Raw genomic sequence first — 56,578 nt, 5'->3', positions numbered from 1 at the left:
CAGCCCACCGACAGCAGCGAGCAGGCCAGCTGGACCACCGCCATCGGGACGGCCGTGCCCTCGCCGGCGATCCCGACCAGCGGCGAGGCGATCGCCCCGACCAGGAACGAGGAGGTGCCCAGCAGCGCGGAGGCCGATCCGGCGGCGTGCGGGGTGCGCATCAGGGCCTGCGCGTTGGTGTTCGGCAGCACCAGGCCCATTGCCGACATCAGCACGAACAGCGCGGCCGCGATCGGCACCAGCCCGACCTCGCCGAACACCCCGGTGGACATCAGCAGCAGCGCCACCGAGGCCAGGGTGATGGTGCCGAGCCCGCTCGCCAGGGCCTTGTCCAGGCTGACCCGGCCGACCAGCAGCTTGCCGTTGATCTGGCCGACGGCGATCAGGCCGACCGAGTTGAGGCCGAACAGCAGGCTGAACGCCTGCGGGGAGGCCCCGTAGATCTCCTGCACCACGAAGGGGGAGGCGGAGATGTACGAGAAGAGGACGGCGAATCCGAAGCCGCCGGCCAGCATGTACCCGGCGAACACCCGGTCGGCGAGCAGTCCCCGCATGGTCCGCAGTGCGGCGCCGACGCCGCCGGTCTGGCGGCGCTCGGCCGGCAGGGTCTCCCCGAGGCCGCGCCACACCAGCAGGGTGAGCGCGAGGCCGACCACGGTGAGGACGGCGAAGACGCCGCGCCAGTCGGCGAAGCGGAGCACCTGGCCGCCGATGAGCGGGGCGATGATCGGGGCCGTCCCGGATATGAGCATCAGGGTGGAGAAGAACCGGGCCATCTCGACGCCGTCGTACAGATCGCGCACGACGGCGCGGGCGATGACGATCGCGGCGGCGCCGGCCAGGCCCTGGAGCAGCCGGAAGGCGATCAGCGTCCCGGCGGTCGGGGCGAGGGCGCACAGCGCGGTGGCGAGGACGTAGACGACCATGCCGGCGAGCAGCGGTCCGCGCCGGCCCCACTTGTCGCTCATCGGGCCGATGACCAGCTGGCCCAGGGCCATCCCGGCCAGGCAGGCGGTCAGGGTGAGCTGGATGGTCGCGGCCGGGCTGTGCAGGGCGGTGGTGACCTCCGGCAGGGCCGGCAGGTACATGTCCATGGACAGCGGCGGCAGCGCGGTGAGGCCGCCGAGCACGAAGGTGACGAGCAGCCCGGTGCGGCGCGCCTTCGTGAGGGGGGTGGATCCGGGGGCAGAGGGGGTCTCGGGCGACGGCTGCTGGGACGCCGTCGCGGGGGCTCTCTCCGACATGCGGGACTCCACTCTCCTCGTGTTTTTCGCACCCCTGACCGACCCATGTTCTCAGCTATCGGAACGTCCAGGGCCCCTCGGCGGCCGTGACGTAGCCTGCGGCCCCATGGACGAACCTGGGAAGAAGATCGCCGTGGTCACCGGGGCCGGCTCCGGAATCGGGCGCTCCGTGGCCCTGACCCTGGCCGCCGCCGGCTGGTCGGTGGCCGTGGCGGGCCGCCGGACCGAGCCGCTGGAGCGGACGGCCGAGGCGGCCGGCGCCGGCGCGGACGTGCTGTGCGTACGGGCGGACGTGAGCGATCCGGACGAGGTGACCGCGCTCTTCTCGGCGGTACGGGACCGGTACGGGCGCCTGGACCTGCTGTTCAACAACGCGGGCACCTTCGGCCCGGCCGGGGTCGCGCTGGAGGACATCGCCTACGAGGACTGGCGCGCGGTCGTCGACGTCAACCTGACGGGGGCGTTCCTCTGCGCGCAGGCGGCCTTCCGGGTGATGAAGGCGCAGGATCCGCAGGGCGGCCGCATCATCAACAACGGCTCGATCTCCGCGCACGTGCCGCGGCCGAACTCGATCGCCTACACCGCGACCAAGCACGCGATGACGGGCCTGACGAAGTCGCTGTCGCTGGACGGGCGGCCGTACCGGATCGCGTGCGGGCAGATCGACATCGGCAACGCGGCGACGGAGATGACCGAGCGGATGCGGACCGGAATCCTCCAGGCGAACGGGCAGCTGGCGGTGGAGCCGGTGATGGACGCGGCCGACGTCGCGCGGACGGTGCTGCACATGGCGGAGCTGCCGCTGGAGGCGAACGTGCAGTTCGCGACGGTGATGGCCACGGCGATGCCCTACGTCGGGCGAGGCTAGGCCGTCCGGTGAGCGTCAGCGCGGGCGCGGGCGCGGGAATGCGGGATCCGGTGGTGCGGTTGAGGCGATCATGACGACCGAGGTACTGCGCTACACCGCCTTCTCCGACGACCCCGAGGGCGGCAATCCCGCCGGGGTCGTCCTGGACGCCTCCGGGCTGGACGACGCCGCCATGCTGGGGATCGCCGCCGGACTCGGCTACAGCGAGACGGCCTTCCTGACCGCGCCGCCGGCCGGCCTGACCGCGGAGCCCGGCCGGGCCTTCACCGTGCGCTACTTCAGCCCCAAGGCGGAGGTCCCCTTCTGCGGGCACGCCACCGTGGCCACCGCGGTCGCGCTGGCCGAGCGCATCGGCCCCGGCGAGCTGGTGTTCGCGACCCGCGCCGGGACGGTGCCGGTGTCGGTCGAGATGGCCGACGGCGTCCCGCGGGCGGTGCTGACCAGCGTGGAGCCCCACGTCGAGGAGATCTCCCCGGCGGACCTCGCCGAGGCGCTGGCCGCGCTGGACTGGCCGGCGGCCGACCTCGACCCGGCCCTCCAGCCCCGGATCGCCTACGCCGGGGCCCGGCACCTGGTGCTCGGCGCCGGAACGCGGGCGCGGCTCGCGGACCTCTCGTACGACTTCGACCGGCTGGAGGCGCTGATGCGGCGCCTGGACCTCACCACCGTCCAGCTGGTGTACCGCGAGGCCCCGGCGCTCTTCCACGTACGGAACCCCTTCCCGGTCGGCGGCGTCGTCGAGGACCCCGCCACCGGGGCGGCCGCGGCCGCCTTCGGGGCGTACGCCCGCGAGCGGGGACTGGCCCCGGCGGACGCGGTGCTCACCCTCCGCCAGGGCGAGGACATGGGCCGCCCCGGGGTGCTGACGGTGGAGCTGCGGGCCGGGGACCCGCGGGTCCGGGTCGGCGGCGCGGGCGTGAGGATCGCGTGATCGCAGGGCCAGGATCCGGGGCGCACGCCCCCGTGACGCGGGTGCTCGGGTTCGCCGAGGCCGAGCTGCCCGCCGCGCTCGCCGCTCGGGTCGCGGCCCTGGAGGCGGAGGCCTGGCCCGGCGCGACGCCCGGGCACGACCCGGCCCTCGCGCCGCGCGCCCTGCTGCTCGTGACCGCCGACGGCACCGTGGCGGCCTCGCTGGCGCTGCTGTTCAAGGAGATCCGGCACGGGGGACGGACGTACCGCGCGGCCGGGCTGAGCTCCGTGGTGACCCGGCGGGCGCTGCGCGGCCGGGGCTGCGGCGCCCGGCTCGTCGCGGCGGCGCGCCGCGAACTGGCCGCCGTACCGGGGCTGGACCTGGTGCTGTTCAGCTGTGACCGGCCGCTGGCGCCGTTCTACGAGGCCGCCGGGTTCACCCGGCTGCCGGGGGCCGTCCTGGTGGGCGGGACGCCCGAGGAACCCCTGGCGACGGACGGGCCCGGGTTCGACAAGGAGGTCCTGGCGGAGTTCCTCGGCGCGAACGGCCCTGACGGCCCGGACGCCCGGGCCGGCGCCGCCGCCTTCGCGGGGACGCGGATCGCCCTCCACCCGGGGCCCGTCGACCGCCTCTGGTGACGGCGCGGCGCCGCCCGCACACGCCGACGGGGCCCGGATCGGGAGGATCCGGGCCCCGTCGGGGTTGGTCTGCCGCTACGAGCGGTCCGTGGCGGCCGGCGCGGCCGGAGCGCTCGGCGCCGCCGGGCGGCCGGCCCGCTGCGGGGCGAAGAACAGGAACAGCGTGGGAACGAGGTAGAGCACCCACACCACGACCTGGAGCCAGGTCGGGTCCGGCTGGAAGTTGAACGTGCCCTTCAGCAGCGTCCCGTACCAGCTGTCCGGCGGGACCGACTCGCTGACGTCGAAGGCCTTGTTCGCCAGGCCGGGCAGGAAGTCCGCCTCCTGGAGGTCGTGGACCCCGTACGCGAGCACGCCCGCCGCGACCACGACCAGCATGCCGCCGGTCCACTTGAAGAACTTGGCCAGATTGATCTTCAGGGCGCCCCGGTAGAAGAGCCAGCCCAGCGCGATCGCCGAGGCGATGCCCAGCAGCACGCCCACCAGCGGGGCCGCGCCGTCCCCGGCCGCCTTCACCGAGCGCCACACGAACAGCGAGGTCTCCAGGCCCTCCCGGCCGACGGCCAGGAACGCGGTGAAGACCAGCGCGCCGGTGCCCATCGCGAGCGCCGCGTCCAGCTTCCCGTGCAGTTCGGACTTCAGGTGCCGCGCGGTGCGCTTCATCCAGAAGACCATCCAGGTCACCAGACCCACGGCGATGATCGACAGCGAGCCGCCGATCGCCTCCTGCGCCTGGAAGGTGAGCTCCTGCGTGCCGAATTCGAGGGCCGCGCCGAAGCCCAGGCTCACCGCCGCCGCCAGGCCCACGCCGGCCCACAGCGGGGCCAGCTTGTCCTTGTGCCCGGTCTTGACCAGGTAGGCGACGAGGATGCAGACGACCAGGCTGGCCTCCAGCCCCTCGCGCAGCCCGATCAGATAATTGCTGAACACGTGGTTTCCCCTTGTCCGCTACTACGAGAACAGCGTCCGGCCCCACCAGTCGTCCGTGTCGCGGACGCCCGGCGGGACGGCGAAGACGGCCGAACCCACGTGCTGGATGTATTCGTTGAGCGAGTCGTTCTTCGACAGTGCCCGCTGGATGCGGACGAAGCCCTTGCGGACGTCGCGCTGGTAGGCGAGGAAGAACAGGCCCGCGTCGAGGCGGCCGAGGCCGTCGGTGCCGTCGGTGAAGGAGTAGCCGCGGCGCAGGATCGTCGCGCCGTCGTTGCTGTCGGGGTGGGCGAGGCGGACGTGGGCGTCGGGTTTCATCGCCTTCAGGAACGGTGCGTCGTGTTCCTTGGGTTTGCCGACGGGGGCGCCTTCGGCCTTGTCGCGGCCGAAGATGTCCTCCTGTTCCTGGAGCGGGGTGCGGTCCCAGGTCTCGATGTGCATGCGGATGCGGCGGGCCACGAGGTAGGAGCCGCCGGTCATCCAGTCGGCGCCGTCGCCGCCTCCGACCCATACGTGCCGGTCCAGGGCGGCGGTGTCGGTGCCCGAGATGTTCCGGGTGCCGTCCTTGAAGCCCATCATGTTGCGCGGGGTCTGCTGGTCGGGGGTGGTCGAGGAGGTTTTCCCGAAGCCGAGCTGGGACCAGCGCATCGCGGTCTTGCCGAAGCCGATGCGGGCGAGCTGGCGGATGGCGTGGACCGCGACCTGCGGGTCGTCCGCGCAGGCCTGGACGCACAGGTCGCCGCCGGAGCGGGCCGGATCCAGGTTGTCGCCGGGGAACTGTTCCAGGTCGACGAGGGCCTCGGGGCGCCGGTCCTCCAGGCCGAAGCGGTCCTTGGCGAACAGGCCGGGGCCGAAGCCGATGGTCAGCGTGAGCCGGTTCGGCTTGAGGCCCAGGGCCTCGCCGGTGTCGTCCGGCGGGGCCTCCGGGAGGCCGCCGACGGCGCCCTCGCCGACCGGGAGGCCCGCGGTCATCCGCTCGGCCGCCCGCGTCCAGTCCTTCAGGAGCCGCACCAACGCGGCACGGTCCTTCGTCGTCACGTCGAACGCCGCGAAGTGCAGCCGGTCCTGGACGGCGCTGGCGATACCCGCCTGGTGCGCCCCGTGGAAGGGCACCGCCGCACCGCTCATCCCCGCCGGCACCGTCTCGGTCCCACCCCGGAGCGCCGCGACGCTACCGCCCGCCGCGGCCGCGCCGAGCGCGAGCCCGGCACCGCCCCAGCCGAGCACGGCCCGCCGGGACGGCGCGCCGGTGGTGCTCCCGTCGCGGGTGCTCCCGTCGCCGGGGCCTTCGGCGCCGGTGCTGCTGCTGGTTTCCTCGGACATGGTCGACACCTTCGGTACGCGTTACTTGGCGACGGCGGCGGCGAGCTTGGACAGCGGCTCACCGAGGGCGCTGACGGCGTCCGACAGCTCCTTGCGCTGGTCCTCCTTGACGCTCTCGTACGACTGGAACTCGTAGCTCGCCTTGTCGGCGCGGTACTTGTCGAGGAGCGTGTTCATCGAGGCGAACTGCTTGTCGAGCTCGGCGGCCAGGGCCGGGTCGTTCTTCGAGGCGATCGGCTTGAGCAGCTCGTACGCCTTCTGCGCGCCCTCGACGTTGGCCTTGAAGTCGACCAGGTCGGTGTGGGAGTAGCGCTCTTCCTCGCCGGTGACCTTGCCGGTGGCGACCTCGTCGAGGAGCTCCTTGGCGCCGTTGGCCATCGAGGTGGGGGTGATCTCCGCCTGGCCGACCTTCTTCTGCCAGTCGGTCAGGTCGGCCATCAGGGTGTCGGCGAGCTTCTTGTCCTGGTCGGTGATCTTGCCGTCCTGGAAGAGGGACTTCTCCAGGCGGTGCCAGCCCGTCCAGTCCTTCGCCGGGTCCTGGCCGGCCTCCAGGCCGTCCTCACGGACGTCGACCTTCGGGTCGATGTCACCGAAGGACTCGGCGACCGGCTCGGTGCGTTCCCAGCCGATGCGGGAGAGCGCGTACGCCTTCTTCGCGGCCTCCAGGTCACCGGCCTTGACGGCGTCCGCGAAGGCCTGCGCCTTGGGGAGGGTCTCGTCGGCCTGCTCCTGGACGTAGGTGCGGTACGCGGAGACCGCGGCGTCCGCCTCGGGGCTGCGCTTCTCGGCGGCGCCCGAGCCGGTGGCCTTGACCTGCTGGCGGATGCCGTCACCCTTCATGCCGGGCTTGCAGGCGATCTCGTAGTCGCCCGCCTTGATCTCGGCGGTGATGGTGGCCTTGGTGCCGGGGCCGATGTTCTCGCGCTCGGCGACGATGCGGCCGTCCGGGAAGAGCAGGTACAGCTCGGTGACCTTGGCGCCCTTGTTCTCGACCTCGATGGTCGCCTTGCCCGCCGGGAAGTCCTTCTTCGAGACCTCGCACGCCGTGTCGGTCGCGGTCACGTGGATCGCGCCGTCGCCGCCGGCGGAGTCGCTCTTCTCGGCGCAGCCGGTGACGGCGGTGAGAGCCGCCACGACGGCGGCCGCGGTGAGGACGGAGAGGCGGACGGGGCGCATAGGAGCTCCTGGGGCTTCTGACGGGGGGCCGCCCCGGGTGGGGAAAGGCCGGTGAGGCGGACCTAACTTAACCGACCCTTACCTGACGCATACCCGCTCGTCCAGTGATTCGGCGCACACCTCCGGGGGGCGGACACGGGGCCGTCACAGAGCATTCATGACGACCCCATGACAGGGTCAAGCGGAGGTCAAGCCGCGCACCGGGACCACCAGCGGGGCCCCCGTCCGGGGGTGCGGCAGCACCTCCACCGGCTGCCGGTACACCCGGCTCAGAAGCCCGTCCGCGAACACCTCGGCCGGCGGTCCGTCCGCCGCGATCCGCCCGTCGTGCAGCACGGCGGCCCGGTCCGCGTACGCGGCGGCCAGGCCCAGGTCGTGCAGGACGACGACCACCGCGTCCCCGGCGGCGGCCCGCTCCCGGCAGATCCGCAGCACCAACTCCTGGTGGCGCAGGTCGAGGGCGGCCGTGGGTTCGTCGAGCAGCAGCAGCGGCGCCCCCTGGGCCAGGACGCGGGCCAGCGCGACCCGGGCCCGCTCGCCGCCGGAGAGCGCGGAGAAGGGGCGCTCGGCGAAGCCGGTCACCTCGGTCGCGGCCATGGCGGCGGCGACCGCCGCCCCGTCGGATTCGGCGTACGGGGTACCCGCCCAGGGGGCGCGGCCCATCCGGACGACGTCCTCCACGGGAAAGGGGAACGCCAGCGCCGCCGACTGGGGGAGCACCGAGCGGCGCAGCGCGAGCTCGGGCGCCGACCAGTCGCCCACCGGGCGCCCGTCGATCCGTACGACCCCGGAGGCCGCCGGGAGGTCCGCGGCGAGGGCGCCCAGCAGGGTGGACTTGCCCGCGCCGTTCGGCCCGACCAGGGCCAGCACCTCGCCGGCCCGGGCCGTCAGCTCGATCCCGGCCAGCACCTCGCGCTGCCCGAGGCGGACGTGGAGGTCCGAGGCCTCGGCGAGGGGGGCGCCGGGCGCGGGCCGGGCGGGGACGGACCGCCCGCGCCGCCGGAACAGGAGGCTCATGCCCAACCCCCTTGCTTGCGGCGGGTCCGGCGCAGCAGCCAGAAGAAGAAGGGGCTGCCGATCAGGGCGGTCAGCACGCCGAGCGGCAGCTCGGCCGGCGCGGCGATGGTCCGCGCGGCCAGGTCGCCCGCGAGCAGGACGACGGCGCCGGCCAGGGCGCTGCCCGGCACCAGGAAGCGGTGCCCCGGGCCGTTGGCCATCCGCAGCAGGTGCGGCACCAGCAGCCCGACGAAGGTGATCACCCCGGCGACGGCGACGGCGGCCGCGGTGAGCAGCGCGACCACCAGGATCAGGGTGAGCCGCAGCCGCTCGACCTCGATGCCGAGGTGCCGGGCGGGGCGCTCGCCGAGGGCGAGCAGGTCGAGCTTGCCCGCGTAGAAGGGGGCGATCAGCAGGCCGGTGAGGGCGCAGGGCAGCACGGCGAGGACCTTGGGCCAGGTGGCCTGGGCGAGGGAGCCGAGCTGCCAGAAGGTGATCTGGTTGACCTGGCCGCTGTCGGCGAAGAACACGAACAGGCCGATCAGGGCGCCGGCGAAGGCGTTGACCGCGATGCCCGTGAGGATCAGGGTGACGACCTCGGTCTTGCCGCCGCTGCGCGACAGCAGGTACACCGAGCCCACCGTGACCAGGCCGGAGACGAACGCGCAGGCGGTGATAGTCCAGTTGCCGAAGAAGCTGAGGCCGAGACCGATCGAGGCGACGGCGCCCACGGCGGAGCCCGCCGAGATGCCGATGACCCCCGGCTCGGCGAGCGGATTGCCGAACACCCCCTGCATCAGGGCGCCCGCGCAGCCGAGGCTCGACCCGACGAGCAGGGCGAGCGCCACGCGCGGCAGCCGTACGTTCCACAGCACGCTCTCCCCGACCCGGTCGAGGGCGGCCCCGCCGAGGCCCGTCCGGTGCTGCACGGAGGCGAGTACGTCCCCGGTGGGGATCTCGTACGCGCCGACGCCCGCGGACAGCAGCGCGACGACGAGCAGGACGCCCGCGAGGGCGGCGGTGAGCAGCGCCGCGCCGCGCCGCTTGCGTACGGGCGGCCGCGCGGGCGGCGGCGCCGTCTTCCGGCCGGCCAGGCCGACGGTGTCGGGGAGGGTCACGTTCTCAGGCCTTGCCGTAGAGCTGGTCGATCAGGGAGGTGAGCACCTGGTCGGTGCGCGGGCCGTAGTTGAGGAGGACGCCGTCGTCCACCGAGACCACGCGGCGGTCCATGCCCGCCGGGGTCTGGGCGACGCCCGGGATCTTCACCAGGCCGTCGAGGCCGCCCACGGACTCCAGGCCCTTGGACATGACGAGGATCGCGTCGGGCGCGGCGGCCGCCAGGGCCTCGCTGGTGATGGGGGTGAAGTCCTTGCCGAGCCCCGACTCCTTGCCGGTGTCGACCGCGCCCGCCGCCTCCAGCAGCGAGGCGGCGCCCGAGTCGGAGCCGCCCAGCAGGTAGACGGAGGCGGAGCCGCGCAGGTAGAGGAAGGCCACCCGGGGCTTCTTGCCGGAGGCGTCGCCCGGAATGTCCTTGCGGGCGGCGGCGATCCGCTCGGCGGTGCGCTGCTTCAGCCGCGCCCCGGCGTCCCGGACGCCCAGTGCGCCGGCCACGGTCTCGATCCGTTTCGGTACGTCGTCCAGGGACTTGGCCGGGGCGATCACGAGGAGCGGGATGCCCGCGTCGCGGATCTGCCGGATCGCCTCGGCGGGGCCGGAGGTGGTCTCGGCGAGCACCAGGGTCGGGCGCAGCGAGAGCACGCTCTCCGCCGAGACGTCGTGGCCCCGCGTCACGACGGGCAGTTTCGCGGCCTGTTCGAAGGTGGCGGTGATGTCGCGGGCGACGACCCGGTCGCCGAGGCCGAGGGTCTGGACGATCTCGTTGAGGCTGCCGGTCAGCGGGATCACCCGCTCCGCCGAGGCGACGGTGACCTCGGCGGCGTCCGCCGAGGTGACGGTCACCGGCAGGGCGGGCGCCGGGGCCGGGGTGAGCGGCTCGACCCGGTCCGGGGCCGACGAGACGGTGGGGGCGGGGGAGTTCGCCCGGGTGGCCGCACCTCCGCAGCCGGTCACGGCCAGTGTCAGGGCCAGCGCCGCGAGGGCGGTGACGAGACGGGGGAAGCGGGGTGGCGCGGCGGGCGTAGGCACGAAGGCACCGTCCTGATCGTCCGGCTGAAGGGTCGGGCTGGCGGGGGATGAGCGGGGTTTCCGGCCGAGGTTTCGGGAACCTGGGGGTTCCTCACTCAACCGGGATAGCTTAGGTTAGCCTAACCTTATTAGCCAGACCCTGGAGGGGCATTCATGTCCGCAAGACCCGCCCGCGCTCTCGCCGTCGGCCTGTTGGCGACTCTGGCGGCCTTGCTGACGGCCCTGGTTCCGGCCACCGGCGCGCACGCCGCCGGCCGTACCGTGCAGGGGGGACGGCTCGACTGGGGCATCAAATCGTCCTTCCAGAGTTATGTCACCGGTCCGGTCGCGAAAGGCGGTTTCAAGCTGAAGAACGGCGCCGCCACGGCCGGCGGCAGCCTCTTCCGCTTCCACTCGGCCACCGGCTCCTACGACCCCGAATCCGGCGCCTTCGAGGCCTCCTTCAGCGGCGGGGTCCAGTTCCAGGGCCACCAGAAGCCGGACGGCGCCTACGAGCTGGACCTCAGCGTCAGCCGGCCCACCGTCAAGATCAACGGCGGCGTCGGCACCCTGTACGTGGACGTCTCCAGCAAGGCCAAGGACACCGGCGTCGTCAGCACCCGGCCCCAGGTGCCCTTCGCCGCCCTCGGCCTCGGCGGCGTCAACATGCGGGGCGGCGGCAGCCCGATCGCCCTGAACGGCATCCCGGTCACCCTCACCGGCGAGGGCGCCCAGGCCTTCGCCGGCTACTACGCCGCCGGCGCGCAGCTCGACCCGATCTCGCTCTCCGCCGACGTCAAGACCGCCCCGCAGGCCGGGCAGTCCTCGCAGCCCGCCGGGACGCCGAGCGCCCAGCCGAGCCCGAGCGGCTCCCCGCAAGGCGCCCCGCCCGCAGGGGCCTTCACCGACGCGGCCGTCGACTGGGGCGTACGGCGCACCTTCCGCGAGTACGTCACCGGCTCCATCGGCCAGGGCAAGTGGACCCTCGCCGACGGCGCCCAGGACGGCGGCGCGCTGTTCCGCTTCGGCCGGGGCAAGGGCTCGTACGACGGCGGGAAGGGCACCCTGGACGCCGCCTTCGCCGGGTCCGTCCACTTCACCGGCGCCCACCTCGACCTGAAGCTCGGCGCGCTGAGCGCCAAGGTCCAAGACGGCAAGGGCGTCCTCACCGCCGACGTCACCACCGCGGGCGAGACCAGGAGCGCCGTCCCGCTGGTCGAGTTCGACGCGAAGGGCCTCAAGACCGAGGGCGGGCTCGCCACCCTCACCGAGGCCCCCGCCACCCTCACCGAGGGCGGCTCTCAGGCCTTCAACTCCATGTACAAGGCGGGCACCGAGATGGACCCCGTCTCGCTCGCCGTCGCCCTCGACGAGGGCGCGCGGCTGCCGGCCCTGCCCGACCTGGGCTCCACCGCCACGCCCGCGCCCGGCTCCGCCGCCTCGCCGTCCGCCGCCGCGCCGGAGCCGGCGCGGAAGGCGGCCGACGGCTCGCACACCGGGACGTACGCCGCCGTCGGCGCGGCCGTGCTCGCCCTGGCCGGAGCCGCCGCCTTCCTGGTGGTCCGCAAGCGCCGCACCACCTCCCCCTCGCCTTCTTCCTCCTCTTCTTCCGCGGCCGAGGCGGGTCCCACGGACACCCCCCGGTCCTGACGCCCCGCGCCCACCCCGCCCCCGCCCCATCTCCCCCTTCCCCCGTCTCCAGGAGTACTCAGCCATGTCCTCCCCGCGCCGCCCCGTCGCCCTCGCGGCCGCCATAGCCACCGTCGCCGCCCTCGGCGCCACCGCCTTCGTCCTGCCCGCGACGGTGGGAGCCGGTGCTCCGGCCGCCGCCGCCGCGGCGCCCGCGGCCGCGCCGAAGCCGATCGTCGACGGCACCCTCGACTGGGGCCTCCTGGAGCGCTACCGCACCTACGTGGAGAAGACCGCCAAGGGCACGATCACCACCTCCGACGGCGCCACCAGGAACGCGGACGGCACCTTCCGCCTCGGCTCCGCCGCCGGCCAGTACGACCCGGGCACCAATGTGGTGACCGCCGCCTTCAAGGGCAGCGTCGTCTTCGACGCGTCCGCGCACGGGTTCGTCGTCAAGCTCGCCAACTTCCGTATCGACACCGGCACGAAGAAGCTCACCGTCGACGTCACCAAGAACGGGGTGCTCACCCCGAACGTGGCCTTCGCGGACGTGGCCTTCGCCGGCCCGGCGATGACCAAGCTGGAAACCACCCTCACCAAGGACGCGGCCGACCAGCTCGGCGGCCCGCAGTACGCGGGCATCAAGGGCGACCCGCTGACGGTCGCGGTGGCGTTCGAGGCGCCCGGGCCCACCGGCTCCCCGTCCACCTCTCCCGCTCCCACCACCTCCACCTCCAGCTCCGCCCCGGCGCCCACCACGTCCCCGTCGAAGACCGCCTCCACCCCGCCGGCCGACGGCCCGCAGCCCGTCCTGAGCGGCAAGCTGACCTGGGGGATCAAGGAGTCCTTCCGCAAGTACGTGCAGGGCGCGGGCGGCACCGTCACCCCGGCGGGCGGGGCGGCCGCGAGCGGCCCCACCTTCACCTTCCCCGCCGGCAAGGGCGAACTCGACGTCAAGAAGCGGAAGCTGAGCGCCGCCTTCGAGGGCAACCTGCGCTTCCAGTACGCCGCCCACGGCATCGACATGACCTTCGGCAACATCAAGGTGGCCGCGGACGGCGCCAAGGGCACCCTGGTCCTGGACGTGAAGAACGCCTCCGGCACCAAGACGGCCGTCCCCTTCGCCACCCTCGACCTCTCGAAGGCCGAGTACAAGACGAAGGGCGGTCTGCTGGCCCTGGGCGGGGTCCCGACGGCGCTGACCGCCGAGGGTGCGGCGGCCTTCGCCAACGACACCACCGGCTCCCTGTACAAGGCGGGCGACCGGATCGACGACGTCGACCTCGCCGTGGCCGTGGAGAAGGACGTCGTCCTGCCGACCGCCACGCCCACCACCGCGCCGACGAGCACGAAGACGACGGGCACGACCGGCGCCACCACCGGCGGGGGCTCCGTAGGCGGCTCCGGCGGCGGCTCGGTCGGCGGGGGCGGCAGCGTCGGCGGGAACCTGGCCTCCACCGGCGCCGAGATCCCGGCCGGCGCCCTGCTCGGCGCCTCCGGCGCGGTCATCGCCGCCGGAGCCGGCGCGGTCTTCCTCGCGCGCAGGCGGCGCACGGCCGGCAACTGAGCCGTGTTTGAATTCCCGCGTGAACGATCTCGATGTGCTCAAGGTCTTCTGCGCGGGTGACGGCCGGTACGGCAACCCGCTCGGCGTCGTACGCGACGGCCGGACCTGCCCGGACGACGCGTCCCGGCAGGCGCTGGCCGCCGAACTCGGCTACAGCGAGACGGTGTTCGTCGACGACCCCGAGCGCGGGGTCGTCGACATCCGCACCCCCGGCACCCGGATGGCCTTCGCCGGCCACCCGCTCGTCGGCGTCGCCTGGCTGCTGGACATCGAGGAGCTCCAGCCGCCCGCCGGATCCGTATGGGCCCGCGACGACGGGGAGTTCACCTGGATCACCGCCCGCCCGGAGTGGGTCGAGGGCAAGCGCACCGAGCAGTACGCGAGCGCCGCCGAGGTCGAGGCGCTGCCGGCCCCGCCGCCGGGCGAGGGCTGGCTGTACGCCTGGGCCTGGGAGGACGAGACCGCGGGCCGCGTCCGCGCCCGGGGCTTCCCGCGCCGCCCCGACGGCGCCATCGTCGAGGACGAGGCCACCGGTTCGGCGGCGATCCTGCTCACGGCCGAGCTGAACCGGGCCCTGAACATCACCCAGGGCGCCGGCTCCCAGATCCTGACCGCCCCCGGGCCCGACGGCACGGTGGAGATCGGCGGCCGCGTCCGCTTCGCCCCGCCCCGGGAGCCGGCCGCCGCCGCGAACTGAGTACGCCGGCGGGCCCGGTTGAGTACGTACGCCCTGCCCGAGGCAGTCGGCCGGGTGGTGCGATGGGGGCATGAACACGACCTCGACCGCCCCGGGCCCCGCCGCCGGCACCCGGCCCTGGGTTCTGGTGCCCGCGCTCTTCACCGCGCTGGCACTGACGGCAGGCGGCTTCGGCTACGCGTCCTCCGCGCTGCCCGGCGCCCCGCTGTGGCTCTTGCTCCCGTACCTGCTCGCGCTGGGACTGGTGGCCGCCACCTGGCGGCGCCCCCGCATGCCCGACCAGCGCGCGGCGCGCATCGCGACGGGCGCCGCCGGATGCGCGCTCGCCCTCTTCTACGCCCGGATCGCCGAGGCCCTGCTGTTCTGCGCCGGCATCGTGGCCTGGCTGGTCCAGGGGGACTGAGCGGGGGAGCGGGCGGGCTACGCGCTGAGGCGGAACTGCTCGCCCAGCTGGCCGAAGACCGCGCCGTTGAAGTCGAAGGCGCGCTTGCACTCGTCGATGATGCGCTGCTTCTCCAGGTCGTCCGCGGCGATCGCGTCCAGCAGCTCGCGGTAGGTGCGCTTGAAGGCCGCCGGGTTGGAGATCTCCGCGAACACGTAGAACCGCACGCCGTCGCCCTTGCGCTCGAAGCCCCAGGTGCGCTCGGCCTTGTCCCGGATGATCTGGCCGCCGGAGAGGTCGCCCAGGTACCGGGTGTAGTGGTGGGCGACGTACCCGCCGGGCCAGGTCGCCGCGCACTCGGCCACCCGGGCCGCGTACGCCTCGGTGGCCGGCAGCGCGACCAGGCTCTCGCGCCACCCGGGGCCGCGCAGGTGCGCCAGGTCCCGCTCGATCTCGGCGACGCGCATCAGCTCGGGCCGGATGAAGGGCCCGGCCACCGCGTCGTCCCTGAGGGAGTCGGCCGCATCCTCCAGCGCCCGGTAGACGAACCACAGCTGCTCGGTGTAGCGCGTGTAGGCGTCCACGCCGAGCCGGCCGCCCAGCAGGTCGCTCATGAACGTCGAGGTCTCCGCCTCGGTGTGCTGCTCGTGCGACGCGACGCGGATGACCGTCGAGAAGGCGTCCAAGGCGTACCTCCGGGGAGTCTGAACAGCGGAAAAGGCGTGACGGCACCGCCGCCACACCCGATCCTCCTACTTAGGCATACCTAAGTCAATGTGTTCCCGACGCCTTGTCGGTAAAAAATCCGCGCGTACCGGGCTACGGCAGGGTCAGGATCTCCGCCCCCGACTCGGTCACCACGAGGGTGTGCTCGAACTGCGCGGTGCGCTTGCGGTCCTTGGTGACGACCGTCCAGCCGTCGTCCCACATGTCGTATTCGTGGGTGCCCAGCGTCAGCATCGGCTCGATCGTGAAGGTCATGCCGGGCACGATCGTGGTGGTGGCGTGCGGGCTGTCGTAGTGCGGGATGATCAGACCGGAGTGGAAGGACGAGTTGATGCCGTGGCCGGTGAAGTCCCGGACCACGCCGTAACCGAAACGCTTCGCGTACGACTCGATGACCCGGCCGATGATGTTGATCTGGCGGCCCGGCTTCACGGCCTTGATGGCCCGGTTCAGCGCCTCGCGGGTGCGCTCCACCAGCAGCCGCGACTCCTCGTCCACCTCGCCGCACAGGTACGTGGCGTTGTTGTCGCCGTGCACCCCGCCGATGAACGCGGTCACGTCGAGGTTCACGATGTCGCCGTCCCGCAGGACGGTCGAGTCGGGGATCCCGTGACAGATGACCTCGTTGACCGAGGAGCACAGGGACTTCGGGTAGCCCCGGTAGCCCAGCGTCGAGGGGTAGGCGCCGTGGTCGCACATGTACGCGTGGGCGACCCGGTCCAGCTCGTCGGTGGTCACCCCCGGCGCGATGAGCTTGGCGGCCTCTTCCATCGCCTGGGCGGCGATCCGGCCGGCGATGCGCATGGCCTCGATCGTCTCGGCCGTCTGCACCTCCGGTCCGGTGTACGGAGTGGGCGCGGGCTTGCCCACGTACTCGGGCCGGCGGATGTTGCCGGGGACGGAACGGGCGGGGGAGAGCTCGCCGGGTACGAGCAGCGACTGGCCAGACATGCGAACGAGTGTATCCAGCGGTGATGGGGCAGGCTGGCGACAGAGACCGTAACGAGAGGAACCCGAGGACGATGGCCCTGTTCAAGAAGCGTCAGGTGGGCAAACCCGGCGAGTGGTACTACTGCCTGGTCCACCACAAGGTCGAGGAAGGCCCGGAATGCCCGGCCAAGGACCGGTTCGGACCGTACGGCACCCCTGAAGAGGCCGCCCACGCCATGGAGACCGCACAGGAGCGGAACCTCGAATGGCAGAACGACCCGGCGTGGAACGACAAGTCCCGCGAGGGCGCCGAGGAAGAGGGCACCACGCCCTGACGGCCGGCCCTACCAGCGGCTCGGCGGCGGCGCGGTCAGCTGATCGGCCAGCCGGGCCAGCCGGTCCCGGAGCCGGACGGGCCCGCGCTGCGCCGGCAGGCCGTTCTCCCCCGCCGCCGCGCTGACCAGGTGCTGCACCGTGTCCAGATCGAGCTCGGCGGCGCCCTCCGGCACCGACAGCCCCTCGTGCGCGAGCGCCGCCAGATCCGGATCCCCGCCGTCCAGGGACAGTACGGTCGCCCCCGCCCGCCGGGCGTCGCACACCCGCTCCAGCAGCCCCGCGCCGGGCTGCGCCGGCGCCACCACCAGCAGCGTCTGACCCCGCCGCGCCGCCGCCAGCCGGCCCAGCCCCACCGAGAGGTGCGGCGGCTCACCCGGCCGTACGTGATGCCGCACCAGCGTCGGCGCCAGCTCCGGCTGCCCCGACCAGGCGGCTTCGTCCACCAGGTGCGCGGCCAGGTGCCACGGCTCGTACCGCTCGGTCCCCACCAGCAGCAGACCGCCGCCGGCCGGTACGACCGACCGCCGCAGCGCCCCGGCGAACTGCCGGGCGGCACCCGGCCACCGCGTACCGGCGAGCACCTCGCGCAGCAGCGCGACCCTGACGGCGTCCATGACGGCATCCTGCACCATCCGGGGGACGTCCGGAGGGCTTCCGGGGCCGGTTGCCCCGACCGTGCGGACCTGTGTGGCTTTCGCATACTCGGCAGTACGCTCGCCCCCATGACTTCCACAGACAGCACGCAGGCACCGGGGACGCAGAAGCCGCCGGTCAAGGACCCGTGGGACCTCCCGGACGTCACCGGCCTCGTCGTCGGCGTCCTCGGCGGCACCGGCGACCAGGGCCGGGGCCTCGCCTACCGGTTCGCCCGGGCCGGCCAGAAGGTGATCATCGGCTCGCGCGCCGCAGACCGCGCGCGCACCGCCGCCGAGGAACTCGGCCTCGGCGTGGAGGGCGCGGACAACGCGGAGTGCGCCCGCCGCAGCGACATCGTGATCGTCGCGGTGCCCTGGGAGGGGCACGCCAAGACCCTCGAAGCGCTGCGCGAGGACCTCGCGGGCAAGCTCGTCGTGGACTGCGTCAACCCGCTGGGCTTCGACAAGCAGGGCGCGTACGCCCTCCAGGTCGAGGAGGGCAGCGCCGCCCAGCAGGCCGCGGCCCTGCTCCCCGACTCCCGGGTGACCGCGGCCTTCCACCACCTCTCGGCCGTCCTGCTCCAGGACGAGACGGTCGAGGAGATCGACACCGACGTGATGGTCCTCGGCGACTCCCGCGCCGACACCGACATCGTCCAGGCCCTCACCGCCCGCATCCCCGGCATGCGCGGCGTGTTCGCGGGCCGGCTCCGGGGCGCCCACCAGGTCGAGGCGCTCGTCGCCAACCTGATCTCCACCAACCGCCGCTACAAGGCCCACGCGGGCCTGCGCGTCACGGACGTCTGAGCCACCACGGCCGGGCCGCCGCCGCAGTCACCCGCGGCGGCCCGCACGCGCCTCAAGGGGCCCGAGGTGCGCCACCACCCCCTGCCGGAACCGGTCCACGGCCTCGTCGACGCTGCGGATGAAACCGGACTCAGTGTTGCCGCGGCTGTTGCCCATGCCCTTGATCAGCGTCAGCCGGAACCCGGTGACGGCGGCCCCGTTCCTCGGCACCAGGTCGCCGGGCTCGGGCCGCAGCCGCTCCAGCGTCCCGCGCGGCCCGTTCTCGCCCTCGACGAGGCTCTCCACGTGCAGGTCCGCCGGGGCCTCGGCCAGCAGCCGCACCAGCCGCCGCACCGTCACCAGCGGATACGAGCCCTCCGGCGCGGGCACGTCCACCGAGGTGCGGATCTTCGCCGTCCGCAGGTCGGCCGTCACCGCGATGACACTGCTCGTCCCCTCGACGCGCAGCTCCGCCGAGAGCCTGCCGTCCAGGCAGAGCCGCTCCGCGGCCGCCGCGCGCCGGCTCAGCGGATCACTGCCGCGCCGCACCCGCTGCACCGGCAGCGCCTTCTGGCCGAGCTCCCCGCCGAGCCGCAGACAGACCTGGCGGATCAGCCGCTCCCAGCTCTCGACGACCTCGGTGGCGCGCGGATCCCCGAGGCACAGGGTCTCGTCCTCGATGCCGTTGCGGACGGGGACCCAGGCCGGGCCCATGTTCTGGAAACCGTGGCAGCCCGACTGCTCGTGCTGGAGGTACGCCAGCAGCTCTTGCAGGAGCCAGGCGTGCGCGGCGTTGCCCACGCCCTCGTGCCGGATCAGCAGCTGGGCCTGATGGGCCACCTCGGCCCAGGACAGGTGCCAGAGGCCGACCTTGTGCTTGCGGCGCCCGTCGACCTTGACGTCCACCATGGCGGTGCCTTCGAGGGCCACGTCGTTGGAGAGCGTGATCACCGACTCGTAGCCGCGGCGGGCGGCGATGTCCATGTACTGCTGCACCTGCTCGGGCCGCAGCGGGTTCCCGTTGGTCTTCGTCTCCACCAGCGCTGTCCACAGCTTCCCGGCCCGCTCGACCCGGATCACCCCGTCCGGGCGCCGCGGGGTGTCGCCGTGGGGGAGGGACACCTCGGTGAAGGTCTGCATCCGCCCGGCGGGAGCGCCGAACGCGGCGGTGAGGCGGCGGCCGAACTCCGGCACCTGCGCCATGACGGACAACAGCACCGAGGTGGCGCGCACCTCCCGCTCCTTGTCGCTCTTCAGCGACGGGACGGGGAACAGCCGGGCCGGGCGCCAGGACTCGTTCTCGGCGAGCGACTTCCCGGGCGCCTTGGGCAGCGTCACCTTCTTCCGCGTCGTCCGGGGCCCGCGCGCCTGGGCGGGGACGGCGCCCGGGCCCGGCGGCCGCCCCGCGGGCGCGGCGGGGCCGGCGGCTTCCGCCGTCGCCTGCGCCGCCTGCGGTGCGGCCGGGCTGACGGTTCCCTCCGTCGCCGCCTGTGGTTCCGCGGCCCCCGGCGCGGCCGGGCCCCCGGCGGTTCCGCTCTCCGGCTGCGCCGTCTGAGGCGCGGCCGGGCTCCCGGCGGGCCCGGGGGTTCCCGCCGTCGTGGTCTGCGCCGCCCGCGGCGCCACGGCACCGCCCGGCTCCGGCGGTTCCGCTGCCGCCTCCGGCTGCTCCGGCTCCTCGGATTCCTCGACGGCGATGCCGAAGTCCGTGGCCAGCCCCGCCAGACCGGTCTCGTAGCCTTGCCCGACCGCGCGGAACTTCCACTCCTCCCCGCGCCGGTACAGCTCGCCGAAGATGAACGCCGTCTCCACGCTCGCGTCGTCGATCGAGAACCCGACCAGCGGTTCGCCCGACCTGTCCGCGACCGTCATCCGCAGCCCGTCCAGGTCGCCGAAGCGGGTGCCGCCGTACTGGCTGGCGGCCACGACGATCCGGGCCACCTCCTCCGGGACGGCGGTCAGGTCCACCCCGATCCGGTCCTCGTCCCCGCTTTCGGTCGGCGTCTTGCCCAGCAGCTGCACGCTGCCGTCCGCGGCCGCGGGGTTGTTGTAGAAGTAGAAGTCGTTCTCGCTGCGGACCTTGCCGTCCTCGCCGACGAGAAGGACGGAGACGTCGGCGTCGCCCGCCCCCGAAGCGCTGCTCCAGCCCAGGCTCACCACGACCGAGCCGGCGTCCTCACTGAGGGCGGTCAGGCTGACGTTCGCACCCTTGGAGATCTCCCGCATGTCTCTCCCCCCAGACGCCCGGCGTCGTCCACAACGGGCCGAGCGGGCCGGGCCGTCGTCCTGTCCGGCGACCGTAGCGGCGCGTCGGCCGGAAGATCAGGCAAATGGCGAAAAAGGGCCGGGAGGGGGGAGCCCGGGTGCCTTTACGGGAGCACGGCGGGGCATGGGGGACACTGGAGGGGCTCTACCCGTCCCGTGTCGCCGAGGAGCTGTTCCCCATGCCCCGCCTTGCCGTGTTCGCCGTAGTCGTCTGCGCCCTGTCCGTGGCCGCGGCCGTCGTCGCCTTCGTGGAGGGCAGTTTCCTCGGGATCGTGTGGGTGCTGCTGGCCGGCGTCACGTCCAACATGGCCTGGTTCTACCTGCGCAAGGCGAAGGCGGCCAAGGCCGCGGAGAACACCCGCCAGGCGGTCTAGGGCATCTCGCCGGGCGCGGCTACTCGACCGGCGCGGCGCAGAAGAACGAGTCGCCGCCCTGCCAGAAGCGGTAGAGGTCCTGGCCGCAGTAGGCGGCCCGCTCGTTCACGCCCAGCGCGGACAGCACGCCGTCCACCACGCCGAAGAAGAACTGGTTGACCTCCGGGATCCACAGCATCGCGAACAGGGCGATCAGCCCGAACGGCGCGATCGGCGCCAGCTCGCGGCGCACCCGGTGCGAGAGCCAGGGCTCGATGATCCCGTAGCCGTCCAGGCCCGGCACCGGCAGGAAGTTCAAGATCGCCGCCGAGACCTGGAGCAGGGCCAGGAAGGCCAGCGCGAAGCGGAACGCCACCGGCACCCCGTCCAGGGCGTGCAGCCAGAACGGGGCCGTGCACACGATCGCGAACGCGACGTTGGCCAGCGGGCCCGCCGCCGAGATGAGGCTGTGCTTCCAGCGGCCCGCGATCCGGTCGCGCTCGATGTACACGGCCCCGCCGGGCAGGCCGATGCCGCCCATGATGACGAACAGCACCGGCAGCACGATGCTGAGCAGCGCGTGCGTGTACTTGAGCGGATTCAGCGTCAGGTAGCCCTTGGCGCCGACGGTGAGGTCGCCGCCGTGCAGGGCGGTGCGGGCGTGCGCGTACTCGTGCAGGCAGAGCGAGACGATCCACGCGGAGGTCACGAAGAGGAACACGGCGAGGCCCGGACTGGCCGCGTAGTCCGTCCACACCGCCCAGCCGGTGACCGCCATCACCGCGACGATGCCGAGGAATACCGCACTGATACGCCGCTCGCCGCGGCCGCCCTGATGACCCATGCGGCGAACCTATCCCGCGTTCCGGACGGGCCGGGGCCCGGGTCCGGGAGAATGGGCCGGTGCGCTACACGATTCTCGGCACCACCCAGGCCATCCGCGACGACGGCACCCCCGTCGCCGTCGGCGGAGCACGCCTGCGGGCGCTGCTGACCGCGCTCGCGCTGCGGCCGGGGCGGGCGGTGCCGGTGCGCGCGCTCGTCGCCGACGTATGGGACGGCGACCCGCCCGCGGACGCCGTGGCCGCGCTGCAAGCGCTGGTGGCCCGGCTGCGGCGGGCGCTCGGGCAGGCGGCCGTGGGCTCCGGGGAGAGCGGGTACGCCCTGGCAGCCGACCGGGAGGACATCGACCTGTACCGCTTCGAACGCCTCGCCCGGGCGGCCGCCGAGACCACCGACCCGGCCGAGGCGGCAGCCCTGTACGACGAGGGGCTCGCCCTGTGGCGCGGGCCGGCGCTGGCCTCGCTGCCGGACGGGGCGGCGGAGTCCGCCCGGTGGGAGGCGCTGCGGTCACAGGCGCGCCGGGGCCGGCTCGCCGCCGCCCTCGACCTCGGGCAGGCGGAGTCCGCGCTCCCGGAGCTGACCGCGCTGTGCGCGGCCGCCCCCCTGGACGAGCCGCTCCACGCCCTCCGCATCCGCGCCCTGCGCGACACCGGCCGCCCGGCGGAGGCGCTGGCCGCCTACGACGCGCTCCGCCGGGAGCTGGCCGGCCGGCTCGGCACCGACCCGGGCCCCGCCCTGCGCACCCTGCACGCCGCCCTCCTGACCCCGGCCCCGGCCCCGGCGCCCGCCCCCGCGCCCGCCCCCGAGCCCCACCCGGACCACCCCTCCCACCCGGACCACTCGGCCGGCGCGGGTCTGCCGGCCGCGGCGGCCGACGGCACCGCCGACCGCGCCGCGCCCGGCCGGGGCCTGCCGCCCGGGAACCTGCGGGCCCGCCTCACCACCTTCGTCGGGCGCGAAGACGACATCCGCGTCATCGGGGAGGACCTCGCGCGGGCCCGGCTCGTGACGCTGCTCGGGCCCGGCGGGGCCGGGAAGACCCGGCTCTCCCAGGAGGCCGCCGAGGCACAGGACCCCGCCCGCTGGCCCGACGGGGTGTGGCTCGTGGAGCTGGCGCCCGTGGACGACCCGGAGGACGTCGCCGACGCCGTCCTCGCCGCGCTCGGGGCGCGGGAGACCAAGCTGCGCGGCGCCGCCGCCGAGGAGCTGCGGGCGCTCACCGGCCGGGCCGGCGACGGCCCCCTCGACCGGCTCGCCGACCACTGCGCGGGCCGCCGCCTCCTGCTGCTCCTGGACAACTGCGAGCACGTCGTCGGCGCCGCCGCCGAACTCGCCGCCGAGATCCTGGCGCGCTGCCCCGGCATCCGGATCCTCGCCACCAGCCGCGAACCCCTCGGCGTCCCCGGCGAGAGCCTGCGGCCCGTCGAGCCGCTGCCCGACCCCGTCGCGCTGCGGCTGCTGGCCGACCGCGGGGCCGCCGCCCGCCCCGGCTTCACCCCCGCCGACGACCCCGCCTCGGCCGCGGAGATCTGCCGGCGTCTGGACGGTCTCCCGCTCGCCATCGAGCTGGCCGCGGCCCGGCTGCGGCTGCTGACCCCGCGCCAGATCGCCGACCGCCTCGACGACCGCTTCCGGCTCCTGACCAGCGGCTCCCGGACCGTCCTGCCCCGCCAGCAGACCCTGCGCGCCGTCGTCGACTGGTCCTGGGAGCTGCTGGACGCGCCCGAACGCACCGTTCTGCGGCGCCTGTCCGTCTTCGCCGGCGGCTGCGACCTCGCCGCCGCCGAGGCCGTCTGCGCCGACGCCACCGACACCACCGACGTCCTGGACGTCGCCGACACCCTCGGCTCCCTCGTCGACAAGTCCCTCGTCGTCGCCGCCCCCGGTCAGGGCGGCGACGAGATGCGCTACCGGCTGCTGGAGACCGTCGCCGAGTACGCCGCCGAACGGCTGGCCGAGGCCGCCGGGGACCGCGCCGACACCGAGCGGCGCCACCTCACCCACTACCGCGAACTCGCCCGCACCACCGAGCCGTCGCTGCGCGGCCACGGCCAGCGCGCCGCCGCCGCACTGCTCTCCACCGAGTACGAGAACCTCCGCACCGCCCTGCGCCGAGCCGTCGCGCTCCGCGACGCCGACGAGGTGCTGTGCCTGGTCCACTCCCTGGTCTGGTACTGGGTCATGCAGGACCTGCGCACCGAGTCCCGGCACTGGTCCGAGGCCGCCGCGCCGCTCGGCCCGGACCCCTTCGCGCCGCCCGCCGCACCCGCCGCACCCGTCCTGGAGCGGATCGTCGACGCGCCGCCGCCGTACTCCGGCGAACTGCTCACCGAGGGCTGGCGCGGCATCCAGCTGATCCGGCTGGCCGCCCGCGACCAGAACAGCGCCGACTGGAGCACCCCGGAGATACGCGAGCAGATCGCGGCCATGACGAGCGTCTACCGGCCCGGCCTCCCGCAGACCTGCCGGCCCCCGGCCGGCCTGTGGGTCTACGCCGTGATGATCTCCGGCGACACCGAGCTGCTCCGCCGCGTCGTGCACGAGAGCGTAGAGACCGCCCGGTCCCTCGGCTACCGCTGGGAGCTCGCCTCCGCCCTCCAGCTGCGCGCCAACATCCTGGCCAACCGCGCCGACTGGGCCGGCGACGCGGCCCGTGACGCCGAGGAGAGCCTGGCCCTCTTCCGTGAGCTCGGCGACGACTGGGGCTGCGCCGAGGCCCTCTCCGCCCGCGCCGAGGCACGCGAGAAGCGCGGCGAGTACGCCCTGGCCACCCAGGACTTCCGCGCGGCGATCGAGCACGCCGAACGCCTCGGCGCCAGGGCGCAGGTGACGGTGCTCCGCGTGCGGATGGCCGGGACCCTCACCGAGGCCGGGGAGACGGAGGCGGCCGAGGAGATCCTGGGCGAGATCCTCGGCAGGGTGGAGCGCTACGGCAACGAGGCCACACCCGCCGCCCGGATGTTCCTCGCGGGCATCCTCGGCCGCACCGGGCGGTTCGCCGAGGCCCGCGCCCAGGTGGCGGCGCTGCGCGAGGAGTTCACCTTCGGCGCGTACGCCGTGTTCGACGTGTTCCTCCTGGCCACGGTGGCCTGGCTGGACAACGAGGAGGGCGAGTACGAGGACGCCCTGGCGGTGGTCCGCGCGGCCTCGGCCGACGCCCGCGATCCGCTCGCGGTGATGGTCGCCCCGCAGCTGTCCGCCGTGTTCCTGCTGACGGCGGCCGTCTCGCTCGCCTCGCCCGGCGGCCCGGAGCGGCCGCGGGACGCCGCCCGGCTGATCGGCGCGTACCGGGCCCACCTGCCGCCCGCGCACTTCCCGGTCAGCACCGAACGCGCGGACGCCGCCCGCGCCGAGGAGATGGCGCGGGCGGCGCTGGGCGATGCCGGGTACGAGGCCGCGTACGCCGAAGGCGGCGGCCTCACCCTGGAGGAGGCCACCGCCCTCGTCTGACCCGGCCCCCCGTGCGGGGCCCGTCCGGGACGCGATCCGGAACGGACCGGCCGTCCCGGGTCAGGTCTTCTGGCGGAACTTGCGGACGGCGAGCGGCATGGTGACCGCGGTGATGGCGACCGACCAGATCAGGGTGACCGTCGCCGGGTGGCCGACCGGGCCGCCGATCATCAGGCCGCGTGCCGCGTCGGCCAGGTTGGACAGCGGGTTGTAGTCGGTGAAGCTCTGCAGCCAGCCCGGCATGGTCGCCGGCTTGGCGAAGATGGAGCTGCCGAACTGCAGCGGCATCAGCACCACCATCGCCATGCCCTGGACGGCCTGCGCCGAGTTCAGGGTGAGCCCGAGCAGGATGAAGATCCACATCAGCGAGGCGCCGAACACGGCCGACAGCCCGATGGCGAGGAGCAGGTCCAGCACCGAGGTCTTGATCGACATGCCCAGGATGAAGCCCATGATCAGTAGGATGCCGATGGCGATCATCATCCGGCCGAGCTCCACCACGATCTTCGCGATGAGCACCGAGGAGCGGGCGATGGGCATGGACCGGAAGCGGTCCATCACGCCCTTCTTGAAGTCGTCGTTGACGCCGGTGCCGACGGCCATGGCGATGTTCATGCCCATCATCGCCATCAGGCCGGGCACCAGGTAGTTGACGTAGTCGCCCTGGTTGCCCTTGCCCGCGATCGCGCCGCCGAAGACGTACACGAACAGCAGCGTGAAGACGATCGGCATGAACAGGACGTCGAACATCGACTCGGGGTCCTGCTTGATCTGCAGGGTGTTGCGGCGCACCAGGGCGCCGATGTGCCGCAGATTGGCCCGCAGGCCGATCCGGCCGTCCTCGGTCCGGACCGCGGCGGCGGTGGCGGCGGCCACCGGGGCGGCCGCGCCGCCACCGGGCTTGGACGTGGTTACGGTGCTCATGCCGCGACCTCCTCGGTCTGCTGGGCGGGAACGGAGTCGGGGGCGCTGGGCTTCTGGCCGGTGATGGACAGGAACACCTCGTCCAGGCTGGGCAGGTACGTGCCGAGGTCGGCGATCGCGTACCCGCGGGCGGCCAGCAGGCCGACCACGGCGGTCAGCTGCTCGTCGCTCAGGATCGGGACCAGCAGCACGCCCTCCTCGGACGCGATCTGCGAACCGGCCACGCCGTCCAGACCGGCCTCGGACAGCGAGCGCGCCATGCCCGGCAGGTCGGACACGGAGACGGGGCGGACCTTCAGCGTCCGGCCGCCGACGCGCGCCTTCAGCTCGTCGACCTTGCCGCTGGCGATGACCTTGCCCTTGTCGATGACCGTCAGCTCGCTCGCGAGCTGCTCGGCCTCCTCCATGTACTGGGTGGTGAGCAGGACGGTGACCCCCTCGGAGACCATCCGCTGCACCTCGTCCCACACCTCGTTGCGGGTGCGGGGGTCCAGACCGGTGGTCGGCTCGTCCAGGTACAGCACGGCCGGGTGGCCGATCATCGAGGCGGCCAGGTCGAGCCGGCGGCGCATGCCGCCGGAGTAGTGCATCGCGGCCTTCTTCGCGGCGTCGGTGAGCGAGAACCGCTCCAGGAGCTCGTCGGCGCGGGTGCGGGCGTCCTTGCGGGACAGGTCGAGCAGCCGGCCGATCATGTAGAGGTTCTCCCGGCCGGAGAGCTTCTCGTCGACCGAGGCGTACTGGCCGGTGAGGCCTATGGTGCGGCGCAGCTGGCGGGGCTGGCGCACCACGTCGTAGCCGGCGACGAAGGCGGTGCCGGCGTCGGGGATGACCAGGGTGGAGAGGCAGCGGACGAGGGTGGTCTTGCCGGCGCCGTTGGGGCCGAGGACCCCGAGGACCGTGCCCTCCCGGACATCGAGGTCCACGCCGTCGAGGGCCTTGGTCTCCCCGTAGTGCTTGACCAGCCCCCGCACCTCCACGGCGAGCGGGCCCTGCGGCGGATTGTTGTCGGTTCGCGTCATGTCCACCATGGGACCAGCCGCCACCGACAACCCGCCGACAAGCCACCGACAGTCCACTGACGAGCCGCCCGCAGGAGGCCCGCACACGGCTCACGGTTCACGGCCCACGGCCCGCCGGCGGAGGTGCCGGCGGGCCGTGAACGCGCTACGGCGATCAGTGGAAGGCGTGCTCCTCCTGCGGGAACGCTCCGCCGACCACGTCCTGGGCGAAGGCCTTCGCCGCGTCGCCCATGGTCTGGCGCAGGTTCGCGTACTGCTTCACGAACTTCGGCATCTTCCCGCCGGTCAGACCCATCATGTCGGTCCACACCAGCACCTGCGCGTCGCACTCCGAGCCGGCGCCGATGCCGACGGTCGGGATGTGCAGGGACCGGGTGACCTCGGCGGCCAGCTCGGCCGGAACCAGCTCCAGGACCACCGCGAACGCGCCCGCGTCCTGCGCGGCCTTCGCGTCGCGCAGCAGCTGGTGCGCGGCCTCGTCGCCACGGCCCTGCACCCGGTAGCCCATGGCGTTCACGGACTGCGGGGTCAGACCCAGGTGCGACATGACCGGGATGCCGGACTGCACGATCAGCTCGGTCTGGGCCAGCGAACGCTCGCCGCCCTCCAGCTTGACCGCCCCGACCCCGGCCTCCTTGACCAGGCGAGTGGCACTGCGCAGCGCCTGCACGGCGCCTTCCTGGTACGAGCCGAACGGCAGGTCACCGACGACCAGCGCCCGGCTGGTGCCCCGCACCACGGCCGCCGACAGCAGGGTCATCTCGTCCATCGTCACGGGGACGGTGGTCTCGTAACCCAGGTGACAGTTGCCCATCGAGTCACCGACGAGCACGACCGGGATCCCGGCCTCGTCGAACACCGACGCGGTCATCGCGTCGTAGGCGGTGAGCATGGGCCACTTCTCGCCGCGCTCCTTGGCGAGCGTGAGGTCGCGGACCGTGATGCGCCGGGTGCGCGTGCCCCCGTACAGGGAGGGGCCGGCACTCTCGCGGGCAGGCGAAACGGCATGCGTCATTGCAACTGCTCCTCGTGTCATCTCGAGGCACCCTTACGGCGTCCCCGGACTCACCCACCATGGTGGCACCAGCCGGGCCCGGTACGGAAGTGCCACGGTGCCCGGTCCGTCACACTCCGGGCCCCGCCCCCCGCGTACGGGCCCAATGTGCGCGTTTCGTGACAAGCGGAACCCGCACCGCATGAGCGTTCGTCCTCCCGGACGTACGGCCGGACAAACGGCACGGAATGCTCCGCACATCGCCTAGGGTCAAGGGGCGGGGACGGAGCGCGAGCACGGCAGTGAGGGCAGCGGCATGGCACAGGCGTACATGACGGAGACGGGAAACGGCGGCTCGGAGCCCGAGCCCTCCGGATCCGGCCTCCGACGCCGACTGGCCGAACTGCGCGGAGACCCGGGCATCTGGCGGCGCGGCATCGTGACCGCCGGGCTGGCCGCGCTGATCTCCCTCGTGATGATCTTCCACGCCAGCCTGCCCAACGACGTGGGCAACCTCGGCAGTCTCACCGAGACCTTCCTGCCCTGGCTGGGCGTGGCGGTGCCGTTGCTGCTGGTCGCCGCCGTGGTCCGCAAGTCCGCGACGGCGCTGATCGCGATACTGCTGACCGCCGTGGTCTGGGTGAACCTGTTCGGGGGCCTGGTCACCGACAAGTCGGGATCCGGCGGCAACCTGGTCGTGGCCACGCACAACGTGGACGCCGACAACCCCGACCCGAAGAGCACCGCCCAGTCGCTGGCGAAGTCCGGTTCCGACGTCCTCGCCCTGACCGAGCTCAAGGCGGGCGCCGTCCCCACGTACGAGAAGTACCTCGGAGCCGTCTACAAGTACCACTCCGTCGAGGGCACGGTCGGGGTGTGGAGCAAGTACCCGCTCACCGCCAGCCAGGCCGTGGACATCCGGCTCGGCTGGACCCGGGCCATGCGCGCCACCGTGAGCAGCCCGCAGGGGCCCATCGCCGTCTTCGTCGCCCACCTGCCCTCCGTCCGGGTCAAGCTGAACGCCGGCTTCACCGCCAACCAGCGCGACAACAGCGCCGACGCGCTGGGCGCCGCGCTCGCCGCCGAACCGCTGAAGAAGGTCATCCTGCTCGGCGACCTCAACGGGACCATGAACGACCGGTCCCTGTCCGAGGTCACCTCGCAGATGCGCTCCACGCAGGGCGCAGCCGGCGACGGCTTCGGCTTCACCTGGCCCGCCCAGTTCCCGATGGCCCGGATCGACCAGATCATGGTCCGCGGCATCCAGCCGGAGGCCTCCTGGTCACTGCCGCGCACGGGCAGCGACCACCTCCCGATCGCCGCCCGCGTCACCGTCAAGCCCTAGGGCGGGCCCGCCCGCACGCACGAGGGCCCCGGCCGCCGTCCTCATCGGCGGCCGGGGCCCTCGCGGGCTTGCGGGCGCCGCTACGCCTGCTCGCGCCAGCCGTTCGTGACAGGCAGGCGGCGGTCCTTGCCGAAGCCCTTCGCGGAGATCTTCGTGCCCGGCGGGTACTGGCGGCGCTTGTACTCCGCCGTGTCCACCATCCGCAGGGTCTTCGCCACCAGCTCCGCGTCGAAGCCGGCCGCGACGATCGCGTCCAGGCCCTGGTCGCGGTCCACGTACATCGCCAGGATCGCGTCGAGCACCGGATAGCCGGGCAGCGAGTCCGTGTCCACCTGGCCCGGCCGCAGTTCCGCGCTCGGCGGCTTCACGATGGAGTTCTCCGGGATCGGCGGGATCTCGCCGCGCTCGGCCGCCGCCCTGTTGCGGTACTCGGCGAGGCGGAAGACGTCCGACTTGTAGACGTCCTTGATCGGGCCGTACGCGCCCACCGAGTCCCCGTACAGGGTGGAGTAGCCGACCGCCAGCTCCGACTTGTTGCCCGGGGCCAGCACGATGTGGCCCTCCTGGTTGGAGAGCGCCATCAGCAGGGTGCCGCGCAGCCGGGACTGGAGGTTCTCCTCCGCCAGGCCCGTCAGACCCAGCGCGCCCATGTACGCGTCGAACATCGGCTCGATCGACACGGTCCGGAAGTTCAGCCCGGTCCGCTCGGCCAGCTCGGCCGCGTCGCCCTTGGAGTGGTCCGAGGAGTACTTCGAGGGCATCGACACGCCGTACACGTTCTGCGCGCCGATCGCGTCGCAGGCGAGGGCGGCGACGAGCGCCGAGTCGATGCCGCCGGAGAGCCCGATGAGGACCGAGCGGAAGCCGTTCTTGCGGACGTACGCGCGCAGGCCCACGACCAGCGCGTCGTAGACCTCCTCGTCGTCCTCCAGCCGGTCGGCGTAACCGCCCGGCACCACCGGCTCGTACGGCTCCACCGGCTCCTCGGAGAGGACCACGCGGTCGATGCGCAGGCCGTCGTCGACCACGCCCTCGGGGGCGTCGGCCCGGGCGGCCGGCAGCTCCAGGTCGACCAGCACGCAGCCCTCGGAGAACTGCGGGGCGCGGGCGATGACCTCGCCGGCGCCGTCCACGACGATGGAGTCCCCGTCGAAGACCAGCTCGTCCTGGCCGCCGATCATCGCAAGGTAGGCGAGGGTGCAGCCGGCCTCCTTGGCGCGCTTGCGCACCAGTTCGAGGCGCAGGTCGTCCTTGTCGCGCTCGTACGGGGAGGCGTTGACGGAGATCAGCAGCCCGGCCCCGGCGGAGCGGGTCGCCGGGACGCGGCCGCCCTCCTGCCAGAGGTCCTCGCAGATGGCCAGGGCCACGTCCACGCCGCGCACCCGGATCACCGGCTGCGTGTCGCCCGGCACGAAGTAGCGGAACTCGTCGAACACGCCGTAGTTGGGGAGGTGGTGCTTGGCGAAGCGCAGGACGACCTTCCCGCCGTACAGCACGGCGGCGGCGTTCTCCGGGGAGCCCGCCGGGCGGCCGAGCCGGGGCGCGGCCCGCTCCGTACGGTCGAGGTAGCCCACGATGACCGGCAGCCCGCCGAAGCCCTCGGCCGCCAGCCGCTCCGCGAGTGCGCGCAGCGCGGTACGGGAGGCCTCGACGAAGGAGCCGCGCAGGGCGAGGTCCTCGACGGGGTACCCGGTCAGCATCATCTCCGGGAACGCCACCAGGTGGGCGCCCTGCTCGGCGGAGTGCCGGGTCCAGTGGACGACCGAGTCGGCGTTGGCGGCGATGTTGCCGACCTGCGAGTCGATCTGATTCAGAGCGAGGCGAAGTTGAGGCACGGGCCCAGTCTAATCGTCTTTCTGACGCGATGTCCTGGGTCCCGCCCCTCGGATGTGCCGGAGAACCGGTTTTCCGGTCAGCCGATCCGGCCGCTGAACTTCGCGTTGGGCAGCTGGATCCCGGGGGAGATGTCGGCGGTGATCCGCTCGGTGCCCTCAGGGACCTCGAAGGCCGCGACCCCGCTGGCGGAGCGGCCGGGCAGGATGTCGCCCCGGATCATCTTGGGGACGTCGCCGTCGAAGACGAGCTTGGCGGCCATGCCGTTCTCGTCGCGGACGTTGGGCATCGCGTAGATGACGTTGTGGGGCTCGGTCGAGTCGTTCGTGATGGTGAGCGTCATCACCACGGCGTTGCCCACCTGGGAGTACTTGTTCTTGGTGACGAACTTCTTCGGCGTCGAGAGGGTCACCTTGATGCCGTTCGGGTACGTGTACGTCTCGCCGAACGGGAGCGGGCTGGTGATGCCGGGGACGTCGGTCGGCGAGGGCTTCGGCGACGGCGGCGCGAGGGAGCCGAAGTCGTCCTCGTCCCAGTCCTCGTCGATCTCGTGCTCGACGTGCCGGGAGGCCTTCTCCATGACGAGGCCGGTCAGGTAGAGCCCGCCGAAGGCCGCGCCGATGCCGAGGAGACCGAGGACCGTGCCGATGATCGCCATCGTCTTGCGCGGGGCCCCGCCGAGGGCGCGGACGATGCCGCCGATGCCCACGCCGATGGCGACGAGGGCCGTGATGGCGCCCACCCAGAAGAAGATCGGGAGGATGCCGACCACGACGCCCGCGATGCCGAGCACCAGCGAGGCCACGGCCAGGCCGTTGGTGGGCTCGGCCGGGCGGCCCCACGGGTTGCCGGGGGTGGCGCCGTACGCGGTGTGCGCGGCCCAGGGGTTGGCAGCCGGGGCGGGGGCGCCGAAGCCGCCGGGCTGGGCGTTCGGCGGCATCGGCCCGGGCGGCGCGAAGGCGCCGGGCGGCGCGAAGGCACCGAGCGCGGGGGCCGGGGCGGGTGCCGGTGCCGGTGCGGGTGCGGGTGCCGGGGCGGCGGGGGGTGCGGGTGCGGCGGCCGGTTCCGGGGCCGGAGCCGCGGCAGGGGCGGGGGCCGGAGTTGCGGCCGGGGTCTTCTGGAGTGACAGCGGCGGCGTCGCGGCCGCCTCCGGTATGGGAGTGTCCGCGGGCTCCGTCGGCGGTTCGGTCGGGTTGCTGGGCGGGTTGGCGGAGTTGCTCATGCCGGCGGCGATTCCTTGTGTCGGGGCGCGGCCGGCTGGGACGGCCCGCGCGTGGAGATCACCAGATTGCCATGCGCGCCGGGCGGCCCGCCGCTCCATTGCGCCCCGGTCCGGCGCGGCGGGACCGCGCCGGACCCGCGCCGGACCGGGGCGGCCCGTCAGAGCTGGTAGCCGAGGACCGTCATCATCCCCGACTCCGAGTGGTAGACGTTGTGGCAGTGCGCCATCCACAGCCCCGGGTTGTCGGCGTCGAACTCCACCGTCAGCCGCTGGCCCGGCAGGATGATCGTGGTGTCCTTGCGGGCGCCGCCCTGGCCGCCCGTGCCCAACGCGAAGGTGTGTCCGTGCAGGTGGAGCGGGTGCCACATGGGCGTCGAGTTGGCGAACTCGATCCGTACGCGCTCGCCCGCCTTCACCGGACGCCGCTGCTCCGGGGTGTACGGCTCGTTGTCGAAGGCCCAGTTGTACCGCTGCATGTTCCCGGTCAGCCGCATCTGGAGGGTGCGGTCCGGTTCGCGGCCGTCGAGCGCCACGGACCCGGCGGCCTTGAGCTCGTCCGCCGGCAGCGGCCGTGACTCCAGCTCGGCGGGCCGGGTCGAGGCGGTCGGAGCGGTGCCCGCCCCGGTGCGCAGCACGGCGAGGGCCGCCTGCCCCTTGCCCTCGGCGAGCGCGGTGAGCGGGAACACCCCGTCCCCGGCGGTGACCAGGACGTCGTAGCGCTCGCCCATGCCGAGCAGCAGGCAGTCGGTCGTGGCGGGCTCGACGGGGAAGCCGTCGGTGTGGGTGACCGTCAGCTGGTGGCCGCCGAGGGCGATGCGGAACGCGGTGTCCCCGCCCGCGTTGACGATGCGCAGCCGGATCCGGTCGCCGGGCTTCGCGGTGAACACCGAGGGGTCGGCGGGCACCCGGCCGTTGATCAGGTAGTGGGGGTAGGCGACATCGCCGGCCTCCTTGCCGAGGATGTCGCTCTCGCTGCCCATGAGCAGCCGGTCGGGTCCGCCGCTGCGGGTCGTGCCGGTCGTCCCGGGCGTTCCGGGCTTGGCCGTCTTGCCCGCCTGGGGGCCGTGCGCCGCGTGGTTCGCGGCCATGCCCTTGCGTAGCGAGGCCAGTACGGCGTCCGGGGTGGAGCCGTCCACCCCGTCGAGCCAGTCGTCCAGGACGACCACCCACTCCTTGTCGTAGGAGAGCGGCTCCTTGGGGTCCTCGATGATCAGCGGGGCGTAGAGCCCGCGGTCCTGCTGGACCCCGGTGTGCGGGTGGAACCAGAACGTCCCCGGCGTCGGGACGGCGAACTTGTAGGAGAACGAGCCGCCCGGGGCGATGTCCCGCTGGGTGAGCCCGGGGACGCCGTCCATGTCGTTGCGCAGGGCCAGGCCGTGCCAGTGCAGGGAGGTGGCCTCGGGGAGGTTGTTGGCCAGGGTCAGGGCGAGGGTGCCGCCCGCGGTGGCCCGCACCTCCTTGCCGGGCAGCGTGTCCCCGTACGCCCAGGAGCGGACGGAGACCCCGCCGCCCAGGTCGAGCGGGGTGGCGGTGGCGGTGACCTTGACCTCGGTGAGCGGGCCGGTGGCCTTGCGGGCGGCCTCGGCGGCCCGGACCTCGGGGCCGGCCGGGTCCACGTAGCCGGGCGGGGTGTCGGCGGCCGAGCCGCCGTGCCGCATGGCGCCGTGGCCGGTGGAGCCCTGGCCGGTGGCCGGGCCCGTGCCGGCGTCGGAGCAGGCGGAGAGCAGGCCGGAGCCGGCGAGGGCGGCGGAGGCGCCGAGTACGGCGCGGCGGGTGGGAAGGGAGCGCATGGGTGCACCTCGGGTGGGCGATGCGGGTGGAGGGACGCCGTCTGCCGTCGCCGCGCGGGCCCGTGGGCGCGCCGGGGCGACAGCGGAGCCCGGCCCCTATACGCGCAGGACCGCCAGCCGCCGCAGGAGCTCCCGCGGTCCGGGCGGATCGGGGCCGGCGGGGACGCGGCCGGGGAGGCGGCCTCCGGTGGCGCGGCCGCCGTCGTAGCGGACGAGCGCCCGGCCGAGGGTGAGCAGCACCAGCCCGGCGAGGACGGCCAGGCACACGGACATGGGGTCCATGGCGCTCCCCGGAGGCGCGTGGACCGCCGGGCCGCCGCCGGGCGCGGGCGCGACGGCGTGCGCCGCGGGTGCCCGGTGGGCCGGTGCCTGGTGGGCCGCCGTTGCCTGGTGCGCCGGAAGGGAGTGTTCTTGGGCAACGGTGCGGGCCCCGGTCACGTCTTCCATGGCGTGGGACTCGCTCGGATGACCCAGCGTGTGCATCGTGACGATCCCCAGCAGCAGCGCGGCGAGCAGCGTCGACCGGGTCCACCGGGCGGCTCGCTGGGCACTGCGCGTCATGGGCGGAACCCTACCCGGGGTGGGTATCCGATCGAGGGACCGACCCCGGGGATGTTGCTTAGGATGAGTCGCACTATGCCCACAAAAGGGTTGTCCGCCCGCAGCGGCCGGTTCGCGGGGGCCACTCCGTCCGCGCGCCACGCGTGGCGCGTCGCCGCGCTGACCGGGCTGGGGGCCGCCGCCTACACCGCGTGGGTGCTCGAAGTCGTCCTCTCCACGGGCCTCAACCCCATCCGGACCTACGTCAGCGAGCTCGCCGCCCAGGACCAGCCGCTCGGCGGTCTCTTCCGGGCCACCGACTTCACCGCGGGCCTGCTCGTCTTCGCGGGCGGTCTGCTGGCCCTCGTCCGGCTCGCCCGGTACGCCGCCTGCCGGCGCCCGTGGGCCGTCGTCGGCTGGGCCGGGATCACCCTGTTCGGCGCGGCCACCGCCGCCGACGCCTGGCTGCCGCTGAGCTGCACCCCCACCGCGGACCCCGAGTGCGCCGCCCGGGAGACCGCCGGACTGGTCCCCGCCACCCATCAGGCCCACGCCGTCAGCAGCAGCCTCGCCATGACCGGCGCCCTCGTCGGGATCGTCGCCCTCACCGTCGCCGCCCGCCGCTACGGCTGGTTCGCCCCGCTCGCCCGCTACGGGCCCGCGCTCGTCGTGCTGGAACTCCTCGCCACCGCCTGGACCCTGACCGCCATCGCCCTGTTCACCGCCGGGCGCGGGACCTGGGCGCTCGGCGCCGGGCAGCGGCTCCAGGTGCTGCTCGTGGCGCTCTGGCTGGGGCTGCTGGCGTACTCCGTCCACGCGGAGCGCCGCACGTGAGCGGCCCCGGGCGGTTCGTCCGCGTGGGCGGGGTCCCGCTGCACGTGGTCGTGGAGGGCGAGGGTCCGCCCGTCGTGCTCAGCGCCGGGCTCGCCATGGCCTGGTTCGACTGGGACCCCGTCGCCGCGCTGCTCGCCCGGGGCCGTACCGTCGTCCGCTTCGACCGCCCCGGGCACGGGCTGAGCGGGCCCGCGCCGGGCCCCGCCGGCGCCGCCGGGGAGGCCCGCCGGATCGCCGGACTGCTGGACGCGCTGGGCCTGCCCGGCCCCGTCACCGTCGTCGGGCACTCCATCGCCGGGTTCCACGCCGAGGCCTTCGCCCGCCTGTACCCGGGGCGCACCGCGGCCCTGGTGCTGGTCGACTCCAGCGTCGAGGAGGCCCCCACCGCGGTGCTGCCCGCCGCGGCGCGCACCGCGGCCGCCCGCGCCCTCGGCCGGGCCGTGACCGCCGCCGGGCTCCCGGCCGCGCTGGGGCCGCTCGCCCGGCGGGCGGCCGTACGGGCCTCCCGGACCGGCGGATCCGACCCGGCCGCGCGGGACCTCGTACGCCGCTGCTACCGCACCGGCCGGGTCTGGCGGGGCGCCCTGCTGGAGAACTCCCGCTACCCCGACACGGCCGCCGAGGTGCTCGCGCTGCGGGCCGGGCACCGGCACCGGCTGAGCGCGCCCGCCACCGTCCTGGCCGCCTACGACGGCTCCGCGCGCCCCGGCGCACTGCGCTGGCTCGCCCGCCAGGCGGATCTGGCCGACCGGCTCGGGGCCCGGTTCGAGGTGGCCGAACCGGCGGGGCACCTGGTCATGCTGGACCGCCCGGACCAGGTGGCGCGGGCGGTCCTGGCGGCGGCCGAGCGGGGTCAGGCCCGCGCGTAGACCTTCTCCACGAAGGTCGCCATCTGGTCGTCGGAGAGGTGCTGGGCCAGGTCGGCCTCGCTGATCATGCCGACGAGCCTCTTGTCCCGGATCACCGGCAGCCGGCGGATCTGGTGGCTCTGCATCTCCTCCAGCACGTCGGTGACGTCCGCGCCGGCGTCGATCCAGCGCGGGGTGCCATGGGCCATGTCACCGCAGGTGACCTTCGCCGGGTCGTGCCCCATCGCCACGCAGTTCACGACGATGTCGCGGTCGGTGAGGATCCCGCACAGCCGCTCCGCCGCGTCGCTGATGGGCAGGGCGCCCACGCCCAGCCGGGCCATCAGCTGCGCGGCCCGGTCGAGGGTCTCGGTGGCGGGGATCCACTGGGCCCCGGGATGCATGATGTCTGCGGCGGTCGTCATCGCTGAACCTCCTGAGCGGGCCGTTCACCACCGGGCGCGGGCGCGCCCGGTGCGGCGGTTCCCACACGGCGGAGCACACGCCCGTACGGGTGAGAGGGCGCCTCTCCCCACCGTACGAGCGTGTCCGGTCACCCGCGCGGCGCGGCTCCGCGCTGCTTGAGCATGTCCGCCATCAGGGTGAGCTCCGACTGCTGCGCCTCCACCATCCCCTGGGCCAGCGCCCGCTCGGCCGGGGTCGCGCACTGGCGCGCGCAGCCCCGGGCCATCGCGACGCCGCCCTTGTGGTGGTCGGTCATCAGCTGGAGGTACAGCACCTCCGCGTCCCGGCCCCGGGCGGCGCCCAGCGCGGCGAGCTCCTCCTTGGTGGCCATGCCGGTCATCAGCGCGCCGGGCTTGGCCGCGCCCATGTCGTGCCCGTGATGGCCGCCGTCCCCGCCGGTTCCGGCCTCGCCGCCGGCCTCGCCGTCCGAGGCGGCCATCCAGGACATCGGCGGCTCGTCCGCGATCACCTTGGGCAGCCCCCACAGGTCCAGCCAGCCGAGCAGCATGCCCCGCTGGTTGGCCTGGGTGTTGGCGATGTCGTACGCGAGGCTGCGCACCGGCTCGTCCTCGGTGCGGTCGCGCACGATGAAGGACATCTCCACCGCCTGCTGGTGGTGCACCGCCATGTCCCGGGCGAAGCCGGCGTCCGGCGAGTAGCGCCCGGGCGCGCGGGACGACGTACCGGAGGAGCCGGAACCGCCGCTGTCGCTCGCGGCGGCGACCGTGGCGCCGACCGCGAACAGCAGCGCGAGCCCGACGGCGGAGCCCGCGGCCCAGTACGTACGGGTGGAACGCGCCGGGCGGCCCCGGTCCTCGTCCCCGGCCTCGTCGGCCTGCCGTGCCTCGTCGGTCCGCCCGGTCACTTGTCGGCCAGCCCGTTCGTGCAGGCCGCGCCCGGCTCCGGGGTCTGCGGGCCCTGCACGTACTTGGTGAAGAACTGCGCCACCCGCGGGTCGGTGGCGCTGTCCACCGTCAGCTGCTTGCCCCAGGCGCTGAGCATGATCGCGCCTGCCTGCTCCTTGACCGGGCTCATCAGCGAGTACGGGGTCTTGCCGACCGTCTCGGCGAGCTTGTCCAGATCACCCTTGGCGGCCTTCTCGTTGTACGTCACCCAGACCGCGCCGTGCTCCAGCGAGTGCACCGCGTTCACCTCGGGCACCGGGTTCTTGTAGACGTCGCCGTTGCAGTTCATCCAGCGGGGGTGGTGGTCCCCGCCGACCGGCGGGTTCATCTCGTACTTCACCGGGGTATCGACGTGGTTGCGGCCCAGCTTCTTGACGTCCCAGTCCTGCTCGCCGCTCACCGGCGCCTTGCGGGCCGCCTCGGCGTCCTTCTCCTGCTGCTTCTGGTCGATCAGCACCCAGGCACCGAAGCCGACCAGACCGGCGACGACGGCCGTCGAGACCGTGATCGCGAGGATCTTGTTGCGCCGGTCGCGTGTCTTTTCGGCGCGGCGCATCTCGGCTATGCGCGCCTGACGGGAGGTGTCCTGAGGAGTCCTGCTGGCCATGTGCCCGTGTTCCTTCTGCTGAGGGGGGTGGAGGGGATGGATCCGGTGGAGCGCGGTACGGCGCCGGACCCGTCAGGTCCGCAGCACTTGCAGGGCGTGCAGGTCGGGGGCGCGGGCCGGCGGCCCGGGCGGCCGCAGCGCCCCGGTGCGCGCCGGGAGCGCGGGGAGCGCCGCGGCGGCGTCCGGCACGGCCACGGCGGGCGCCGGCGCGGGCAGCACGGCCGGGGTCAGGTGCGCACGGGGCGAACAGCCCGGCAGGTCGTGCGGGGAGTCGCAGACGGCGTGCGGCGCGCCGGCCGTGCCGGCCGCCCCGACCGCCCCGACCGCGCCGGCCGGGGCCGTGGCCGTGAGCGGCGCCGGGGCGTGGGTCTCACCGGGCCGCGCGCAGAGGAACAGCGCGCCGAGGAGCACCCCGAAGGCGAGCAGCAGCGCGGCACGCCGGGAGCACGCCCGGGGAACGGGGCGCCCTCGGCCCCCGCTCCTCGTACGCTTCGTACGCTCCCAGCCCCCCATGGGCGCAGATGGTAATGCTCATGACCGGCACGAGGTCAGTGCGGGGTGCCGGGAGCTTTGCCGGGTGCGTAATGTGGCCGAAACCACGGCTGGCGATACTGGGCGCGCCCGACTGTGCCCCCCGGCCCCGGGGGCAGTGGTGCACAGGCCGTCTGAACTGCGAGGATGAAGGCATGGACAAGCAGCAGGAATTCGTCCTCCGGACGCTTGAGGAGCGCGACATCCGCTTCGTGCGCCTGTGGTTCACCGACGTGCTGGGCTTCCTCAAGTCCGTCGCCGTCGCACCGGCGGAACTGGAGCAGGCCTTCGACGAGGGCATCGGCTTCGACGGCTCGGCCATCGAGGGCTTCGCGCGGGTCTACGAGTCCGACATGATCGCCAAGCCGGACCCGAGCACGTTCCAGATACTGCCGTGGCGCGCGGAGGCCCCCGGGACCGCCCGGATGTTCTGCGACATCCTGATGCCGGACGGCTCGCCGTCCTTCGCGGACCCGCGGTACGTCCTCAAGCGCATCCTGAACAAGACCTCCGACCTGGGCTTCACCTTCTACACCCACCCGGAGATCGAGTTCTTCCTGCTGAAGGACAAGCCGCTGGACGGATCCCGCCCGGTCCCCGCGGACAACTCCGGCTACTTCGACCACACCCCGCAGAACGTGGGCATGGACTTCCGCCGCCAGGCGATCACCATGCTCGAATCGATGGGCATCTCGGTCGAGTTCAGCCACCACGAGGGCGCCCCCGGCCAGCAGGAGATCGACCTCCGCTACGCCGACGCGCTCTCCACGGCCGACAACATCATGACCTTCCGCCTGGTGATGAAGCAGGTGGCCCTCGAACAGGGCGTGCAGGCCACCTTCATGCCGAAGCCGTTCTCGGAGTACCCCGGCTCGGGCATGCACACCCACCTCTCCCTCTTCGAGGGCGACCGGAACGCCTTCTACGAGTCGGGTGCCGAGTACCAGCTCTCCAAGGTCGGCCGCTCCTTCATCGCGGGCCTGCTGCGCCACGCGGCGGAGACGGCGGCGGTCACCAACCAGTGGGTCAACTCGTACAAGCGCATCTGGGGCGGCTCCTCCCGCACCGCCGGCTCCGGTGGCGAGGCCCCCTCGTACATCTGCTGGGGCCACAACAACCGCTCGGCCCTGATCCGCGTCCCGATGTACAAGCCGGGCAAGACGGGCTCCTCCCGCGTGGAGGTCCGCTCGATCGACTCGGGCGCCAACCCCTACCTCACCTACGCGGTCCTCCTGGCGGCGGGCCTCAAGGGCATCGAGGAGGGCTACGAACTCCCGGCGGGCGCCGACGACGACGTCTGGGCCCTCTCCGACGCGGAACGCCGCGCGATGGGCATCGAACCCCTCCCGCAGAACCTCGGCGAGGCCATCTCCCTGATGGAACGCAGCGAACTCGTCGCGGAAACCCTCGGCGAACACGTCTTCGACTTCTTCCTCCGCAACAAGAAGCAGGAATGGGAGGAATACCGCTCCGAGGTAACCGCCTTCGAACTCCGCAAGAACCTCCCGGTCCTGTAACCCAGCTCAGCGGCGGTACTCCAGCAAAACCCTCCGGGCCGACGGCACTCAGCCGCCGGCCCGGTGCATGACTTCTTGCGTGGCAAGAAGCACGAATGGGAGGAATACCCGGGCGAGGTCGCGGCCTTCGAGCTCCGGTCTTCGTGGGTGGTGCGAAGCAGGTGTTGTACGAGGGGGCCGGGCGTCATCATGGGGGCATGACGGAACTCGATGCCGTGCAGCGGCTCGTTGGGCACGTGCGGGTCACTCTGGGCGGCGGGCCGTTTTCGGCGCCCGGGGGCTGGAGCCATATGGGGGCCGTCATCTCTGATGCCAGCTTCCAGGCGCGCCGCAAGTACGAGTCGACGGTCCGGCCGCGGATCGAACGGCTTCAGGAGGCCTGGCCGGACGCGGTCACGGTGCGGGGCTTCCGGGACCGGATCGCCGCCGAGGACCTGGCCGTCGCCATGGACTTCAACAGTCCCCGAAGAGTCGCGACGGCCCATGGGATCGCCGATCTGCTCGCCGCCAACGGCGTGGACACCCGTGAAGACCTGCGCACCTGGCTCGACGACCGGAGCCATCGGGGGGATCTGCGCGCGGTGAAGGGCGTCGGGCCGAAGACGGTGGACTACATCGGCAACCTCGTCGGCCGGTCGCAGGTCGCCGTGGACGTGCACCTGCGCGCCTTCGCCGCGGATGCCGGGGTCCCGGGCCTGAAGTACGAGCAGCTGCGCGCCGCGTACGAGGCGGCTGCCGCCGTGCTCGGGCAGGAACCCGGGGGGTTGGAGCACGCGGTCTGGCGGTTCACGTCGCGGGCCGCGCGGGGGCGGGGCGGGGCAGTCGGCGGGTTGTGAGGGGGAGCGCGCCGTCCGTCTGCCCTGGAGGCGGCCGGCGCGCTGCGGGGAGGGGCGGGGTCAGGGCAGGCGGGGGACCGCCAGGTGCCAGGTCGGGCGGGGGGTGCCCGCGGGCGGGGTGGTGGTGACGTGGAGCTCGGCGTCCAGGCCCAGGACCGCCGTCGTGGTGACGCCCGCCGGGTCGAGGACCGCGGCCGGGGCGCCCGCGTAGAGCATCCCGGACTGCGTCCACGCGGGCGGGCCGTCGAGGGCCGTGGTGCTGACGGTGCCGCTCTCGGCGCGGCCCGCGATCAGCTTGCCGGCGACGCTGACCGCGCCGTATCCGGCCCGGCCGCCCACCTCGGTGACCCGGGACACCGTCGGCTTGGCCGCGCCCATCGAGACCAGCGCGGTGCGCACCACCCCCGAGTCGGGGCGGCGGAACCAGAGCCGGACGCCCTCGCCGTCCGGGGCGGCCGTGAGCGGGACCGTGGTGGCCGGGAGGTGCGTCGGGAACGGTCCCTGCACGGGCGCGCCCGGGCGGGGCTGGATCCAGGCCAGCACGGAACGGGTGTTGGTGGCGTACACGTGGCGCCGCCCGGCGGCGTCGACCACCGTCACCGGGTCGCTCTGCAGGTCCCAGCCCCCGAGCCGCTGCCAGTCGGTGAAGGCGCCCGACGGCTCCTGGACCCGGGCGCGCAGGGTGCGGCGCGCGTCGCGGACGTAGACCGTCAGGCGGCCGTCCTGGTCGACGGCGGCCGAGGGGCCGCTGATCGCCGAGGTGCTGTGCTCGTCCTCCCGCTCGGGGGTGCCGAGCGACTGCCACGTCCCGAACGGGCCGCCGGGCGCGGACTGGACGGCGTACACGACCTCGCGCCGGTAGTCCTGCGGCCGGTCGCCGAGGACGGTGCGGGTGGCGAGCACCGCGAGCCGGCCGTCGGGGTAGCGGGCGGTGGTGGCGCCCGGGTCGATGCCGGTGCCGGGGAGGAGGGCCGGGCCGGTCCAGCGGCCCCGCTCGCGCTCCCACACCGCCATCCGGCCGTCGAGGGCGGCGAACGCCCACAGCCGGCCGTCGAGGCCCTCCGCCAGCCATGAGGTGCCGTCGGCGCGCGCGTAGCGCAGCGACTGGGCCCAGTTGCGCCCGGTCGGGCTGCCGGCCACCTTGCGGTCGCCGCAGCCCGAGGGGCTGCCGCAGTAGTCCTCGTGGTCCAGCCAGGCGTACGTCTTCAGGAAGCCGGTCTTCGTCTCGGCCGTCTGCGGGTCCAGCGCGTGCGGCAGGGTGCCGTTGTGGTAGCCGAGGTAGTTCTGCACCGAGAACCGCGGCCGGTCCTGGCGCAGGGCGTAGCGCGCGGTCGCGGCCTGCACGAACCGGGCGCCGTACATGTGGTCCTGGTGGTCGGTGTACTTGCCCGTGTCCTCGTACCGGCCCGGTGTGGGGTCCTGCATCCGTATCGTCGTCGGCCCGTACCGCTCCAGGATCCCGGCTATCGCCGCCGTCAGCTGCTCCTTCGTGTACGTGAACTGCTGCTTGACCGGGGTTCCGGCGGTCAGCTGGGCGCCGAGCGCGGGTATCCGGCCGTCCCACAGCCCGTGCAGGCTCTGCGCGTTGTCCCCGGCCGGGCTGCGGGCCTCGCGCAGCTGGAAGAAGACCAGGTTGAGCGTGGGCCTGGCGATGAGGACGTCGAGCTCGGCGAACCCGCCGCCGGCCGTGGGCATGACGGTGCGCCGCCAGGGGCTCGTACGGTCGCCCGTGGCCATCTGGGCGTAGGCGGCGCGGATGCCGTTCTGGCGGGCCTCCGCGTAGTGCGAGCGGTCGGCGGGCTGCGCCGGGTCCTTGGCGGAGGCGCCGCGGGCCTCGTTGCGGCCGTCGGACTCGCCGGAGGTGAGGTAGGTGGTGGTGAGGGTGGTCCCGGCCGCCAGGGAGCGGCTGAGGTCGGGGTTCATGAAGAACAGGTCGTCGTCCGGGTGCGCGACGATCTGGACGATGGACCCGGCCGTGGTGCTGATGGGGCCGGCGGTGACGGCGAGTTCCTTCTCCCCGGCCTCCGCCGAGGTCTGCCGGCCCGCGGCGACGGCGAGCACCCCCGTGGTGCCCGCGGTCAGCACGGTGAGCAGGGCCGCGAGGACGTGGCGGCGGGCTACGGGCATCGGTCGTGCCTCCGGGGCTCGTTCCGGGCGGTGGGTGGTACCGCCGTGCAGTCAGAGAGAGGCCCCTGCGGGGAACTTGGTTCACCGCAGGGGCCGATGACTCCGCTGTTTCCGGAAGCGACCGGATGTGATGGTGCCGTGTGCGGTTTGGCTCCAGATGTACGGAGGGAGAACACCCGGCGATCATGCGCAGGCCGGCGAACCGGCGCACCGAAATGGGGTGTTGACCGTAATGAGGGGAATCCCCCCTTCAATCCCGCTTTACGGACCCGTGTTGCGCGGGCCGACCGGCTGCCACGGCGCCAGGTACGCGTCCGGGGCGTCCTGCGAGGACGTCACGTACAGCCGCGCGTCGAGCCCGACCACCGCCAGGCTGACCATGTTCCGCCCGGTCGTCGTACTGGAGGGCGATCCGACGAACATCAGCGGCGACCGCTCCCACGGCCGCCCCGGGCCCACCTCGGAGCCCAGCTGCCCGCCCGCCGCGCGCCCCGCGAGCAGGTGTCCGCTCGCCGTCACCGCGCCGAACCCGCTGAGCCCGCCGAGGTCGGTGAGGCCGCTCACCCGCAGGCCGCCGTCGGCCGTCACCAGGGCGGTACGGACGTTGCCCGACCCCGGCTTGCGGAACCACAGCCGCACCCCGGTCGGGCCGCCCTGCGCCGTGAGCGGGAGGGCGGTGTCGGGCAGTCCGGTCGCGGTGACCGGGCCCAGCGGGGCGCCCGGCCGCGGCTGGACCCAGCCCACCACCGTCCGGGCCGTACCGGCGAGGACCACGCGCCGCCCGGCGCCGTCCACGGCCGTGACCGGGTTGCCGGTCAGGCCGTCGCCGCCGAGGCGCAGCCACGGGCCCCAGCCGCCGTCCGCCGCCCGCACCCGTCCGCGCAGGGTGTGCGCGCCGTCGCGGACGTACACGGCCGGCTGTCCGGCGCCGTCGACCGAGACGGCCGGCGCGCTGATGTCGGAGGTCCACTCCTCGTCGGAGGTCTCGGGCGTGCCCAGCGACTCCCACGGCCCGAACTCCTCGGAGCCGGGGGCCCGCTGGACGGCCATGACGACCTCGCGGGTGTAGTCCGCGGGCCGCGCGCCGAAGGCGGTACGGGTGCCGAAGGCGGCGATCCGGCCGTCCGGGAGGGTCGCGGTGGAGATGCCCGGGTCCATGCCGGTGCCGGGGAGCAGCCGGGGGTCGCTCCAGGCGCCGATGAGGCCGGCCCGGTGCCAGACGGCGACCTGGCCGTCGAGCACCTTGAAGGCCCACAGGCCGTGGTCCCGGTCGGAGGTCAGCCAGGAGGTGCTGGTGCCGCGGGCGTAGTTGATGGACCGGGTCCAGTTGTTCCCCGCGGGGTGGTCGGCAACCTTCAGGTCGCCGCAGCCGGCCTCGCTGCCGCAGTGGTCGCTCTGGTCGAGCCAGGCGTAGGTGTCCAGGATGTCCAGCTTCTCCCCGGCCTCGACCGGGTCCAGGGAGCTGGGCAGCGAGCCGTTGAGGTACCCGAGGTAGTTCTGCACCGCGAAGTGCGGGCGGTCCTTGACCTCCTTCGCGTAGGCGGCGAGCGCGGCCTGCGCGAAGCGGGCGCCGTACATGTGGTCCTGGTGGTCGGTGTAGCGCCGGGTGTCGGCGTGCCGGCCGGGGGTGGGGTCTTGAAGCCGGACCGTCGTCGGCCGGTACCGCTCCAGGACGCCGAGGAGGGTCCGTACGACCTGCTCCCTGGTGTACGTGTACGGCTGCCGGACCGGGGTTCCGGAGGCGAGCACCGACTCCAGGCGCTCCACCCGGCCGTCCCACAGGCCGTGCAGGCTGTCGGGGCGGTCGGCGTAGACGTTGCCCGCCTCGCGCATCTGGAGCCAGACCAGGTTGACCTCGGGCCGGGCGACGAGGACGTCGAGCTCGGCACGGCCGCCGCCGTCGGTCGGGATGACGGTGCGCTTCCAGGCGCTGCGCCGGTCGCCGGTGGCCATCTTGGCGTAGGCGGCGCGGATGCCGTTCTGGCGGGCCTCGGCGTAGGCGGGCTTGTCCGGGGCGGTGGAGGCCGTCTTGGCGGCTCCGGCGTTGATGCCGTCGGCTTCGCCGGAGGTGAGGTAGACCGAGGTCACCGGGTGGCCGGCGGTTATGGAGTACCGCAGGTCCGGGTTCATGAAGTAGAGGTCGTCGTCGGGGTGCGCGACGATCTGGAGCACGCGGCCGGGGTCCGGGTTCTCGTGCGCGGCCGCGGCGGCCAGTGGGCCGGCGTCGGGGGAGGCCGGGGAAACGAGCCCCGCGAAGGCCTCGTTTCCCCGGAGTACGAGCATGCCGCCCGCGGCGGTGGCCGCGCAGAGGGCGACGACCTTGACCAGCCGGTGCCGGTGCCGGTCCCGGCGGGCGGAGTGGGGGCCGGTGCCGGGCCGGGAGCCGGCGCGGGGGTCCGGCAGGGCGGCGGCGCCGGGCCGGGCGTCGGTGCGAGGGCCCGGTAGGGCTGCGGCGTCGGGGCTGGGCCGGGCCTCGACGCGAGGGCCCGGTAGGGCGGCGGCGCCGGTGCCGGGCCGGGCTTCAGGACCCGGTAGGGCGGCGGCGTCGGGGCTGGACTGGGCCTCGGTGCGGGGGGCCGGCAGGGCTGCGGCGGGGGAGGGCGCGCCGGGGCGTGGGTCGGGCATGGGGCTCCTCCGGCCGTCAGACGGGGAGCGTGCCCCACAAGATCGAAAGACCCCAAAATCTTCCGATAGTCCAATTAGTCGGCCCATGGTAAACGGGTTCGGTGATCGAACACCCGCCCACGAGGGTGAGATCCGCGCCACGCCGGTGTCCCGGGCTCCGGCGAAACACATGGCCTAGGCTCGCCCCAGGGCATGTCAGGGCAGGCCGCGCCACTGGCACCGACGGACGCGGGAGGCGACGGGATGACAGTCCCGGGACGCAGGAGCAGCACCTTCATCCGGCTGCTCCGAAGCGGCTTCACCGACCCGTCGGCCGCCGCCCGGCTGCTCGACTCCGACGCGCTGGCCGCCGTACGCACCGATCCGGTGCTCCTCGACGCCCTCGGCGCGACCGCCGACCCCGACCTCGCCCTCCTCGGGCTCGTCCGGCTCGCGGAGGCGCAGCCGGAGGGCGAGCTGCCCGGGCTCCTCGACACCCTCGTCAGCGCCAAGCCGCTGCGCGACCGGCTGCTCGGCGTGCTCGGCGCCTCCGAGGCCCTCGGCGACCACCTCGCCCGCCACCCCCGCGACTGGCTCAGCCTCGTCACCTACGAGGCCGTCGACCTGCACCCCGGACTTCCCGAGTTCGAGCGCGGGCTCGCCGACGCCCACGACCCCGTCGCGCTGCGCGTCGCCTACCGCCGCTGCCTGCTCTCCATCGCCGCGCGCGACGTCTGCGGCACCATCGACGTCGCCCAGACCGCCGCCGAGCTCGCCGACCTCGCCACCGCCACCCTCCGCGCGGCCCTGCGGATCGCCTCCGCCGCCGCCCCCGAGGACGCCGCCGCCTGCCGGCTCGCCGTCATCGCCATGGGCAAGTGCGGCGGCAACGAGCTGAACTACGTCTCCGACGTCGACGTGATCTTCGTCGGGGACGCGGCCAACGGGGCCGACGAGGGCAAGGCCGTCCAGGCCGCCACCCGCCTCGCCTCCCACCTCATGCGGATCTGCTCCGAGACCACCGTCGAGGGCACCATCTGGCCCGTCGACGCCAACCTCCGCCCCGAGGGCCGCAACGGCCCCCTGGTCCGCACCCTCGCCTCCCACCTCGCCTACTACCAGCGCTGGGCCAAGACCTGGGAGTTCCAGGCCCTCCTCAAGGCCCGCGCCGTCGCCGGCGACCCGGGGCTCGGCGCCGAGTACATCGCGGCCATAAGCCCGCTCGTCTGGCAGGCCGCCGAACGCGAGAACTTCGTCCCCGACGTCCAGAAGATGCGCCGCCGCGTCGTCGACAACATCCCCGCCGCCCAGGTCGACCGCGAGCTCAAACTCGGCCCCGGCGGCCTGCGCGACGTCGAGTTCGCCGTCCAGCTGCTCCAGCTCGTGCACGGCCGCAGCGACGCCACCCTGCACTCCGGCAGCACCCTCGACGCCCTGCACGCCCTCGCCGCCGGCGGCTACGTCGGCCGCGCCGACGCCGCCCAGCTGCACGACGCGTACCGGTTCCTGCGCGCCATGGAGCACCGCATCCAGCTGTACCGGCTGCGCCGCACCCACCTCGTCCCCGAGGACGAGGCGGACCTGCGCCGCCTCGGCCGCTCCCTGGGACTGCGCACCGAACCCGTCTCCGAGCTCAACAAGGCCTGGCGCCGGCACGCCTCCGTGGTGCGGCGCCTGCACGAGAAGCTCTTCTACCGGCCGCTCCTCGACGCGGTCGCGCAGCTCACCCCGGGCGAGACCCGGCTCTCCCCGCGCGCCGCCGGCCAGCGCCTCGAAGCCCTCGGGTACGCCGACCCGGTCGCCGCCCTGCGCCACCTGGAGGCCCTCACCTCCGGCGTCAGCCGCAAGGCCGCCATCCAGCGCACCCTGCTGCCGGTGCTGCTCGGCTGGTTCGCCGACTCCGCCGACCCCGACGCCGGCCTGCTCAACTTCCGCAAGGTCTCCGACGCCCTCGGCAAGACGCCCTGGTACCTGCGCTTCCTGCGCGACGAGGGCGCCGCCGCCGAGAACCTGGCCCGCGTGCTGTCCGCCGGACGCCTCGCCCCCGACCTGCTGATGCGCGCCCCCGAGGCCGTCGCCCTGCTCGGCGACCCCGAAGGGCTGCTGCCCCGTACCCACGAGGCCCTCGAACAGGAGGTGCTCGCCGCCGTCGGGCGCGCCGAGGACCCCGAGACCGCCGTCGCCGTCGCCCGCGGGGTGCGCCGCCGCGAGCTGTTCCGTACCGCCGCCGCCGACATCATCGGCTCGTACGGTACGGAGGACAGCCCCGCCGTCGAGGACCCCGGAGCCCTGGTCAACCGGGTCGGCAGCGCCGTCTCCGAGCTCACCGCCGCCACCATCGCCGGGGCCCTTCGCGCCGCCGTCCGCAGCCACTGGGGCGAGACCCTGCCCACCCGCTTCGCGATCATCGGCGTCGGCCGCTTCGGCGGGCACGAACTCGGCTACGGCTCCGACGCCGACGTGCTGTTCGTCCACGAACCCCGCGAGGGCGTCGGCGAGCAGGAGGCCGCGAAGGCCGCGCAGGCCGTCATCGCCGAGATGCGCCGGCTGCTCCAGCTCCCCAGCACCGACCCGCCGCTGCTCATCGACGCCGACCTACGCCCCGAGGGCCGCTCCGGCCCCATGGTGCGCACCCTCGCCTCGTACGCCGCGTACTACCGGCGCTGGTCCCTGACCTGGGAGAGCCAGGCCCTGCTGCGCGCCGAACCGGTCGCCGGGGACGAGGAGCTGGGCCGCCGCTTCATCGAGCTCATCGACCCGCTGCGCTACCCGGTGGAGGGGCTCGGCGAGGACGCCGTACGGGAGATCCGCCGGCTCAAGGCCCGGATGGAGTCGGAGCGGATGCCGCGCGGAGCCGACCCGACCCTGCACACCAAACTCGGCCGGGGCGGTCTCAGCGACGTCGAGTGGACCGTCCAGCTGATGCAGATGCGGCACGCCTGGGCCGAGCCCGGCCTGCGCACCACCCGGACCCGCGAGGCGCTGGCCGCCGCGCACCGGGCCGGGCTGATCCCGACCGAGGAGGCGCAGATCCTGGACGAGGCGTGGGTGCTCGCCACCCGCGTCCGCAACGCGGTGATGCTGGTGCGCGGCCGCGCCGGGGACACCTTCCCGTCCGAGGCGCGCGAACTGGCCGCCGTCGGGCGCTACCTGGGGTACGCCGAGGGCACGGTCGGCGAACTGCTGGACGACTACCGCCGCATCACCCGGCGGGCGCGGGCGGTCGTGGACGAGCTCTTCTACGGGGCGTAGCGGCGGGCCGCCCGGCGCCGCCGGGCCCGGTCACAGCGCTACCCGGTCACAGCGCTAGCGGCGGTGCGGGCCCAGCGCGCGCAGGACCCCGGCGAGCGAGGCGGGCGAGGGGGCCGGGCCGGGCAGCGCGGCGGCCGGCCCGGCGGCGCGCAGTCCGTCGAGCAGCAGCGCCAGGCTGCGGCGCCAGCCGTCCGGTGCGGTGGCCGTCAGGGCGGGCACGGCGCGGCCGAGCACGGCCAGGGCGAGCAGCAGGTCCTCGGTGATGACGTCGGCCCGCACCGTGCCCTGCCGCTGCGCCCGGGCGAGCAGCAGCCCGACGGTCTCGTGGTTGTGCGCGTGGACGGCGTCCAGCGCGCGGACCCCTTCGAGGCCGGTGGTCATCAGGTCGTTGGTGCCGCGGTCGGCGGCCAGCCCCGCGAACACGGTGGCGAGGTAGCCGGTCAGTCCCGTCCAGGCGTCCTCGGCGGCCCGCGCCTCCTCGCCGGCGCTCACGGTGTCGGCGAGCGCGCCCTCGAACACCGCGTCCACCAGCGCCGCGCGGCCGGGGAAGTGCCGGTACAGGGTGGCGTTGCCGACGCCGGCCCGGCGGGCGATGTCGTCGAGCGGGGCGTCCAGGCCCTGGGCGGCGAAGGCCTCGCGGGCCGCGGCGATGAGCAGGTCGCGGTTGCGCCGCGCGTCGCGCCGCACCGGGACGGGCCGCTCACCGGGTGTCTTCTCGACCGTCATGCCTGGATCCCCGCTCCTCCGAAGTACCGGGGACCATTCCCCGGTACTGATGCTATCGTCGTCCCATGAAGCGGGGAGCACTCCCCGTTTCCTTGTCGGCGCGGGAGGGGTCGGGGGACGGTGACGGACACGGCATTGGTCCTGGGCGGCGGGGGAGTTCTCGGCGGCGCCTGGGCGATCGGCCTGCTGGCCGGACTGGCCGAGGCCGGCATCGACCTCTCCCGCGCCGACACCCTCATCGGCACCTCCGCCGGCTCGGTGCTCGGCGCCCGGCTCGCCTCGGGCGTCACCGCCGCGGAGCTCTACGCCGAGCAGCTCTCCGACGCCGGCCGGGTCGAGGTCGGCGTCACCCCGGGCCAGACCGCCCGCTTCCTCCTGGCGGCGCTCGGCTCGCGCGACCCGGACCGCTCCGTCCGGCGGCTCGGCCGCGCCGCGCTGGCCTCCCGTACGGTCGCCGAATCCGCCGTGCACGAGGCGATCGCCGTCCTGCTGGGCGGCGTACGGGACTGGCCCGCCGGCCGGGACCTGCGGCTGACGGCGGTCGACGCCGAGACCGGGGAGCAGGCGGTCTTCGACGCCGGCTCCGGCGTCACCCTCCCCGAGGCGGTCGCGGCCGGCTGCGCGGTACCGGTCGTCTGGCCGCCGGTCTCGCTGGCGGGGCGCCGCTGGATGGACGGTGGGAGCCGCTCCACCGCCAACCTCCACCTCGCGCGCGGACACCGGCGGGTCGTCGCGATCGCCCCGATCCCCAAGGCCGTCGGACCCCACCCGAGCGCCCCCGCCCAGGCCGCGGAGCTCGCCGCCGCAGGGGCGCGGGTGGCGCTCCTCGTCCCGGACCGCGCCGCCCGCAAGGCCATCGGCCGCAACATGCTCGACCAGTCCCGCAGGGCCGCGGCCGCCCGGGCGGGCCGGGCCCAGGCCGCCGCCTGCGCCGGGGACGTCCGCGCGGTCTGGCCCGGCTGAGGCCGGGGCCCCCGCCGCGCGGCCGGCTAGCGCCGGAAGCGGTTCAGCAGTTCCGTCGCCGGGTGCGGGCCCGCGGGCTCGGGGTGGCGGGGCAGCCGGTGCGGCAGCGAGCCGAACCAGGCCCGCGAGACCGCGAACCCGAAGGCCAGGCAGAGCATGCCGCCCACGGCGTCCAGCCAGAAGTGGTTGGCGGTGGCCACGATGACGACCAGCGTCGCCGTCGGGTACAGCAGGCCCAGGATCCGGGCCCACGGCGCGGAGGCGACGGCGAAGATCGTCAGCCCGCACCAGAGCGACCACCCTATGTGCATGGACGGCATCGCGGCGTACTGGTTCGACATCTGCTTGAGGTTGCCCGAGGCCATCGAACCCCAGGTGTGGTGCTTCAGCACGGTGTCGATGAACTGCTGCCCGTTCATCAGCCGGGGCGGCGCGAGCGGGTACAGGTAGTACCCGACCAGGGCGACGCCCGTGGTGGCGAAGAGGACGAGACGGGTGGCCGCGTAACGGCCGGGGTGGAAGCGGTAGATCCAGACGAGCACGCCGATCGTCACCACGAAGTGGAGGGTGGCGTAGTAGTAGTTCATGCCGACGATCAGCCAGGTCACCGAGTCGATGGCGTGGTTGACCGACTGCTCCACGGCGATGCCCAGGGAGCGCTCGACGCCCCACAGCCAGTCGGCGTTCGCGAGGGCGACCGCCTTCTGCTCGGGGACCGCGTTGCGGATGAGCGAGTACGTCCAGTAGCTGACCGCGATGAGCAGGACCTCGAACCAGATCCGCGGCCGGCGCGGGGCGCGCAACCGGGAGACGAGGGTGCGCTGGCCGCCAGGTCGGGCCTCCACCTCGGTCACCGGGGGTGACGAGAGGTCCGTCCTGGTTTCCAGTGTCTTCACGCTCGCTTCACCCATGGGCCAAGAGTCTGCCAGATCCGTTCCCGCCTCCGATCATCCCCCGGGACGGTCTTCGACGCAGTCGGTCCGCCTTGGGGACGACGCGCGAACCCTACGGCATACGCCGCTGGGCGGGCCCGGACGCGGTGGAGCCGCGGACGACCAGCTCGGGCAGGAAGACGAACTCGCAGTGCGGGGCCGGAGTACCGCCGATCTCCTCCAGCAGGGTCCGCACCGCGGCCTGCCCCATCGCCTGCACGGGCTGCCGGATCGTGGTCAGCGGCGGATCGGTGAACGCTATGAGGGGGGAGTCGTCGAAGCCGACGACCGACACGTCCTGCGGCACCCGCAGCCCCTGCTGCCGGGCCGCGCGGATCGCGCCGAGCGCCATCATGTCGCTCGCGCAGACGATGGCCGTGCAGCCCCGCGCGATGAGCGCGGTCGCGGCGGCCTGCCCGCCCTCCAGCGAGTAGAGGGAGTGCTGGACGAGTTCCTCGGTCTCGGCCTCGTCGAGCCCGAGCCGCTCCTTCATCCCGAGCCGGAAGCCCTCGATCTTGCGGAGCACCGGCACGAAGCGCTTGGGGCCGACCGCGAGCCCGATCCGGGTGTGCCCGAGCGCGGTCAGGTGGGTCACCGCGAGCTGCATCGCGGCCCGGTCGTCGGGGGAGACGAAGGGAGCCTGCACCTTGTCGGAGAACCCGTTGATGAGGACGTACGGAACGCCCTGCCCGCGAAGTTGGTCATAACGGCCCATGTCGGCCGTGGTGTCGGCGTGCAGCCCGGACACGAAGATGATCCCGGAGACCCCGCGGTCGACCAGCATCTCGGTGAGCTCGTCCTCCGTGGACCCGCCGGGGGTCTGGGTGGCGAGCACCGGCGTGTACCCCTGCCGGGTCAGCGCCTGGCCGATGACCTGGGCGAGCGCCGGGAAGATGGGGTTGTCCAGCTCGGGCGTTATCAGGCCGACGAGCCCCGCGCTGCGCTGGCGCAGCTTGACGGGGCGCTCGTAGCCGAGGACGTCGAGGGCGGCCAGCACGGATTCGCGGGTGCCTGCGGCCACACCGGGCTTGCCGTTGAGCACGCGGCTGACTGTGGCTTCGCTGACCCCCGCCTGGGCTGCGATGTCGGCGAGCCGTGCGGTCACGGGATTGGACTGTACCGGTAGCCGCCTCAGAAAGCCCACCACGTGCACGAATCGGGGGGAAGCAGGACGGTGCGGCCGTCGGTCTCGACTGGGGCGCTGGAGAGGACCGGCCGGCCGGGGGAGGGCATTTCGACCGGGATGTCCAGAGTGTTGAGGGTGCAGGCGAAGCCGGGGCGGGAGAAGAGGAGCACCCCCTCGGGCGCGGACAGCCAGCCCAGCGGGCCCGCGTCCGGGGAGCCGAGGCCGGGCAGGGCCCGGCGCAGCTCCAGCGCCGCCCGGTACAGCTCCAGCGTGGAGTGCGGGTCGCCGGTCTGGGCCTCGACGCTGAGAGCGCCCCAGCCGGCGGGCTGCGGGAGCCAGCTGCCGCCCTCGCCGAAGCCGTACGGGGCCCCGTCGGCGGACCAGGGCAGCGGCACCCGGCAGCCGTCGCGCAGCCCGTCCTGCCCCGCGGTGCGGTGGAACGCGGGGTCCTGGCGGGCTCCGTCGGGGAGGTCGGTGACCTCGGGCAGGCCGAGTTCCTCGCCCTGGTAGACGTACGCCGAACCGGGCAGCGCCAGCATCAGCAGCGCGGCCGCCCGCGCCCGGGCCAGCCCCTGCTCGCCGCCCCCGTAGCGCGTGACGTGACGTACGACGTCGTGGTTGGAGAGCACCCACGTCGTCGGGGCGCCGACCGAGGCGGTGGCGGCGAGGGACTCGTCGATGACGGTGCGCATCGCGGCCGGGTCCCAGGGGCAGTTCAGGAACCGGAAGTTGAAGGCCTGGTGCAGCTCGTCGGGCCGGACGTACAGGGCGAGCCGCTCCGAGGTGGGGGCCCAGGCCTCGGCGACCCCGATCCGCCCGTCCCCGTAGGAGTCGAGGAGCAGCCGCCAGGAGCGGTGGATCTCGTGGACCCCGTCCTGGTCGAAGAAGGGGAGCGGCTCGGTGCCGATCAGGGTGGCCTGGGCGCCGCGGCCGATGTCGGGCAGGCCCGGGGCCTTGACCATGCCGTGGGCCACGTCCACGCGGAAGCCGTCCACGCCGAGGTCGAGCCAGAAGCGCAGCACGGAGGCGAATTCCCCGGCGACCTCGGGGTGGTCCCAGTTCAGGTCGGGCTGCTCGGGGGCGAACAGGTGCAGGTACCAGTCGCCGTCGGGCACCCGGGTCCAGGCGGGACCGCCGAAGACCGACTCCCAGTCGTTGGGCGGCTCGGCCCCGTCGGCGCCGCGGCCGGGGCGGAACCAGTACCGCTCGCGGGCCCCGGGCTCCCCGGCGAGGGCGGCGCGGAACCAGACGTGCTCCTCGGAGGTGTGGTTCGGCACCACGTCCACGATGACCCGCAGCCCCAGCGCGTGCGCGGCCCGGACGAGGTCGTCGGCGTCGGCGAGGTCCCCGAAGAGGGGATCGACGGCCCGGTAGTCGGCGACGTCGTAGCCGCCGTCGGCCTGCGGGGAGACGTAGAAGGGGGTCAGCCACACGGCGTCGACCCCGAGCCGGGCCAGGTGCGGCAGGCGGGTGCGCACCCCGCGCAGGTCGCCGACGCCGTCTCCGTCGCTGTCCGCGAAGGAGCGGACGTACACCTGGTAGATGACGGCATCACGCCACCAGCCGCTGTTCGCGGCGGCGTTGCTGGAAGCGCTTGCAAGCCGGGAAGCGGTCAGGTCATGGGTCATATCGGGGTCAACGCGCGTGCGTGCCCCCTGGTTGCGGGCCTGACGGGTCGAAGGTCATTCGAACTAACAGCAAGCTGCGGCAACCGTACGGACACGTGGATGTAACGATCAACGGCCCTTGCAGAAAATTGCCGCAAGGTCTTTCGGTCGGCTTTCAGGCTTGTTACGTTCCTGGCAACTCGGGACCGCGAGGGAGCGGCCGGGATCATCGAAGGAGTTCATATGCGGCGTGGCATAGCGGCCACCGCGCTGGTCGCGACCCTGGCGCTCGCGGCTACGGCTTGCGGCGGTGACACCAAGGGCGACGGTGGCGACACGAAGGCCGGCGGAGAGCTCTCCGGCACGGTCACGTGGTGGGACACCTCCGGTGACGCCGAGAAGGCGACCTTCCAGAAGATCGCCGAGGCCTTCACGGCGAAGCACCCGAAGGTCACCGTCAAGTACGTCAACATCCCGTACGGCGATGCGCAGAACAAGGCCAAGAACGCCTTCAGCAGCGGCTCCGACGCTCCCGACGTGATCCGCGCCGACGTCGGCTGGGTCGCCGACTTCGCCTCGCTCGGCTACCTCGACGAGGTCCCGGCGGACGCGGCCAAGAAGGTCGACGCCGAGTTCCTCCCGCAGGCCGCGGCCAGCGGCAAGTTCGAGGGCAAGACCTACGCCGTCCCGCAGGTCATCGACACCCTCGGCCTCTTCTACAACAAGAAGATGCTCGCCGACGCCGGCGTCCAGCCCCCCACCACCCTGGAGGAGCTGAAGACCGCCTCGGCGGCCGTCAAGGCCAAGACCGGCAAGCCCGGCTACTACCTGCGCGGCGACGACTCCTACTGGTCCCTGCCGTTCATCTACGGCGAGGGCGGCGACCTGGTCGACGCGAAGACCAAGACGGTCACCGTCGACAACGCGGCCGGCGTCAAGGCCTTCAAGGCCGCCCGCGAACTGGTCAGCTCCGGCGCGGCGATCACCAACGCCACCGACGGCTGGAACAACATGCAGACGGCCTTCAAGTCCGGCGAGGTCGCCATGATGATCAACGGCCCCTGGGCCGTCGCCGACACCTACGCCGGTGACCAGTTCAAGGACAAGGCCAACCTCGGCGTCGCCGCCGTCCCGGCCGGCTCCGCCAAGGCCGGTTCCCCGCAGGGCGGCCACGACCTCGCCGTCTACGCCGGTTCCAAGAACCGCTCCGCCGCGCACGCCTTCGTCGAGTACATGACCTCGCAGGACGTGCAGGTGCAGTCCACCAAGGAGCTCAGCCTGCTCCCGACCCGGACCGCCGCCTACGAGCAGCCGGACGTCAAGTCCAGCGAGATGGTCCAGTTCTTCAAGCCGGCCGTGGACAAGGCCGTCGAGCGCGCCTGGATCCCGGAGAACGGCGCCCTCTTCGAGCCGCTGAAGGTCGAGTGGACCAAGGCGGTCACCGGTGCCTCCACCCCGGAGGACGCGGCCAAGGCGGCCGGCACCGAGTTCCGCAAGATCCTCAAGGGCTGGAAGTAACGAGAAGATGGCTGCTCACACCAGCCAGTCGGTGGCGAAGGCCGCGGGCGACGTCGAGAACACCGACGACGCCCGCGGCCGGAGCCGCTGGACTGACAGCAGGGCCACCGGCCGCAGCGGTGGTGGACTGGGGCGCGCCCTCGCCACCCACTGGTACGCCTGGGCCATGGTCGCCCCCGTGGTGCTCGTCCTCGGCGTGATCATCGGCTGGCCGCTCGTCCGCGGCGTCTACCTGTCGCTGACCGACGCCAACGAGCGCAACGTCGGCCGGACGATCGGCGCCAACCACATCGAGGCGACGTACCAGTTCGTCGGCCTCGACAACTACGCCGACGTCCTCACCGACCCGGTGTTCCTGCAGCGGCTGGTGTGGACCGTCACCTGGACCGTGCTGTGCGTGTCGATCACCTTCACGCTCGGCCTGGTCCTGGCCAACATGCTGAACCGCGAGTTCCGCGGCCGCGCCGCCTACCGGATGGCCCTCATCCTGCCCTGGGCCGTCCCCGGCTTCGTCTCCGTCTTCGCCTGGCGGTTCCTCTTCAACCGCGACAACGGCATCCTCAACAAGCTCCTCGACGGCGGCGGGATCTCCGCGATCCCGTGGCTCGACGACCCGACCTGGGCCAAGGTCGCCGTCATCAGCGTCAACGTCTGGCTCGGCGTCCCCTTCATGATGGTCGCCCTGCTCGGCGGCCTCCAGTCGAT

49 protein-coding genes (2 of these 49 only partly in view) are annotated in these 56,578 nt (G+C 73.7%); 20 read left to right on the top strand and 29 right to left on the bottom strand.

All coding sequences use genetic code 11. The features are described 5' to 3' along the window. Window positions 1-1,244, bottom strand: partial view of a Bcr/CflA family multidrug efflux MFS transporter gene (locus tag IE248_RS18545; RefSeq protein ID WP_037797536.1) — the 5' portion only. The gene continues 61 nt to the left of window position 1, outside the view; the window shows 1,244 of its 1,305 coding nt (coding positions 1-1,244); its start codon is at window positions 1,242-1,244; the stop codon falls past the left edge of the window. A 106-nt stretch (window positions 1,245-1,350) separates the two neighbouring features. On the opposite strand from IE248_RS18545, the gene IE248_RS18540 reads away from it, so the two are divergent. The 3 genes from IE248_RS18540 to IE248_RS18530 all read left to right on the top strand — a co-directional run bounded on the left by IE248_RS18540 (window position 1,351) and on the right by IE248_RS18530 (window position 3,660). Beyond that, window positions 1,351-2,112 carry an SDR family oxidoreductase gene (locus tag IE248_RS18540; RefSeq protein WP_190031179.1) on the top strand — a complete coding sequence of 254 codons (762 nt, stop codon included), beginning with the start codon at window positions 1,351-1,353 and terminating at the stop codon, window positions 2,110-2,112. Window positions 2,113-2,182: 70 nt separating this feature from the next. After that, window positions 2,183-3,043 (top strand): PhzF family phenazine biosynthesis protein, encoded by an 861-nt coding sequence (locus IE248_RS18535; RefSeq protein ID WP_190031178.1) that lies wholly within the window; start codon window positions 2,183-2,185, stop codon window positions 3,041-3,043. Then, window positions 3,040-3,660 (top strand): GNAT family N-acetyltransferase, encoded by a 621-nt coding sequence (locus IE248_RS18530; RefSeq protein ID WP_229895378.1) that lies wholly within the window; start codon window positions 3,040-3,042, stop codon window positions 3,658-3,660. The genes IE248_RS18535 and IE248_RS18530 overlap by 4 nt, the downstream gene beginning before the upstream one ends. 75 nt (window positions 3,661-3,735) lie before the next feature. Here the strand turns inward: IE248_RS18530 and efeU are convergent, their stop codons facing one another. From efeU to IE248_RS18500, 6 genes are all read right to left on the bottom strand, one after another. Beyond that, the gene (gene efeU, locus IE248_RS18525) at window positions 3,736-4,590 is read right to left on the bottom strand and encodes an iron uptake transporter permease EfeU (RefSeq protein WP_037797529.1); all 855 of its coding nucleotides are present in this window, start codon (window positions 4,588-4,590) and stop codon (window positions 3,736-3,738) included. Between the two features lie 21 nt (window positions 4,591-4,611). Further along, window positions 4,612-5,913: an iron uptake transporter deferrochelatase/peroxidase subunit gene (efeB, locus tag IE248_RS18520; RefSeq protein WP_190031177.1), complete on the bottom strand. Its 1,302-nt coding sequence runs from the start codon at window positions 5,911-5,913 to the stop codon at window positions 4,612-4,614. Between the two features lie 21 nt (window positions 5,914-5,934). Then, complete coding sequence (gene efeO, locus IE248_RS18515; protein WP_073796147.1) at window positions 5,935-7,089, bottom strand: iron uptake system protein EfeO; 1,155 nt, start codon at window positions 7,087-7,089, stop codon at window positions 5,935-5,937. Between the two features lie 177 nt (window positions 7,090-7,266). Next, a complete protein-coding gene (locus IE248_RS18510) occupies window positions 7,267-8,106 on the bottom strand; it encodes a heme ABC transporter ATP-binding protein (protein ID WP_190031176.1) in 840 nt (279 codons plus the stop codon). After that, window positions 8,103-9,203 (bottom strand): FecCD family ABC transporter permease, encoded by a 1,101-nt coding sequence (locus IE248_RS18505; RefSeq protein ID WP_100583855.1) that lies wholly within the window; start codon window positions 9,201-9,203, stop codon window positions 8,103-8,105. The genes IE248_RS18510 and IE248_RS18505 overlap by 4 nt, the downstream gene beginning before the upstream one ends. A gap of 4 nt (window positions 9,204-9,207) precedes the next feature. Next, the gene (locus IE248_RS18500) at window positions 9,208-10,230 is read right to left on the bottom strand and encodes a heme/hemin ABC transporter substrate-binding protein (protein ID WP_190031175.1); all 1,023 of its coding nucleotides are present in this window, start codon (window positions 10,228-10,230) and stop codon (window positions 9,208-9,210) included. Between the two features lie 153 nt (window positions 10,231-10,383). On the opposite strand from IE248_RS18500, the gene IE248_RS18495 reads away from it, so the two are divergent. From IE248_RS18495 to IE248_RS18480, 4 genes are all read left to right on the top strand, one after another. Beyond that, window positions 10,384-11,859, top strand: a complete 1,476-nt coding sequence (locus tag IE248_RS18495) for an HtaA domain-containing protein (RefSeq protein ID WP_190031174.1) — start codon at window positions 10,384-10,386, stop codon at window positions 11,857-11,859. 64 nt (window positions 11,860-11,923) lie between these two features. Then, on the top strand, window positions 11,924-13,408 hold the full coding sequence (locus tag IE248_RS18490) for an HtaA domain-containing protein (protein ID WP_190031173.1): 1,485 nt from the start codon (window positions 11,924-11,926) through the stop codon (window positions 13,406-13,408). A 19-nt stretch (window positions 13,409-13,427) separates the two neighbouring features. Then, entirely contained in the window at window positions 13,428-14,105 is a 678-nt protein-coding gene (locus IE248_RS18485; protein WP_047960561.1) for a PhzF family phenazine biosynthesis protein, read from the top strand. Window positions 14,106-14,175: 70 nt separating this feature from the next. Continuing rightward, window positions 14,176-14,508, top strand: a complete 333-nt coding sequence (locus IE248_RS18480) for a hypothetical protein (RefSeq protein WP_190031172.1) — start codon at window positions 14,176-14,178, stop codon at window positions 14,506-14,508. A 17-nt stretch (window positions 14,509-14,525) separates the two neighbouring features. On the opposite strand, the gene IE248_RS18475 is transcribed toward IE248_RS18480, so the two are convergent. After that, window positions 14,526-15,173, bottom strand: coding sequence for a biliverdin-producing heme oxygenase (locus IE248_RS18475; protein ID WP_073796158.1), 648 nt, complete (start codon window positions 15,171-15,173; stop codon window positions 14,526-14,528). A 133-nt stretch (window positions 15,174-15,306) separates the two neighbouring features. Next, on the bottom strand, window positions 15,307-16,164 hold the full coding sequence (gene map / locus IE248_RS18470; RefSeq protein ID WP_073779806.1) for a type I methionyl aminopeptidase: 858 nt from the start codon (window positions 16,162-16,164) through the stop codon (window positions 15,307-15,309). 71 nt (window positions 16,165-16,235) lie between these two features. Between map and IE248_RS18465 the strand changes: the two genes are divergently transcribed. Further along, complete coding sequence (locus IE248_RS18465; protein WP_008743657.1) at window positions 16,236-16,478, top strand: hypothetical protein; 243 nt, start codon at window positions 16,236-16,238, stop codon at window positions 16,476-16,478. A gap of 9 nt (window positions 16,479-16,487) precedes the next feature. Here IE248_RS18465 and IE248_RS18460 read toward each other — a convergent pair whose 3' ends face one another. Further along, window positions 16,488-17,093 carry a hypothetical protein gene (locus tag IE248_RS18460; protein WP_008743658.1) on the bottom strand — a complete coding sequence of 202 codons (606 nt, stop codon included), beginning with the start codon at window positions 17,091-17,093 and terminating at the stop codon, window positions 16,488-16,490. 108 nt (window positions 17,094-17,201) lie between these two features. On the opposite strand from IE248_RS18460, the gene npdG reads away from it, so the two are divergent. After that, window positions 17,202-17,921: an NADPH-dependent F420 reductase gene (npdG, locus tag IE248_RS18455; protein ID WP_037797522.1), complete on the top strand. Its 720-nt coding sequence runs from the start codon at window positions 17,202-17,204 to the stop codon at window positions 17,919-17,921. A gap of 27 nt (window positions 17,922-17,948) precedes the next feature. On the opposite strand, the gene IE248_RS18450 is transcribed toward npdG, so the two are convergent. Further along, complete coding sequence (locus tag IE248_RS18450; RefSeq protein ID WP_190031171.1) at window positions 17,949-20,123, bottom strand: TerD family protein; 2,175 nt, start codon at window positions 20,121-20,123, stop codon at window positions 17,949-17,951. Window positions 20,124-20,341: 218 nt separating this feature from the next. On the opposite strand from IE248_RS18450, the gene IE248_RS18445 reads away from it, so the two are divergent. After that, complete coding sequence (locus IE248_RS18445; protein ID WP_037795240.1) at window positions 20,342-20,536, top strand: hypothetical protein; 195 nt, start codon at window positions 20,342-20,344, stop codon at window positions 20,534-20,536. Between the two features lie 19 nt (window positions 20,537-20,555). Here the strand turns inward: IE248_RS18445 and IE248_RS18440 are convergent, their stop codons facing one another. Next, the gene (locus IE248_RS18440) at window positions 20,556-21,359 is read right to left on the bottom strand and encodes a site-2 protease family protein (protein ID WP_008743664.1); all 804 of its coding nucleotides are present in this window, start codon (window positions 21,357-21,359) and stop codon (window positions 20,556-20,558) included. 59 nt (window positions 21,360-21,418) lie between these two features. On the opposite strand from IE248_RS18440, the gene IE248_RS18435 reads away from it, so the two are divergent. Next, window positions 21,419-24,808: an AfsR/SARP family transcriptional regulator gene (locus IE248_RS18435; RefSeq protein ID WP_190031170.1), complete on the top strand. Its 3,390-nt coding sequence runs from the start codon at window positions 21,419-21,421 to the stop codon at window positions 24,806-24,808. Between the two features lie 60 nt (window positions 24,809-24,868). Here the strand turns inward: IE248_RS18435 and IE248_RS18430 are convergent, their stop codons facing one another. The 3 genes from IE248_RS18430 to panB form a co-directional block, all read right to left on the bottom strand. Further along, on the bottom strand, window positions 24,869-25,732 hold the full coding sequence (locus IE248_RS18430) for an ABC transporter permease (protein WP_073796162.1): 864 nt from the start codon (window positions 25,730-25,732) through the stop codon (window positions 24,869-24,871). Then, window positions 25,729-26,760 (bottom strand): ATP-binding cassette domain-containing protein, encoded by a 1,032-nt coding sequence (locus IE248_RS18425; protein WP_008743667.1) that lies wholly within the window; start codon window positions 26,758-26,760, stop codon window positions 25,729-25,731. Before IE248_RS18425 ends, IE248_RS18430 begins: the two co-directional genes overlap by 4 nt. A gap of 145 nt (window positions 26,761-26,905) precedes the next feature. After that, complete coding sequence (gene panB / locus IE248_RS18420) at window positions 26,906-27,766, bottom strand: 3-methyl-2-oxobutanoate hydroxymethyltransferase (protein WP_073796164.1); 861 nt, start codon at window positions 27,764-27,766, stop codon at window positions 26,906-26,908. A 295-nt stretch (window positions 27,767-28,061) separates the two neighbouring features. Here panB and IE248_RS18415 point away from each other — a divergent pair, with 295 nt between their 5' ends. Continuing rightward, entirely contained in the window at window positions 28,062-29,090 is a 1,029-nt protein-coding gene (locus tag IE248_RS18415) for an endonuclease/exonuclease/phosphatase family protein (protein ID WP_075806928.1), read from the top strand. 80 nt (window positions 29,091-29,170) lie between these two features. Here IE248_RS18415 and IE248_RS18410 read toward each other — a convergent pair whose 3' ends face one another. From IE248_RS18410 to IE248_RS18395, 4 genes are all read right to left on the bottom strand, one after another. After that, window positions 29,171-30,925 carry an NAD+ synthase gene (locus tag IE248_RS18410; protein ID WP_190031169.1) on the bottom strand — a complete coding sequence of 585 codons (1,755 nt, stop codon included), beginning with the start codon at window positions 30,923-30,925 and terminating at the stop codon, window positions 29,171-29,173. A 77-nt stretch (window positions 30,926-31,002) separates the two neighbouring features. Then, a complete protein-coding gene (locus tag IE248_RS18405) occupies window positions 31,003-32,145 on the bottom strand; it encodes a DUF4190 domain-containing protein (RefSeq protein ID WP_190031168.1) in 1,143 nt (380 codons plus the stop codon). Between the two features lie 158 nt (window positions 32,146-32,303). Beyond that, the gene (locus IE248_RS18400; RefSeq protein WP_190031167.1) at window positions 32,304-33,935 is read right to left on the bottom strand and encodes a multicopper oxidase family protein; all 1,632 of its coding nucleotides are present in this window, start codon (window positions 33,933-33,935) and stop codon (window positions 32,304-32,306) included. A gap of 96 nt (window positions 33,936-34,031) precedes the next feature. Further along, window positions 34,032-34,496 (bottom strand): hypothetical protein, encoded by a 465-nt coding sequence (locus IE248_RS18395; protein WP_190031166.1) that lies wholly within the window; start codon window positions 34,494-34,496, stop codon window positions 34,032-34,034. A gap of 75 nt (window positions 34,497-34,571) precedes the next feature. On the opposite strand from IE248_RS18395, the gene IE248_RS18390 reads away from it, so the two are divergent. Continuing rightward, window positions 34,572-35,309, top strand: a complete 738-nt coding sequence (locus tag IE248_RS18390) for a DUF998 domain-containing protein (protein WP_078489267.1) — start codon at window positions 34,572-34,574, stop codon at window positions 35,307-35,309. Next, window positions 35,306-36,178: an alpha/beta fold hydrolase gene (locus IE248_RS18385; RefSeq protein ID WP_229895377.1), complete on the top strand. Its 873-nt coding sequence runs from the start codon at window positions 35,306-35,308 to the stop codon at window positions 36,176-36,178. The genes IE248_RS18390 and IE248_RS18385 overlap by 4 nt, the downstream gene beginning before the upstream one ends. Here IE248_RS18385 and IE248_RS18380 read toward each other — a convergent pair. From IE248_RS18380 to IE248_RS18365, 4 genes are all read right to left on the bottom strand, one after another. After that, the gene (locus tag IE248_RS18380) at window positions 36,163-36,582 is read right to left on the bottom strand and encodes a CBS domain-containing protein (protein ID WP_008744003.1); all 420 of its coding nucleotides are present in this window, start codon (window positions 36,580-36,582) and stop codon (window positions 36,163-36,165) included. The two genes, IE248_RS18385 and IE248_RS18380, sit on opposite strands and share 16 nt — an antisense overlap. Window positions 36,583-36,710: 128 nt before the next feature. Further along, on the bottom strand, window positions 36,711-37,367 hold the full coding sequence (locus tag IE248_RS18375) for a DUF305 domain-containing protein (protein WP_079196031.1): 657 nt from the start codon (window positions 37,365-37,367) through the stop codon (window positions 36,711-36,713). 116 nt (window positions 37,368-37,483) lie between these two features. Beyond that, window positions 37,484-38,134 (bottom strand): thioredoxin-like domain-containing protein, encoded by a 651-nt coding sequence (locus tag IE248_RS18370; protein ID WP_190031165.1) that lies wholly within the window; start codon window positions 38,132-38,134, stop codon window positions 37,484-37,486. Between the two features lie 72 nt (window positions 38,135-38,206). Further along, a complete protein-coding gene (locus IE248_RS18365; RefSeq protein ID WP_190031164.1) occupies window positions 38,207-38,647 on the bottom strand; it encodes a hypothetical protein in 441 nt (146 codons plus the stop codon). 173 nt (window positions 38,648-38,820) lie between these two features. On the opposite strand from IE248_RS18365, the gene glnA2 reads away from it, so the two are divergent. Together glnA2 and IE248_RS18355 are read left to right on the top strand one after the other, a co-directional pair. Further along, the gene (gene glnA2, locus IE248_RS18360) at window positions 38,821-40,182 is read left to right on the top strand and encodes a gamma-glutamylpolyamine synthetase GlnA2 (protein ID WP_008744007.1); all 1,362 of its coding nucleotides are present in this window, start codon (window positions 38,821-38,823) and stop codon (window positions 40,180-40,182) included. A 197-nt stretch (window positions 40,183-40,379) separates the two neighbouring features. Continuing rightward, the gene (locus tag IE248_RS18355; RefSeq protein WP_229895376.1) at window positions 40,380-41,018 is read left to right on the top strand and encodes a DUF8548 family protein; all 639 of its coding nucleotides are present in this window, start codon (window positions 40,380-40,382) and stop codon (window positions 41,016-41,018) included. Window positions 41,019-41,078: 60 nt separating this feature from the next. Here the strand turns inward: IE248_RS18355 and IE248_RS18350 are convergent, their stop codons facing one another. Both IE248_RS18350 and IE248_RS18345 read right to left on the bottom strand, forming a co-directional pair. Beyond that, the gene (locus IE248_RS18350) at window positions 41,079-43,145 is read right to left on the bottom strand and encodes a PIG-L family deacetylase (protein WP_100583869.1); all 2,067 of its coding nucleotides are present in this window, start codon (window positions 43,143-43,145) and stop codon (window positions 41,079-41,081) included. Between the two features lie 261 nt (window positions 43,146-43,406). Then, window positions 43,407-45,770, bottom strand: coding sequence for a PIG-L family deacetylase (locus IE248_RS18345; RefSeq protein ID WP_268254074.1), 2,364 nt, complete (start codon window positions 45,768-45,770; stop codon window positions 43,407-43,409). Window positions 45,771-46,013: 243 nt separating this feature from the next. Between IE248_RS18345 and IE248_RS18340 the strand changes: the two genes are divergently transcribed. Next, window positions 46,014-49,001, top strand: a complete 2,988-nt coding sequence (locus IE248_RS18340) for a bifunctional [glutamine synthetase] adenylyltransferase/[glutamine synthetase]-adenylyl-L-tyrosine phosphorylase (RefSeq protein ID WP_073796177.1) — start codon at window positions 46,014-46,016, stop codon at window positions 48,999-49,001. 54 nt (window positions 49,002-49,055) lie between these two features. On the opposite strand, the gene IE248_RS18335 is transcribed toward IE248_RS18340, so the two are convergent. Next, window positions 49,056-49,727, bottom strand: a complete 672-nt coding sequence (locus IE248_RS18335; protein WP_190031162.1) for a TetR/AcrR family transcriptional regulator — start codon at window positions 49,725-49,727, stop codon at window positions 49,056-49,058. Window positions 49,728-49,847: 120 nt separating this feature from the next. On the opposite strand from IE248_RS18335, the gene IE248_RS18330 reads away from it, so the two are divergent. After that, the gene (locus tag IE248_RS18330) at window positions 49,848-50,690 is read left to right on the top strand and encodes a patatin-like phospholipase family protein (RefSeq protein ID WP_190031161.1); all 843 of its coding nucleotides are present in this window, start codon (window positions 49,848-49,850) and stop codon (window positions 50,688-50,690) included. 26 nt (window positions 50,691-50,716) lie between these two features. On the opposite strand, the gene IE248_RS18325 is transcribed toward IE248_RS18330, so the two are convergent. The 3 genes from IE248_RS18325 to IE248_RS18315 form a co-directional block, all read right to left on the bottom strand. Then, complete coding sequence (locus IE248_RS18325) at window positions 50,717-51,601, bottom strand: phosphatase PAP2 family protein (protein ID WP_190031160.1); 885 nt, start codon at window positions 51,599-51,601, stop codon at window positions 50,717-50,719. 94 nt (window positions 51,602-51,695) lie between these two features. Beyond that, on the bottom strand, window positions 51,696-52,727 hold the full coding sequence (locus IE248_RS18320; RefSeq protein ID WP_073779843.1) for a LacI family DNA-binding transcriptional regulator: 1,032 nt from the start codon (window positions 52,725-52,727) through the stop codon (window positions 51,696-51,698). Between the two features lie 26 nt (window positions 52,728-52,753). Next, entirely contained in the window at window positions 52,754-54,376 is a 1,623-nt protein-coding gene (locus IE248_RS18315; protein WP_100583872.1) for a glycoside hydrolase family 13 protein, read from the bottom strand. Between the two features lie 222 nt (window positions 54,377-54,598). On the opposite strand from IE248_RS18315, the gene IE248_RS18310 reads away from it, so the two are divergent. Together IE248_RS18310 and IE248_RS18305 are read left to right on the top strand one after the other, a co-directional pair. Then, a complete protein-coding gene (locus tag IE248_RS18310; RefSeq protein ID WP_008743698.1) occupies window positions 54,599-55,873 on the top strand; it encodes an extracellular solute-binding protein in 1,275 nt (424 codons plus the stop codon). Window positions 55,874-55,880: 7 nt separating this feature from the next. Beyond that, window positions 55,881-56,578 carry the 5' portion of a carbohydrate ABC transporter permease gene (locus tag IE248_RS18305; protein WP_037795276.1) on the top strand. The gene runs 340 nt beyond the window's last position, so 698 of the gene's 1,038 nt are visible here — the first part of the coding sequence; the start codon lies at window positions 55,881-55,883; its stop codon lies off the right edge, out of view.

The organism is Streptomyces goshikiensis (genome assembly GCF_014650555.1).
Lineage (GTDB): Bacteria > Actinomycetota > Actinomycetes > Streptomycetales > Streptomycetaceae > Streptomyces > Streptomyces goshikiensis.
The sequence above is the reverse complement of the archived record's forward strand: the minus strand, read 5'-3'. Positions and strand labels throughout refer to the sequence as shown.

Excerpts from the sequence above, each read along its gene's own strand:
- IE248_RS18415 (WP_075806928.1), top strand. The coding sequence starts at position 28,062 with ATGGCACAGGCGTACATGACGGAGACGGGAAACGGCGGCTCGGAGCCC.
- IE248_RS18460 (WP_008743658.1), bottom strand. The coding sequence starts at position 17,093 with ATGGACGCCGTCAGGGTCGCGCTGCTGCGCGAGGTGCTCGCCGGTACG.
- IE248_RS18400 (WP_190031167.1), bottom strand. The coding sequence starts at position 33,935 with ATGCGCTCCCTTCCCACCCGCCGCGCCGTACTCGGCGCCTCCGCCGCC.
- map (WP_073779806.1), bottom strand. The coding sequence starts at position 16,164 with ATGTCTGGCCAGTCGCTGCTCGTACCCGGCGAGCTCTCCCCCGCCCGT.
- efeB (WP_190031177.1), bottom strand. The coding sequence starts at position 5,913 with ATGTCCGAGGAAACCAGCAGCAGCACCGGCGCCGAAGGCCCCGGCGAC.
- IE248_RS18335 (WP_190031162.1), bottom strand. The coding sequence starts at position 49,727 with ATGACGGTCGAGAAGACACCCGGTGAGCGGCCCGTCCCGGTGCGGCGC.
- IE248_RS18390 (WP_078489267.1), top strand. The coding sequence starts at position 34,572 with ATGCCCACAAAAGGGTTGTCCGCCCGCAGCGGCCGGTTCGCGGGGGCC.
- IE248_RS18325 (WP_190031160.1), bottom strand. The coding sequence starts at position 51,601 with ATGGGTGAAGCGAGCGTGAAGACACTGGAAACCAGGACGGACCTCTCG.
- IE248_RS18450 (WP_190031171.1), bottom strand. The coding sequence starts at position 20,123 with ATGCGGGAGATCTCCAAGGGTGCGAACGTCAGCCTGACCGCCCTCAGT.
- IE248_RS18405 (WP_190031168.1), bottom strand. The coding sequence starts at position 32,145 with ATGAGCAACTCCGCCAACCCGCCCAGCAACCCGACCGAACCGCCGACG.
- IE248_RS18340 (WP_073796177.1), top strand. The coding sequence starts at position 46,014 with ATGACAGTCCCGGGACGCAGGAGCAGCACCTTCATCCGGCTGCTCCGA.
- npdG (WP_037797522.1), top strand. The coding sequence starts at position 17,202 with ATGACTTCCACAGACAGCACGCAGGCACCGGGGACGCAGAAGCCGCCG.
- efeO (WP_073796147.1), bottom strand. The coding sequence starts at position 7,089 with ATGCGCCCCGTCCGCCTCTCCGTCCTCACCGCGGCCGCCGTCGTGGCG.
- IE248_RS18540 (WP_190031179.1), top strand. The coding sequence starts at position 1,351 with ATGGACGAACCTGGGAAGAAGATCGCCGTGGTCACCGGGGCCGGCTCC.
- IE248_RS18345 (WP_268254074.1), bottom strand. The coding sequence starts at position 45,770 with ATGCCCGACCCACGCCCCGGCGCGCCCTCCCCCGCCGCAGCCCTGCCG.
- IE248_RS18495 (WP_190031174.1), top strand. The coding sequence starts at position 10,384 with ATGTCCGCAAGACCCGCCCGCGCTCTCGCCGTCGGCCTGTTGGCGACT.
- glnA2 (WP_008744007.1), top strand. The coding sequence starts at position 38,821 with ATGGACAAGCAGCAGGAATTCGTCCTCCGGACGCTTGAGGAGCGCGAC.
- IE248_RS18465 (WP_008743657.1), top strand. The coding sequence starts at position 16,236 with ATGGCCCTGTTCAAGAAGCGTCAGGTGGGCAAACCCGGCGAGTGGTAC.
- IE248_RS18315 (WP_100583872.1), bottom strand. The coding sequence starts at position 54,376 with ATGACCCATGACCTGACCGCTTCCCGGCTTGCAAGCGCTTCCAGCAAC.
- IE248_RS18395 (WP_190031166.1), bottom strand. The coding sequence starts at position 34,496 with ATGACGCGCAGTGCCCAGCGAGCCGCCCGGTGGACCCGGTCGACGCTG.
- IE248_RS18365 (WP_190031164.1), bottom strand. The coding sequence starts at position 38,647 with ATGGGGGGCTGGGAGCGTACGAAGCGTACGAGGAGCGGGGGCCGAGGG.
- panB (WP_073796164.1), bottom strand. The coding sequence starts at position 27,766 with ATGACGCATGCCGTTTCGCCTGCCCGCGAGAGTGCCGGCCCCTCCCTG.
- IE248_RS18480 (WP_190031172.1), top strand. The coding sequence starts at position 14,176 with ATGAACACGACCTCGACCGCCCCGGGCCCCGCCGCCGGCACCCGGCCC.
- IE248_RS18510 (WP_190031176.1), bottom strand. The coding sequence starts at position 8,106 with ATGAGCCTCCTGTTCCGGCGGCGCGGGCGGTCCGTCCCCGCCCGGCCC.
- IE248_RS18355 (WP_229895376.1), top strand. The coding sequence starts at position 40,380 with ATGACGGAACTCGATGCCGTGCAGCGGCTCGTTGGGCACGTGCGGGTC.
- IE248_RS18490 (WP_190031173.1), top strand. The coding sequence starts at position 11,924 with ATGTCCTCCCCGCGCCGCCCCGTCGCCCTCGCGGCCGCCATAGCCACC.
- IE248_RS18445 (WP_037795240.1), top strand. The coding sequence starts at position 20,342 with ATGCCCCGCCTTGCCGTGTTCGCCGTAGTCGTCTGCGCCCTGTCCGTG.
- IE248_RS18380 (WP_008744003.1), bottom strand. The coding sequence starts at position 36,582 with ATGACGACCGCCGCAGACATCATGCATCCCGGGGCCCAGTGGATCCCC.
- IE248_RS18350 (WP_100583869.1), bottom strand. The coding sequence starts at position 43,145 with ATGCCCGTAGCCCGCCGCCACGTCCTCGCGGCCCTGCTCACCGTGCTG.
- IE248_RS18430 (WP_073796162.1), bottom strand. The coding sequence starts at position 25,732 with ATGAGCACCGTAACCACGTCCAAGCCCGGTGGCGGCGCGGCCGCCCCG.
- IE248_RS18535 (WP_190031178.1), top strand. The coding sequence starts at position 2,183 with ATGACGACCGAGGTACTGCGCTACACCGCCTTCTCCGACGACCCCGAG.
- IE248_RS18425 (WP_008743667.1), bottom strand. The coding sequence starts at position 26,760 with ATGGTGGACATGACGCGAACCGACAACAATCCGCCGCAGGGCCCGCTC.
- IE248_RS18370 (WP_190031165.1), bottom strand. The coding sequence starts at position 38,134 with ATGGCCAGCAGGACTCCTCAGGACACCTCCCGTCAGGCGCGCATAGCC.
- IE248_RS18440 (WP_008743664.1), bottom strand. The coding sequence starts at position 21,359 with ATGGGTCATCAGGGCGGCCGCGGCGAGCGGCGTATCAGTGCGGTATTC.
- IE248_RS18310 (WP_008743698.1), top strand. The coding sequence starts at position 54,599 with ATGCGGCGTGGCATAGCGGCCACCGCGCTGGTCGCGACCCTGGCGCTC.